The 53,206-nt window shown below is 65.8% G+C and carries 52 protein-coding genes, 2 pseudogenes and 1 riboswitch (1 of these 55 only partly in view); of the genes and pseudogenes, 31 read left to right on the top strand and 23 right to left on the bottom strand.

Translation table 11 applies throughout. The features are described 5' to 3' along the window. Window positions 1-1,248 carry the beginning of an excinuclease ABC subunit UvrA gene (gene uvrA / locus LK540_RS07460; RefSeq protein WP_229436505.1) on the bottom strand. Its footprint begins 1,602 nt before the window's first position, so only the first 1,248 of its 2,850 coding nucleotides appear in the window; its start codon is at window positions 1,246-1,248; its stop codon lies beyond the left edge, outside the window. A 452-nt stretch (window positions 1,249-1,700) separates the two neighbouring features. Between uvrA and ssb the strand changes: the two genes are divergently transcribed. Continuing rightward, window positions 1,701-2,198 carry a single-stranded DNA-binding protein gene (gene ssb / locus LK540_RS07465; RefSeq protein WP_229436506.1) on the top strand — a complete coding sequence of 166 codons (498 nt, stop codon included), beginning with the start codon at window positions 1,701-1,703 and terminating at the stop codon, window positions 2,196-2,198. Between the two features lie 76 nt (window positions 2,199-2,274). On the opposite strand, the gene LK540_RS07470 is transcribed toward ssb, so the two are convergent. Next, on the bottom strand, window positions 2,275-3,255 hold the full coding sequence (locus LK540_RS07470) for a hypothetical protein (protein ID WP_229436507.1): 981 nt from the start codon (window positions 3,253-3,255) through the stop codon (window positions 2,275-2,277). Window positions 3,256-3,525: 270 nt separating this feature from the next. Continuing rightward, a riboswitch (cobalamin riboswitch) is annotated at window positions 3,526-3,738 on the top strand. Window positions 3,739-3,857: 119 nt separating this feature from the next. On the opposite strand from LK540_RS07470, the gene LK540_RS07475 reads away from it, so the two are divergent. The 14 genes from LK540_RS07475 to LK540_RS07540 are packed head-to-tail and all read left to right on the top strand — an operon-like array spanning window position 3,858 to window position 14,849. Further along, window positions 3,858-4,532 (top strand): energy-coupling factor ABC transporter permease, encoded by a 675-nt coding sequence (locus LK540_RS07475; protein ID WP_229436508.1) that lies wholly within the window; start codon window positions 3,858-3,860, stop codon window positions 4,530-4,532. Beyond that, complete coding sequence (locus LK540_RS07480; RefSeq protein WP_229436509.1) at window positions 4,529-4,867, top strand: energy-coupling factor ABC transporter substrate-binding protein; 339 nt, start codon at window positions 4,529-4,531, stop codon at window positions 4,865-4,867. The genes LK540_RS07475 and LK540_RS07480 overlap by 4 nt, the downstream gene beginning before the upstream one ends. Continuing rightward, window positions 4,857-5,594: a cobalt ECF transporter T component CbiQ gene (cbiQ, locus tag LK540_RS07485; protein ID WP_229436510.1), complete on the top strand. Its 738-nt coding sequence runs from the start codon at window positions 4,857-4,859 to the stop codon at window positions 5,592-5,594. The genes LK540_RS07480 and cbiQ overlap by 11 nt, the downstream gene beginning before the upstream one ends. Further along, a complete protein-coding gene (locus LK540_RS07490) occupies window positions 5,591-6,463 on the top strand; it encodes an ABC transporter ATP-binding protein (RefSeq protein WP_229436511.1) in 873 nt (290 codons plus the stop codon). Before cbiQ ends, LK540_RS07490 begins: the two co-directional genes overlap by 4 nt. Further along, on the top strand, window positions 6,460-7,275 hold the full coding sequence (gene cobM, locus LK540_RS07495) for a precorrin-4 C(11)-methyltransferase (protein WP_229436512.1): 816 nt from the start codon (window positions 6,460-6,462) through the stop codon (window positions 7,273-7,275). Before LK540_RS07490 ends, cobM begins: the two co-directional genes overlap by 4 nt. Window positions 7,276-7,286: 11 nt before the next feature. Further along, entirely contained in the window at window positions 7,287-8,342 is a 1,056-nt protein-coding gene (locus LK540_RS07500) for a sirohydrochlorin chelatase (RefSeq protein WP_229436513.1), read from the top strand. Then, window positions 8,339-9,013 (top strand): precorrin-8X methylmutase, encoded by a 675-nt coding sequence (locus LK540_RS07505; RefSeq protein ID WP_229436514.1) that lies wholly within the window; start codon window positions 8,339-8,341, stop codon window positions 9,011-9,013. The genes LK540_RS07500 and LK540_RS07505 overlap by 4 nt, the downstream gene beginning before the upstream one ends. 11 nt (window positions 9,014-9,024) lie before the next feature. Then, window positions 9,025-10,227 (top strand): cobalt-precorrin-5B (C(1))-methyltransferase, encoded by a 1,203-nt coding sequence (locus LK540_RS07510; protein ID WP_229436515.1) that lies wholly within the window; start codon window positions 9,025-9,027, stop codon window positions 10,225-10,227. A 13-nt stretch (window positions 10,228-10,240) separates the two neighbouring features. After that, entirely contained in the window at window positions 10,241-11,542 is a 1,302-nt protein-coding gene (gene cbiE, locus LK540_RS07515; protein WP_374041334.1) for a precorrin-6y C5,15-methyltransferase (decarboxylating) subunit CbiE, read from the top strand. After that, the gene (cobI, locus tag LK540_RS07520; RefSeq protein ID WP_229436517.1) at window positions 11,539-12,330 is read left to right on the top strand and encodes a precorrin-2 C(20)-methyltransferase; all 792 of its coding nucleotides are present in this window, start codon (window positions 11,539-11,541) and stop codon (window positions 12,328-12,330) included. Before cbiE ends, cobI begins: the two co-directional genes overlap by 4 nt. After that, a complete protein-coding gene (locus LK540_RS07525) occupies window positions 12,327-13,079 on the top strand; it encodes a cobalamin biosynthesis central domain-containing protein (protein ID WP_229436518.1) in 753 nt (250 codons plus the stop codon). The genes cobI and LK540_RS07525 overlap by 4 nt, the downstream gene beginning before the upstream one ends. Then, window positions 13,076-13,480 (top strand): cobalamin biosynthesis protein, encoded by a 405-nt coding sequence (locus tag LK540_RS07530; protein ID WP_229436519.1) that lies wholly within the window; start codon window positions 13,076-13,078, stop codon window positions 13,478-13,480. The genes LK540_RS07525 and LK540_RS07530 overlap by 4 nt, the downstream gene beginning before the upstream one ends. Then, complete coding sequence (gene cobJ / locus LK540_RS07535) at window positions 13,477-14,481, top strand: precorrin-3B C(17)-methyltransferase (RefSeq protein ID WP_229436520.1); 1,005 nt, start codon at window positions 13,477-13,479, stop codon at window positions 14,479-14,481. Before LK540_RS07530 ends, cobJ begins: the two co-directional genes overlap by 4 nt. After that, a complete protein-coding gene (locus LK540_RS07540) occupies window positions 14,478-14,849 on the top strand; it encodes a ferredoxin (RefSeq protein ID WP_229436521.1) in 372 nt (123 codons plus the stop codon). Before cobJ ends, LK540_RS07540 begins: the two co-directional genes overlap by 4 nt. Window positions 14,850-14,906: 57 nt before the next feature. On the opposite strand, the gene LK540_RS07545 is transcribed toward LK540_RS07540, so the two are convergent. Then, on the bottom strand, window positions 14,907-15,761 hold the full coding sequence (locus LK540_RS07545) for a nucleotidyl transferase AbiEii/AbiGii toxin family protein (RefSeq protein ID WP_229436522.1): 855 nt from the start codon (window positions 15,759-15,761) through the stop codon (window positions 14,907-14,909). Further along, complete coding sequence (locus LK540_RS07550) at window positions 15,748-16,800, bottom strand: type IV toxin-antitoxin system AbiEi family antitoxin (RefSeq protein ID WP_229436523.1); 1,053 nt, start codon at window positions 16,798-16,800, stop codon at window positions 15,748-15,750. Before LK540_RS07550 ends, LK540_RS07545 begins: the two co-directional genes overlap by 14 nt. Before the next feature lie 262 nt (window positions 16,801-17,062). Here LK540_RS07550 and LK540_RS07555 point away from each other — a divergent pair, with 262 nt between their 5' ends. Together LK540_RS07555 and LK540_RS07560 are read left to right on the top strand one after the other, a co-directional pair. Beyond that, window positions 17,063-17,242, top strand: a complete 180-nt coding sequence (locus LK540_RS07555) for a hypothetical protein (protein ID WP_229436524.1) — start codon at window positions 17,063-17,065, stop codon at window positions 17,240-17,242. A gap of 226 nt (window positions 17,243-17,468) precedes the next feature. Beyond that, window positions 17,469-19,556: a tetratricopeptide repeat protein gene (locus tag LK540_RS07560; RefSeq protein ID WP_229436525.1), complete on the top strand. Its 2,088-nt coding sequence runs from the start codon at window positions 17,469-17,471 to the stop codon at window positions 19,554-19,556. 13 nt (window positions 19,557-19,569) lie between these two features. Here the strand turns inward: LK540_RS07560 and mnhG are convergent, their stop codons facing one another. The 9 genes from mnhG to LK540_RS07605 form a co-directional block, all read right to left on the bottom strand. Then, complete coding sequence (gene mnhG / locus LK540_RS07565; RefSeq protein ID WP_229436526.1) at window positions 19,570-19,974, bottom strand: monovalent cation/H(+) antiporter subunit G; 405 nt, start codon at window positions 19,972-19,974, stop codon at window positions 19,570-19,572. Continuing rightward, complete coding sequence (locus LK540_RS07570; RefSeq protein ID WP_229436587.1) at window positions 19,971-20,192, bottom strand: K+/H+ antiporter subunit F; 222 nt, start codon at window positions 20,190-20,192, stop codon at window positions 19,971-19,973. Before LK540_RS07570 ends, mnhG begins: the two co-directional genes overlap by 4 nt. A gap of 40 nt (window positions 20,193-20,232) precedes the next feature. Next, a complete protein-coding gene (locus LK540_RS07575; RefSeq protein ID WP_229436527.1) occupies window positions 20,233-20,751 on the bottom strand; it encodes a Na+/H+ antiporter subunit E in 519 nt (172 codons plus the stop codon). Next, on the bottom strand, window positions 20,748-22,379 hold the full coding sequence (locus LK540_RS07580; protein ID WP_229436528.1) for a monovalent cation/H+ antiporter subunit D: 1,632 nt from the start codon (window positions 22,377-22,379) through the stop codon (window positions 20,748-20,750). Before LK540_RS07580 ends, LK540_RS07575 begins: the two co-directional genes overlap by 4 nt. Next, window positions 22,376-22,720 carry a Na+/H+ antiporter subunit C gene (locus LK540_RS07585; protein WP_229436529.1) on the bottom strand — a complete coding sequence of 115 codons (345 nt, stop codon included), beginning with the start codon at window positions 22,718-22,720 and terminating at the stop codon, window positions 22,376-22,378. The genes LK540_RS07580 and LK540_RS07585 overlap by 4 nt, the downstream gene beginning before the upstream one ends. Continuing rightward, complete coding sequence (locus LK540_RS07590; protein WP_229436531.1) at window positions 22,720-25,623, bottom strand: monovalent cation/H+ antiporter subunit A; 2,904 nt, start codon at window positions 25,621-25,623, stop codon at window positions 22,720-22,722. Before LK540_RS07590 ends, LK540_RS07585 begins: the two co-directional genes overlap by 1 nt. Before the next feature lie 49 nt (window positions 25,624-25,672). Then, window positions 25,673-26,575, bottom strand: coding sequence for a universal stress protein (locus LK540_RS07595; RefSeq protein WP_229436532.1), 903 nt, complete (start codon window positions 26,573-26,575; stop codon window positions 25,673-25,675). Window positions 26,576-26,898: 323 nt separating this feature from the next. Then, the gene (locus LK540_RS07600) at window positions 26,899-27,258 is read right to left on the bottom strand and encodes a DUF1428 domain-containing protein (protein ID WP_229436534.1); all 360 of its coding nucleotides are present in this window, start codon (window positions 27,256-27,258) and stop codon (window positions 26,899-26,901) included. A gap of 112 nt (window positions 27,259-27,370) precedes the next feature. Beyond that, window positions 27,371-27,919: a glutathione peroxidase gene (locus LK540_RS07605; protein WP_229436535.1), complete on the bottom strand. Its 549-nt coding sequence runs from the start codon at window positions 27,917-27,919 to the stop codon at window positions 27,371-27,373. Window positions 27,920-28,066: 147 nt separating this feature from the next. Between LK540_RS07605 and LK540_RS07610 the strand changes: the two genes are divergently transcribed. Beyond that, on the top strand, window positions 28,067-29,863 hold the full coding sequence (locus LK540_RS07610) for a DEAD/DEAH box helicase (RefSeq protein WP_229436537.1): 1,797 nt from the start codon (window positions 28,067-28,069) through the stop codon (window positions 29,861-29,863). A 2-nt stretch (window positions 29,864-29,865) separates the two neighbouring features. After that, window positions 29,866-31,827, top strand: a complete 1,962-nt coding sequence (locus LK540_RS07615; protein ID WP_229436539.1) for a UvrD-helicase domain-containing protein — start codon at window positions 29,866-29,868, stop codon at window positions 31,825-31,827. 107 nt (window positions 31,828-31,934) lie between these two features. Here the strand turns inward: LK540_RS07615 and LK540_RS07620 are convergent, their stop codons facing one another. Next, window positions 31,935-32,978, bottom strand: a complete 1,044-nt coding sequence (locus LK540_RS07620; protein WP_229436540.1) for a hypothetical protein — start codon at window positions 32,976-32,978, stop codon at window positions 31,935-31,937. 192 nt (window positions 32,979-33,170) lie between these two features. Between LK540_RS07620 and LK540_RS07625 the strand changes: the two genes are divergently transcribed. Next, on the top strand, window positions 33,171-33,494 hold the full coding sequence (locus LK540_RS07625) for a DUF3861 domain-containing protein (RefSeq protein ID WP_229436541.1): 324 nt from the start codon (window positions 33,171-33,173) through the stop codon (window positions 33,492-33,494). Between the two features lie 454 nt (window positions 33,495-33,948). Beyond that, the gene (locus LK540_RS07630) at window positions 33,949-35,151 is read left to right on the top strand and encodes an MFS transporter (RefSeq protein ID WP_229436542.1); all 1,203 of its coding nucleotides are present in this window, start codon (window positions 33,949-33,951) and stop codon (window positions 35,149-35,151) included. 50 nt (window positions 35,152-35,201) lie between these two features. On the opposite strand, the gene LK540_RS07635 is transcribed toward LK540_RS07630, so the two are convergent. Both LK540_RS07635 and LK540_RS07640 read right to left on the bottom strand, forming a co-directional pair. Further along, a complete protein-coding gene (locus LK540_RS07635; protein WP_229436543.1) occupies window positions 35,202-36,029 on the bottom strand; it encodes an AraC family transcriptional regulator in 828 nt (275 codons plus the stop codon). Window positions 36,030-36,164: 135 nt separating this feature from the next. Beyond that, complete coding sequence (locus LK540_RS07640) at window positions 36,165-37,946, bottom strand: glycoside hydrolase family 2 protein (RefSeq protein WP_229436544.1); 1,782 nt, start codon at window positions 37,944-37,946, stop codon at window positions 36,165-36,167. A gap of 162 nt (window positions 37,947-38,108) precedes the next feature. Here LK540_RS07640 and LK540_RS07645 point away from each other — a divergent pair, with 162 nt between their 5' ends. Continuing rightward, window positions 38,109-38,708 carry a DUF4254 domain-containing protein gene (locus LK540_RS07645; RefSeq protein ID WP_229436545.1) on the top strand — a complete coding sequence of 200 codons (600 nt, stop codon included), beginning with the start codon at window positions 38,109-38,111 and terminating at the stop codon, window positions 38,706-38,708. Here the strand turns inward: LK540_RS07645 and LK540_RS07650 are convergent, their stop codons facing one another. From LK540_RS07650 to LK540_RS07665, 3 genes and pseudogenes are all read right to left on the bottom strand, one after another. Continuing rightward, complete coding sequence (locus LK540_RS07650; RefSeq protein WP_229436546.1) at window positions 38,709-39,899, bottom strand: transposase; 1,191 nt, start codon at window positions 39,897-39,899, stop codon at window positions 38,709-38,711. Then, window positions 39,890-40,021, bottom strand: a pseudogene (locus LK540_RS07655) (IS607 family transposase); the annotation flags it as partial. The pseudogene LK540_RS07655 and the gene LK540_RS07650, both read right to left, overlap by 10 nt. Before the next feature lie 234 nt (window positions 40,022-40,255). Next, window positions 40,256-41,308, bottom strand: a complete 1,053-nt coding sequence (locus LK540_RS07665; RefSeq protein ID WP_229436547.1) for a glycosyltransferase family 9 protein — start codon at window positions 41,306-41,308, stop codon at window positions 40,256-40,258. Here LK540_RS07665 and LK540_RS07670 point away from each other — a divergent pair. Then, window positions 41,303-41,509 carry a hypothetical protein gene (locus tag LK540_RS07670; protein WP_229436548.1) on the top strand — a complete coding sequence of 69 codons (207 nt, stop codon included), beginning with the start codon at window positions 41,303-41,305 and terminating at the stop codon, window positions 41,507-41,509. The two genes, LK540_RS07665 and LK540_RS07670, sit on opposite strands and share 6 nt — an antisense overlap. Window positions 41,510-41,544: 35 nt before the next feature. Here the strand turns inward: LK540_RS07670 and LK540_RS07675 are convergent, their stop codons facing one another. Beyond that, window positions 41,545-41,760 carry a hypothetical protein gene (locus LK540_RS07675; RefSeq protein WP_229436549.1) on the bottom strand — a complete coding sequence of 72 codons (216 nt, stop codon included), beginning with the start codon at window positions 41,758-41,760 and terminating at the stop codon, window positions 41,545-41,547. Next, entirely contained in the window at window positions 41,757-43,454 is a 1,698-nt protein-coding gene (locus LK540_RS07680; protein ID WP_229436550.1) for a carbamoyltransferase C-terminal domain-containing protein, read from the bottom strand. The genes LK540_RS07675 and LK540_RS07680 overlap by 4 nt, the downstream gene beginning before the upstream one ends. 163 nt (window positions 43,455-43,617) lie before the next feature. Between LK540_RS07680 and nudC the strand changes: the two genes are divergently transcribed. Then, window positions 43,618-44,436 (top strand): NAD(+) diphosphatase, encoded by an 819-nt coding sequence (gene nudC / locus LK540_RS07685; RefSeq protein WP_229436551.1) that lies wholly within the window; start codon window positions 43,618-43,620, stop codon window positions 44,434-44,436. A 4-nt stretch (window positions 44,437-44,440) separates the two neighbouring features. Here nudC and LK540_RS07690 read toward each other — a convergent pair whose 3' ends face one another. Beyond that, complete coding sequence (locus LK540_RS07690; protein WP_229436552.1) at window positions 44,441-45,328, bottom strand: hypothetical protein; 888 nt, start codon at window positions 45,326-45,328, stop codon at window positions 44,441-44,443. A 180-nt stretch (window positions 45,329-45,508) separates the two neighbouring features. Between LK540_RS07690 and folE the strand changes: the two genes are divergently transcribed. From folE to LK540_RS07705, 3 genes and pseudogenes are all read left to right on the top strand, one after another. After that, window positions 45,509-46,075: a GTP cyclohydrolase I FolE gene (gene folE / locus LK540_RS07695; RefSeq protein ID WP_229436553.1), complete on the top strand. Its 567-nt coding sequence runs from the start codon at window positions 45,509-45,511 to the stop codon at window positions 46,073-46,075. 75 nt (window positions 46,076-46,150) lie between these two features. Continuing rightward, window positions 46,151-46,426 (top strand): annotated as a pseudogene (locus tag LK540_RS07700) (transposase); the annotation flags it as partial. 230 nt (window positions 46,427-46,656) lie between these two features. Next, window positions 46,657-47,265, top strand: coding sequence for a phosphatase PAP2 family protein (locus LK540_RS07705; RefSeq protein ID WP_229436554.1), 609 nt, complete (start codon window positions 46,657-46,659; stop codon window positions 47,263-47,265). 111 nt (window positions 47,266-47,376) lie between these two features. Here LK540_RS07705 and LK540_RS07710 read toward each other — a convergent pair whose 3' ends face one another. Further along, complete coding sequence (locus LK540_RS07710) at window positions 47,377-47,781, bottom strand: hypothetical protein (protein WP_229436555.1); 405 nt, start codon at window positions 47,779-47,781, stop codon at window positions 47,377-47,379. A 155-nt stretch (window positions 47,782-47,936) separates the two neighbouring features. On the opposite strand from LK540_RS07710, the gene LK540_RS07715 reads away from it, so the two are divergent. Genes LK540_RS07715 through LK540_RS07730 form a run of 4 tightly spaced genes read left to right on the top strand, consistent with a single transcriptional unit; the run spans window position 47,937 to window position 53,012 of the window. Continuing rightward, window positions 47,937-49,172 carry an RtcB family protein gene (locus LK540_RS07715; RefSeq protein WP_229436556.1) on the top strand — a complete coding sequence of 412 codons (1,236 nt, stop codon included), beginning with the start codon at window positions 47,937-47,939 and terminating at the stop codon, window positions 49,170-49,172. Window positions 49,173-49,217: 45 nt separating this feature from the next. Further along, on the top strand, window positions 49,218-49,772 hold the full coding sequence (locus LK540_RS07720) for a (2Fe-2S)-binding protein (RefSeq protein WP_229436557.1): 555 nt from the start codon (window positions 49,218-49,220) through the stop codon (window positions 49,770-49,772). A 10-nt stretch (window positions 49,773-49,782) separates the two neighbouring features. Then, on the top strand, window positions 49,783-50,805 hold the full coding sequence (locus LK540_RS07725) for a xanthine dehydrogenase family protein subunit M (RefSeq protein ID WP_229436558.1): 1,023 nt from the start codon (window positions 49,783-49,785) through the stop codon (window positions 50,803-50,805). Beyond that, window positions 50,802-53,012, top strand: a complete 2,211-nt coding sequence (locus LK540_RS07730; RefSeq protein ID WP_229436559.1) for a xanthine dehydrogenase family protein molybdopterin-binding subunit — start codon at window positions 50,802-50,804, stop codon at window positions 53,010-53,012. The genes LK540_RS07725 and LK540_RS07730 overlap by 4 nt, the downstream gene beginning before the upstream one ends. Window positions 53,013-53,206 lie beyond the last annotated feature (194 nt).

Raw genomic sequence — 53,206 nt, forward strand, 5'->3', positions numbered from 1 at the left:
CGCGCCTTCGCAGACCGGGCATTTCTTTTCGTTGATGAACTTCGCCAGCTCTTCCTTGACCGCCATCGAATCGGTTTCACGGTAGCGACGCTGCAGGTTGTTCACCACGCCCTCGAAGGTGTGCTCGCGGATCACGGTACGGCCGCGCTCGTTCACATAGGTGAACGGGATCGAGGTCTTGCCCGAGCCGAACATCACGGCTTCCTGGGCGGTCTTCGGCAGCTTTTCGAACGGCGTGTCGAGGTCGAAGTCGTAATAGGCCGCCAGGTTCGACAGCATCTGGAAGTAGAACTGGTTGCGGCGGTCCCAGCCCTTCACGGCGCCGGAGGCCAGCGACAGGTTCGGGAAGGCAACGATGCGCTTCGGATCGAAGAACTCGATGTGGCCCAGGCCGTCGCACTCAGAGCAGGCGCCCATCGGGTTGTTGAACGAGAACAGGCGCGGCTCGAGTTCCTGCAGCGAGTAACCGCAGACGTTACAGGCGAACTTGTTCGAGAACACCGTTTCTTTCTCGGTGTCCATTTCGTAAGCAACCGCGCGGCCATCGGCGAGGCGCAATGCCGTCTCGAAGCTCTCGGCCACACGTTGCTTGATCTCGGCGTTCACCTTCACGCGGTCGATGACGACGTCGATCGAGTGCTTTTCGGTCTTTTTCAGCTTCGGCAGCTCGTCGATCTCGTAGATCTTGGCCGGATTCACGCCGCTCTGGATACGGAAGCGCACGAAACCCTGGGCCTGCATGGATGCGAACAGATCGCCGTGCTCACCCTTGCGGCCAGCCACGACCGGCGCCAAGATCATCAGCTTGGTGCCTTCCGGCATGGCCAGCACGGCATCGACCATCTGCGACACGGTCTGGGCAGCGAGCGGCTCGTGCGGGTGCTGCGGGCAGTAGGGCGTGCCGACGCGTGCGTACAGCAGACGCAGGTAGTCGTGGATTTCGGTCACGGTGCCCACCGTCGAACGCGGATTGTGCGACGTTGCCTTCTGCTCGATGGAAATTGCCGGCGACAGGCCTTCGATCAGGTCGACGTCCGGTTTTTCCATCAACTGCAGGAACTGGCGCGCGTAGGCCGACAGCGACTCGACGTAGCGGCGCTGGCCTTCGGCGTACAGGGTGTCGAAGGCGAGCGAGGACTTGCCCGAGCCCGACAGGCCGGTAATGACGATCAGCTTGTTACGCGGCAGGTCGAGATTGATGTTCTTCAGATTGTGCGTGCGGGCACCACGAATACGAATTTCTTCCATTAGTTTTTTGGCAGGCTTTCTATAAGTTTGTGCGGGCCGCGCACGATACTGTCGCGGTGGGCGGGCCAATCGGGGGGAATCTGCTAGTTTAGCGCTTTTTCGCTGCGGCTGTACGTTTATCCAGTGGTGGTGTACCAGCGATGGCAAGCTGGCATATCGCACTGGCAAGTGTTTCTTAACGCACGCGACCGGTTGGGATGCATATGTGCCGTTTCAAGGCCGCTTCAATGGCAAACCGTTCAGAATCCGAAAAAAAATTTTGATAACGCGTCCAAGCACACCGCGCCAACCATGGGCCTGAGCGCACACCTCGAACGGGTTTGTCGGACCCCAAAAAATCCTCTTTAACTCAGGCGGCAACAGCCCCATAATAGCGAGCTGCATCACCCCAGTTCCCTGGCGCCTAGTCAACAAGCAGAGCCAGGGCTCACACATCCTGAAGGAGTCACACCATGGCATCAGTCAACAAGGTCATCATCGTCGGCAACCTCGGCCGCGATCCGGAAATCCGCTACATGCCGAGCGGCGACGCCATCGCGAACATCGCGGTCGCCACCTCGTTCAAGTCGAAGGACCGCAACACCGGCGAGCAGAAAGAGCTGACCGAATGGCACCGTATTTCGTTCTTCGGCCGCCTAGCTGAAATCGTCGGCCAGTACCTGAAGAAGGGTTCGTCGGTCTACGTCGAAGGCCGCCTGCAAACCCGCAAGTACACGGACAAGGACGGCATCGAACGCTACGCTACCGACATCGTCGCCGAAAACATGCAAATGCTGGGCGGTCGCTCGGGCATGGGCGGCGGCAACGACATGGGCATGGACGACGGCGGCGGCTACGACGCGCCACAGCGCCCAGCTCCACGCCAGGCGCCTCCGGCACCGGCAGCCCGTCCGCAGCCACAGCGTCCGGCACCGAACTTCTCGGATATGGACGACGATATTCCGTTCTGATTCAGAATATTTTGTTCATGCAAAAAGCCCGCATTCTGTCGAGAATGCGGGCTTTTTTATTCCGTAAAACATCGTCTTATACGACCGTGTCAGGCTGAACTACATCCTGTTGCTTCGGCTGGAACAGCAGCTCGATAATTTGACCAGGGAACAACACAATATCGTCGACCTTGATTTGGTCCTCTCCAGAAGTAAGCTTCAATTCCCTGTACTTGAGGTCTGGATGAGGTCTGACAGTAACGAACAAGGTAATGTCTTCAGGAATATCATTCAGGCAAATTTCCAATCCCTTCGTGATTTCGTTCAGGACAAAACAGTGCGTTCCTGGGAAATAAACGACTTCCTCCCGCGACGAGCTGACACTTACCGCTCCGCGGTCTTTCGCGGGTACGTTAACTGAGCAAATGAATTCCCCTTTTGTGGTAAAACAGGGGTCTGTCGAAGTGAATTTTTTGCCGCCTACTTTAACGTTGCTGAAACACGGTAGATTCTGGTCCTTGATCTTGAAATGCCAGTCCAGGAAGTGTTCGATCTTTGTGGTAGTGGACCGGCTCCGCAGTCCCCGCAGGTTGTAGGATACCTGCATTTTCAGCACCATTTGCCCTTGCGCCACACGCGAGTCATGCTCGAGGCGGACCGCGACGCGGAAGTTTTCCCTCACCACGGGCTTTTCGATGATCTGGGACTTCAAGGCGTTCCAGATATCCTGGCGCGACCAATCTGCGATGACCGCCCCAAGAAAACTAGTCATGAGCAACAGCTCGAAACGAATGCGCGCATAGGTTTCGTACACGGCGGTGATGATCGCGGCAACGATAATGGCGATCCCAATATCCCGAAACACGTGGTGAAGTATTGGCGGTTCCACGTGAATGCCACTACTCATGATGAGCATGGCAGCGCCGACAAGCGCGAGAATGCCGATAATAATCCAGAGCATATGCGAAGCAATTTTCTTTAGTGCTTCGGATACCGCCGTGGTGGCTGTCAGTAACTCAGGCAATTCAGTCTCGTCGTTTGTGACACTTGTGGAAAATGATTTTGGAGAATCATTCATGTCGAGCTCCTCTTTGTGGCATCCCTACACCGACATGGAGAACAGGATGCTCTCTTCATAGTGGACGTCTGGCTCGTATTTGCCCGGTTATTGAGTCAGGATTTGATAAAGATCATATGAGTTTTGCATGCAGTGATGCCCCTGCTTGCCGACAAAGCTGCTTAACACCATGGCCGGAGCGTGCCGTTACAAGCGATGGTTTTTCTTGCATATCGTGCAAAAACACGACAGTGAAGCCCTTCGGCTGAGCTAGCACAATCCCTTCCTCCCGTGTACCATGCCGGCTTGGGTGCGCTTCTTTCCCTCCGAAAGAGCGTTAAACGGGAAGCCGGTGAATCTGCCAATGAATTGAGCAGCCATTCCGGCGCAGCCCCCGCTGCTGTAAGCCTGACGACTCCGTCACACGCCACTGCGCTTTGCGCGGGAAGGCACGGGGAAGGATGAAGGCGAGCCAGAATACCGGCCCGAATCGCCAGCATCATTCCCCGGGGTGACGGGAAGCCGATGTCGACCGGTTTCGCGTATCCATTCCCGAGCCTCGTCGTCCGTCCGCTCATCTCCCCGCATGGTGCATTTATCGACCATTCGACGGGAGGTTTCGAATGCACATCATGGAAGGCTTTTTGCCGCCGGCGCACGCGCTCGGCTGGGCAGCCGCTTCCTTGCCTTTCCTGGCCTTTGGCCTGCACAGCGTCAAGCGCAGCCTGCAGGCGCATCCCGAGCGGCGCATGCTGCTGGGCGTGGCCGCCGCCTTTGCCTTTCTCTTATCCGCCCTAAAACTGCCGTCGGTGACGGGCAGCTGCTCGCACCCCACCGGGGTCGGCTTCGGTGCCTTGCTGTTCGGCCCTGCGGCGATGGTGCCGGTCGGCTTCGTGGTGCTGCTGTTCCAGGCGCTGCTGCTGGCCCACGGCGGCCTGACCACGCTCGGCGCCAACGTGTTCTCGATGGCGATCGTCGGCCCCTTCGTCGCCTACGGCGTGTTCCGCCTGGCTGCCGGCCTGAATGCCTCGCGTTCGGTGGCCGTGTTCCTGGCCGCCTGCCTGGGCGACCTGGCCACCTACGTCGTCACCTCGATCCAGCTGGCCTGGGCCTTCCCCGATGCGGTGGGCGGCTTCAGCACCTCGTTCATTAAATTCGCCGGCATCTTCGGCCTGACCCAGGTGCCGATCGCCATCAGCGAAGGCTTGTTGACGGTGCTGGTGGTGAACGCCATGGCGCGCTTCAATGCGCACGAGCTGCGTGCGCTGCCGGTGATGCTGGCGGGGAAGAAGGCATGAAGGCGCGTACCTGGATGACCTGGGCGGCGATCGTGCTGCTCACCGTGCTGCCGCTGTGGTTTGCCAGCGCGCCGCCAGCCGAACCCGGCGCCGAGGCACCCGCCATGTTCGGCGGCGCCGACGAGCGCGCACAGCAGGCCATCGGCACGGTGGCGCCGGACTATGCGCCGTGGTTCGAGCCGGTGTTCGAACCGGCCAGCGGCGAGATTGCGTCGCTGCTGTTCGCGCTGCAGGCGGCGATTGGCGCCGGCGTGATCGGCTACTGGCTCGGCATGTCGGTGGCGCGCGAACGTGCGCGCCGCGAATCCACGCAATCGGAACCGCATGCTGATTGAAACGGCGGCCTACGCCAGCCGCTGGCGCCAGGTGGCGCCGTCGGCCAAGGCGCTGTTCGCGCTGGCCGGCGTCGGCGCAGCCTGGCTCGCGCACAGCCCGGCCGTGCTGGCTTTGCTGGCGGCGCTGCTGGCGCTGGCCGCGCTGTTCGGCGCACGCATCGCGCTGCGCAGTTTCCTGGGCCTGGTCGCGGCGCCGCTCGGTTTCCTGCTGCTGTCCTGCCTGGCGATGCTGGCCGGGCCTGACGCGCAGGGCAACTGGGGCTGGCACGGCGCACCGCTGGAGCTGGTGGCGCGCACGGCCTTGCGTTCGCTGGCGGTGCTGGCAGCGCTCCTCGGCTTTGTCCTCACCACGCCGCTGCCAGACTTGATTTCCCTGCTGCGCCGCCTGCGCACGCCCGAACTCCTGCTCGATTTGATGGTGCTGTGCTACCGCATGCTGTTCGTGCTGCGCCAGGCCTGGAATGATGGCGTCAGCGCCCAGCGCGCGCGTCTCGGCTACGGGGGCTGGCGCCATGCCTGGCGTTCGATGGGTCTGCTGGCCGGGCAGCTGGCGGTGCAGGTGTGGCAGCGCAGCGCGGCCCTGCAGATGGCGGCCGATGCGCGCGGTTACGCGGGCACACTGCGCTTCCTGCCGGCCGTCTTTCCGCAAGCGCGCCGCCAGAACCTGCATGCCGCCCTGGCCGGCGCACTGCTGCTGGCCTTGGCCGCGGGAGACCGCCTGTGGTGACACCTCTGCTCTCGCTGGATGCGGTCGATCACGCTTTTGAACACGGCAGCGCCGGCGGCAGCTTCGGCCTGCGCGGCTGCAGCCTGGAGCTGGAACGCGGCCTGCGTCATGCGCTGCTCGGCGCGAACGGCGCCGGCAAGACCACGCTGCTGCAGCACCTGAACGGCCTACTGCGCCCGAGCGCCGGCACGCTGCGCTGGAATGGCCAGCCTTTCGATTACAGCCGCGCCGGCATGGCCGAGCTGCGGCGCCGTGTCGGCCTGGTGTTCCAGAATCCCGACCGCCAGCTGTTCTCGGCCCAGGTCGAGGAAGACGTGTCGTTCGGTCCGCTGAACCTGGGCCTGGATGCCGCCACCGTGCGCGCGCGGGTGGCATCCGCATTGGATGCGGTCGGCTTGCAGGCGCAGGGCGGGCGCGCCGTGCACCACCTGAGCTTTGGCCAGAAGAAGCGCGTCTGCATCGCCGGCGTGCTGGCGATGGAACCCGAGGTGCTGCTGCTCGACGAACCGATGGCCGGGCTCGACGCGCCGATGCAGCGCGAGCTGGAAGCCCTGCTCGACCGCCTGGCCGCGCGTGGCGTGACCGTGCTGCTGTCCACCCACGACGTCGATTTCGCCTACCGCTGGGCCGACCGCATCCATTTGATGGCGGACGGCCGCGCTATTGCCTCCGGCCCTGCGCAGCAGGTGGCGCAGGATGAAGCCGCGCTGCGCAGCGCCGGCCAGCGCACGCCGAGCGCGCTGGCGCTGCATGCGCTGCTGGCCGAACGCGGCGTCCTCGCCCGCGACGCTTATCCGCGCAGCGTCGATGCGGTGCTCGCTGCACTGCGCGCGCTGCCCACCCTTCACTCAGGAGTAGCAACACCATGACGGCAGCATCGCAGGCATCCCGGGCCGAAAACAGCCTGGGCAAAATCTGGTTCGTCGGCGCCGGCCCGGGCGACCCGGAACTCATCACGGTCAAGGGCCAGAAGCTGCTGGCGCAGGCCGGCGCGGTGCTGTTCGCCGGTTCGCTGGTCGACCGCGCCGCCACCATGTGGGCGCCGGAGGGCTGCACGATCCGCGATTCGAAGGACATGACGCTGGAAGAGATGACCGCCTGGCTGATCGAGCAGGCGGCAAAGCACGCCACCGTGGTGCGCCTGCAGACCGGCGACCCCGGCCTGTACGGCGCGCTGATCGAGATGGCGCGTCCGCTGGTGGACGCCGGCATCGAATGGGCAGTCGTCCCTGGCGTGTCGTCGGCAATGGCCTCGATGGCCGCAGCCGGCGAGTCGATGACCCTGCCCGAGGTGACGCAGACCGTGATCCTCACGCGCGTCGAGGGCCGCACGCCGATGCCCGAGGGCGAAGACCTGGCCAGCCTAGCCGCGCACCGCACGACGATCTGCATCTTCCTGTCGATCACGCTGCTGCACAAGGTCGAGACGGCCCTGCGCGCGGCCGGCTGGCCGGAAGATGCGCCGATGCTGGTGGTGCACAAGGCCAGCTGGCCCGGCGAACAGAAGATCCTGCGCGGCACGCTGGCCGACATCAAGGCGCGCTGCCGCGAGGCGGGCGTGGCGAGCCAGGCCATGATCGTCGCCAGCCCCACGCTCGGCGCCCTGCACTGGGAAACCCTGGTGCGCTCCAAGCTGTACGACCCCACATTCACTCACCGATTCAGAAAGGCCAGCGCATGAACGCGGCGACCATGATGCATTCTTCCCTGACTCCGATGCCTGCCATCGGCGACACCATCCTCATCGTCGGCCACGGTTCGCGCGAGGACTCCGGCAACCAGGAAATCCGCGACTTCACCGAGCAGTGGCGCGCCCAGCGCCCGGACTGGCGTATCGAGCTGTGCTTCATCGAGTTCGCGCCGCCCGAAATGAACGCCGCCTTGCTGAATGCCGCGCGCACGTCGCGCCGCGTGCTGGTGGTGCCGCTGATCCTGAACGCGGCCGGCCACGTCAAAATGGAGATTCCGGAAGCGGTGGAAGGCGCGCGCGCCGCCTGCCCGCAGACCGAGATTTTGCTGGCGCCGCACCTGACCGCCTGCGATCCTATCCTGGCGATCTTGAAGCGCCGCCTGCGCAAGGCGATGAATGCGCTCGACATGCCCGATCCGACCACCACCGGCGTCGTCGTGCTGGGCCGCGGCTCCTCGGACCGCGGCGCCAACGGCGAGATGGCAAAGATGACGCGCTGGCTGCAGGAGGAGGGCGACCACGAGCTGGTTGATCTCGCGTTCACCGGCATCACCTGGCCGCGCCTGGAAAAGGTGGTGCAGCGTCAGGTATTGCTCGGCATGCGCCAGGTCGTGGTGCTGCCCTACTACCTGTACACAGGCACGCTGATGCAGCGCATTCACCGCCAGGTGGAACACCTGCGCAGCCAGTATCCGCAGGTGCGCTTCTTCTGCGGCACGCACTTCGGCTTCGAGAAGGAAGTCTTTGCGCTGATGGACGATCGCGTGGAGAACCTGCGCGCCGGCGTGGCCGACAGCCGCCTGCCTTGCGACGGCTGCAGCTACCGCGAGCTCGCGCACGAGATGGGGCATGGGCACTCGCATGCGCATACGCACGACCACGCTCCGGCGCATGGGCACGAACATGGGCACGAGCATCCACACCCGCATGAGCACGCACATGAGCATGGCCACGATCACGCCCATGCGCACGGCCACGATCACGAACATCACCACGGCCACGAACATCACCACGGCCACGATCACCATGACCATCCCGCCACGGAGCAGCCGGCATGAGCACGATTAACACCGTCACCGAACAGCTGACCCGTGCCGGCCAGGCCATCGAGCACGACAGCTTTGCCATCATCGACGCCGAAACCGGCATGCACGACTACACCGAAGGCCAGTGGCCGATCGTGCGCCGCATGATCCACGCGAACGCCGACTTCGATTTCAACGGCCTCACCGCCTTCCATCCCGATGCGGTGGAAGCGGGCGTGCGCGCCATGCTGGCCGGCGGCGCGCCGGTGGTGGCCGACGTCGAGATGATCTGCTCGGGCCTGTCGAAGCCGCGCCTGGCGCACTTCGGCATGCATACCCACCAGTTCATCAGCGATGCCGACGTGATCGAAACCGCCAGGCTGGAAGACACCACGCGCGCCGTGCAGGCCATGCGCAAGGCGCACAGAAAGGGGCTGCTGGACGGCGCCATCGTCGGCATCGGCAATGCGCCGACCGCGCTGATCGAGCTGGTGCGCCTGATCCGCGAGGAGGGCGTGCGGCCGGCGCTGGTGGTCGGCATGCCGGTCGGCTTCGTGTCGGCGGCCGAGTCAAAGGAGCTGATGGCCGAGCTGATTGAAGTGCCCTGGATCGTGATCCGTGGCCGCAAGGGCGGTTCGACGCTGGTGGTGGCGGCGCTGCATGCGCTGCTGGCGCTGGCCGAGGCGCGCCAGAAGGCCGCCTGACCGACATGGGCATGAAGGACAAGGCGGCCGAACGCGGCACCCGCACCGGCTTCACCACCGGCGCCTGCGCCGCTGCGGCTGCGCGCGCGGCGGTGCTGGGCATGACCGGGCGCGCGGTGCCGGACGAGATCGAAAGCCTGCTGCCCAACGGCAGCCGGGTGCGCTTTGCCGTGCAGGACGGACGCGCGGACCTGCAGTCTGCCCACGCCATGGTGATCAAGTTTGCCGGCGACGACCCGGACTGCACCGACGGCGCCCACATCACGGTCGATTTGCGCCTGCTGCCGGGCCAGGCCGGCGAGGTTACCTATGTGGCGGGCGACGGCGTCGGCACCGTGACCATGCGCGGCCTGGGTCTGGAAGTGGGCGGCCCGGCGATCAACCCGGTCCCGCGCCGGAACATCGCCGACAACCTGCGCGAAGCGGCGCCCACGCTGCTGCAGGAACACGGCATCGAGGTCACCATCAGCGTGCCTGACGGCCAGGTCATGGCGAAGAAGACCACCAACGCGCGCCTGGGCATCCTGGGCGGCATCAGCATCCTGGGCACCACCGGCATCGTCAAGCCCTACTCGACGGCGGCCTGGCGCGCCAGCGTGGTGCAGGGCGTGCAGGTGGCGGCGACCACCGGCCACGATGTAGTGGCGCTGACTACGGGCGGGCGCACCGAATCGTTTGCCATTGCCGCCCTGCGCGCCGAACGCCCGGAACTGCCCTCGGCCTGCTTCGTGCAGATGGGCGACTTCCTGCGTTATGCGCTGGACGAAGCGGTGGCACAAGGCATCAAGCTGGTGGTCCTCGCCGTCATGGTCGGCAAGCTGACCAAGATCGCCCAGGGCGAAACCATCACCCACGCCAACCGCAGCGAAGTCGATACCGACCTGGTGGCGGCGATCGCGCGCCAGATCGGCGCCGCGCCCGAGGACTGCGAGGCGATGGCCGCCGCCGAGACCGCGCGCTTCGGCGCCGAACTGATGGTCGAACGCGGGCTGGGCGACGCCTTCCACCATGCGCTGGCCCAGGCCGCCATCGACACCCTCACCGCGCCCGACCGCTACGGCCACGCTTTCCAGCTGCGCGTGCTGGTGTGCGACTTCAGCGGCGTGCAGGTGGCCGACGTGTGGTCGGTGCCTGCACTGGTGCAGGCACCGCCGCCTAGCGCGGGCCGCATCGGCATCGACCACCTGCCCGAGGCCGACACATTCCACCAATAAGCCCATGGACACCATGCTGAAAGATCCCAATCCCTGCCGCGTGATCGGCGTGTTAGATGACGGCGCCGCCAGCCTGAGCCCGACCGCGCTGGCCTATATCCGCAACGCCGATGTCGTGATCGGCGGCGCGCGCACGCTGGCGCTGTTCAAGCGCGAGTGCAAGCCGGGCGCCGTGCGCCACGACCTCACCAAGCGCCTGAAGGAGGTGCCGGAGTGGGTGCGCGCCGCGCGCAACGACCATCTTGCCTGCGTCGTGCTGGCCACCGGCGACCCGCTCTGCCACGGCATCGCGCCCTATCTCGCCCAGCACTTGTGCGTGCAGGCGCTCGACATCCTGCCGAACCTGTCGACGCTGCAGCTGGCCTGCGCGCGCGTCGGCCTGGCCTGGCAGGATGCGCGCATCGTCTCGGTGCATGCGCGCGATGCCGGCGAATGGACACGCGGAAGCGTACCCGGCCACGGCCTGTACGCGCTGGCGCAAGCGCTGCGCCGCGAGTCGCGCCTGCTGGTGCTGACCAGTCCCGACAATTCTCCCGACCGCATCGCGCGCCTGCTGCTGGCCGAAGGGCTGGGTGACGACTTCCACATGGCGGTGGCGGAAAACCTGCTGCAGCCGGAAGAGCGGGTGCTGGCCGACCTGAGTCCTGCCGAGGCGGCGCAGATGCGTTTCGCCGACCTGAACGTGGTGCTGCTGTGGCGCGTGACGGCAAGCGCGCAGCCGGTGCGCTTCGGCCTGATGGACAGCGCCTTTGCCCAGCGACAGCCCGAGAAGGGCTTGATCACCAAGCAGGAAGTGCGGGCTGTCAGCCTGGCGCGCCTGCAGCTGCGCCAGGACAGCCTGGTATGGGACATCGGCGCCGGTTCCGGCTCGGTGGGCCTGGAAGCGGCGCGCCTGTGCCCGGACGGACACGTGTGGGCCATCGAAAAAAACGATCTCGACTTCGCCATCGCCGGCCAGAACCACGCGGCCTTCGGCGTCAGCAACTACAGTCTTCATCACGGCAAGGCGCCGGAAGGCTTGGACGCCTGGCCCGACCCGGACGCCGTCTTCATCGGCGGCTCGGGCGGCGAGCTGGCCGGCCTGATCGCCACCATCCTGGAGCGCCTGCGCCCGAACGGATCGCTGGTGATGAACTTCGTCACGCTGGAAAACCTGGCCACCGCCACTGCGACCCTGCAGGCCATCGAGGGTGCAAGCTGGGACGTGCTGCAGCTGCAGGCTGCACGCAGCAAGCCGATCCTGCACATGCACCGCATGGCGGCCGAGAACCCGGTGTGGATCGTCTGCGCGCGCAAGAGCGGAGGCGAACAATGATGGGTACCCTGTGGGGCATTTCGCTCGGCCCCGGCGACCCCGGCCTGATCACGCGCGCCGCCTGGGACGCCCTGCAGCGCCGCGACACCGTCTGGGTCTATCCGGCGCGCAGCGGCAAGACGCCGAGCTATGCCTTCGACATCGTGGTACGTGCCGGCCTGCAGCCGCCCGCCGAGCACACCCAGCTGCTGTTCCCCATGACCCACGACGGCGAAAAGCTGGCGCGGGCCTGGCTGCGCGCCGCCGACACCGTGCTGCCCTGGCTGCGCGCCGGCCGCGACGTGCTGTTCCTGGTCGAGGGCGACGCCAGCACCTACGCCACCTTCGGCCACCTCGCGCGCACCGTACGCGCACTCGACGACACCATCCCCACCCGCATCGTCGCCGGCGTGAATGCCTTTACCGCCGCCTGCGCCATGGCCGACGTGCCCTTCGCCGAGCAGGACGACACGGTCGCCATCGTGCCGGCCGCGTATGGCGTGAGTGCGGTCGACCGCCTGCTGCCCGACTTCGACACCCTGGTGCTGATGAAGGTAAAGCCCATCCTCGACGAACTGATCGACTGGCTGGAACGGCGCGGCCTGCTGGACGGTTCCCACTTCATCGAACGCGTCGGCGCGCCCGACGAGCGGCGCTACAGCGGTACCGACATCCTGGCGCTGCGCGGCACCAAGGTCAGCTATTTGTCGCTGCTGATCGTCAAGCACAACCACCGCATCCGCGGCGAACGCATCAAGGGCTGCCTGAAGAAGAGCGGCCCATCACCCATCCTTACGGAGACTGCATGAGCAATCCTTCCATCGCCACGCCACGCGTTTGCCTGGTCGCCATCACCAAACACGGCGCCGCCCAGGCCGCGCGCCTGGCCGCCGACCTGCCCGACGCCGCCATCTGCACTTCAAGCAAGTTCGCGTCCGCTTTCGCCGGGGTGGGCAACCCGGTGCGCGCCTACGACGGCGCCCTGCGCGACGAAATCGGCCCACTGTTCGAAGGCTACGACCAGATCGTGTTCTTCGTTTCCCTCGGCGCCGTGGTGCGCCTGATCGCGCCGCACATGCGCAGCAAGGACGAAGACCCGGGCGTGATCGTGGTCGACGACGCCGGCCAGTACGTAATTCCCGTGCTGTCTGGCCACGTGGGCGGCGCCAACGAATGGAGCGAGCGCATCGCCGACCTGATCGGCGCGGCGCCGGTGCTGACCACGGCGTCGGACGTCGGCCGCACCATCCCGGTCGACATCCTTGGCCGCCACCTGGGCTGGCGCGTGGAAGCGCCGAAGATCAACATCACGCGCGTCTCGGCGCACGTGGTGAATGGCGAACCGATTGCCTTTGTGCAGGAGGCCGGCAGCACCGACTGGTGGACGCGTCCGACGCCGCTGCCCGACACCATCCATCGTTTCGCAAGCTTCGACGACGTGGACCTGGCGCGCTACGCCGCCGTGCTGTGGGTGACGCACGCGGACATCCCGGCCGAACGCTGGGACGCGCTGCACGAACGCCTGGTGGTCTACCGCCCGCCGCAGGACGCCGCATGACGGCCTACACCGTCGGCCTGGGCTGCGACCGCGGCGTGGCGCTCGACACCGTGCGCGAAGCGGTGCGCGCCGCGCTGGAACAGGCCGGCGCCTGTACCGGCCAGGTCGTGGCGGCGGCCTCGATCACGATCAAGCAGGACGAAGCCGCGCTGCTGGCGCTGGCGCAGGAACACGGCTGGCCGCTGGCCTTTTACCCGCCCGAGCAGCTGGCGCAGGTTGAAGTACCGAACCCCTCCGAGACCGTGCGCAAGTACACCGGCACGCCCTCGGTCAGCGAGGCCGCCGCGCTGCTCGCCGCCGGACCACACACGCCGATGACCGCGCTGGTCGTCGAAAAACACAAACACCGGGGCGCGGATGGCCGCAACGCCACCGTCTCGATCGCAAGGAAAGAAGCATGAGCACTGAAACCGAAGCACCCGTGGCGCAGACCGCCGGCAAGATCATGCTGGTGGGGATCGGCCCCGGCAGCGTGGACCACATGACCGCGCGTGCACGCGCCGCCATCGCCGAAGCCGACGTCGTGATCGGCTACGTCACCTACATCAAGCTGGTGGCCGACCTCATCGAAGGCAAGGAGATCATCCGCAAGTCGATGACCGAGGAACTCGACCGCGCCGTCAGCGCCCTGGAGGCGGCGCGCGCCGGCAAGAAGGTGGCCTTGATCTCGTCGGGCGACGCCGGCGTGTACGGCATGGCCGGCCCGACCTACGAGGTGCTGTTCCAGTCGGGCTGGACGCCGGACGATGCGGTGCAGGTGGAGATCATCCCCGGCGCCTCGGCCCTGAACAGCTGCGCCGCCCTGGTCGGCGCGCCGCTGACCCACGACTTCTGCGCGATCTCGCTGTCGGACCTGCTCACGCCCTGGCCGACCATCGCGCGCCGCCTGGATGCGGTGGCGATGGCCGACTTCGTGGTCGCCCTGTACAACCCGAAGAGCGGTCGCCGCACGCGCCAGATCGTCGAGGCCCAGCGCCTGTTCCTGCGCCACCGCCGCCCGGATACCCCGGTCGCCATTGTGAAGAGCGCCTACCGCCGCCGCGAGAACATCGTCTTCACCACGCTCGACAGCATGAGCGATGCCGACATCGGCATGCTCAGCACTGTCCTGATCGGCAACAGCAATACCTTCGTGCGCAACGGCCTGATGGTCACGCCGCGCGGTTACGCCAACAAGTACGACATGGACGGCGGCGCCACCCGCGAAGGCGAACGCGCGGGCCGCTCGCTGTCGACCGGCCTGCTCGGCTGGCTCGAGACCCTGGCCGCCGAACACGCCGCCGGCGACAGCATCGCCACCCTGGCCGCGCGCTACCGCCTGCCGGCCGACTACATCCAGGCCACCCTGGACGAACCCTGGGAAGCCGCCGCCGCTGCCCCTACCGAGGAAACCGAAGCATGAGCACCACTGATACCAATGACACACCGCAGCCCGTGAAGCCGAAGATCGGCAGCTACCACCGCCACCTGCTGGTCTGCACCGGCCCGCGCTGCAGCGAGGACGGTGCCTCGCAGGCGCTGTTCGACAGCCTGGGCGACAAGTTCAAGGCCAGTGGCCTGAACAACGGGCCATTGCGTGTAAAACGCAGCCGCGTCAGCTGCTTCGCCGCCTGCAAGGGCGGGCCGATCGTCGCCGTGCAGCCGGACGGCACCTGGTATTACAACGTCACGCCCGAGAACATGGACCGCATCATCGACGAGCACCTGTGCAATGGGCGCAAGGTAGAGGAACTGGTGTTTCATCAAGCGGGAGAGGTGCAGGCCGATTGAGGCCTTCTCGTCGCAAGAGAGCCTTGCAAGCAGCGCTTGCGAGGCATTTTTTGTAATCTACGAAGACGGTGAATTGATTCCGTAGTCGAATTGTTCGAGTAATAGCGCTGCAGCGGCAGTGCTTCCCAAGCGATTTGGAAGCATATGGATGATCAACCGGTCGCGTTTGGTGGTGTCGTTCAGGACGTCGATGATGGCTTGGCGTGAATGCTCGTTGAGAATCTGCCGGGAATCGTGTCCGAGCAGCCTGGCTCCGGCCAAGCCTGTATCGAATCCGCAAGCTTCAAGCATGGCAAATGCTTCGTCATACAGGCGGTCGTGGTTTCCCGCATCTGCGTAGCGGCTTAACAGGAAAAATAAGTCCTCAGCATCCTTGTTATCGGATAGGCCCCGTTCATTCCAGGCAAGCAGTTTGAGCGCTGCCAGCGCCGGTATGGAAATCACCGGTACGACCAGCCCATTGCCGACATTGACCTGTAGGGCGGAACGCAGGGCCTCCCCGTAGCCGGTCACGTTCAAGACAACGTCCATGTCGGGTGGCCAGGCAATCTCATGGGATCCATGTTCGACGCCGCCGAATGGAATCAGGTCGAGCGGATAGGCTTTTCCGAATTCCTGGGGTTTGTAATACAGCAGATGCTGGCGCCCATTGGCAGGTGCGAAATCGCCGGTAGCAAGAAGCTCGCTCTTCAGTGTGTCGAACGAAGGCCAGTCTTCCAGTGCGATTGCGAAGTCGACGTCATGGGTTGCACGTTGTACCTCGAGCCCGAATACATGGGTCATCAGGACGTCCCGGGCCATGGCCCCCACCAGGAAATAGCTGAACCCGAGCTTTGCTGCGATAGCATGCAAAGCGGCGAGGATCGCCAGGATGTCCGGATTGAGCGGACGATCCGCTCTAATGGCGTACATACTCGATCACCTCCGACGCAATCTGCTTTGCCACGGTGAGATTCCTCGAATTGTGCGTGCCAAGCAGGTCGGCATAAATCAAAGGCAGCGGCACGGTCGGAAACGCGTTCGTGAAGCAGTCCATGTTCCAGAATGCCTCCATGACTTCGATAGGCCCTGTTGGGTCGGCTTTCAGCCTGAAATCCCTGACCATGGCACGCAAGGTATCCGGCTCATCCATATCGATATAGACGGTGCATGTTCCAGGTTTCAGATGCCTGGTGTGGATTGCGGCGCCCGTTTCACCACCCCAGGCCGACTCACGAAATTCAGGTGTCCATCGCTCGCTGAATTCCTGCACGCTCGGGCCGCTGAACCGGTAAGTCTTGAGCTTGGGTTTCAGACGGCTCAGGTAGCCTGTGGCCCATTCGCCCAACAGCAAATCGGGCGCCGTGATGACCCGGTCGCCGTTGGGGGCAGTGGCGATGAACCCGCGTGCCTGCAAGGTGTCGAACACTTTGCCGATTGCTCCGGTGGAAACGCGGACGGCAGGCGCAATGTCGCGGTAGGGTGCATTCAGCATGGACGGAGCGGCCAGGAATGCGAACATGACCCGCAAGGCAGCGGGTGTGATGCTTGCGCCTTCCATGCTGTTCAGGTGCGGTTCGCGGGTGCGGCGTCCGCTGATGTAGACATACACGCCGGCCCCATTGTTGAGGTAGGCATTGCCGGCAGTATCGATGAATTGCAATCCAAGTTCGCGACAGCTTGCCGACAGCTCCTGGCTCAGCAGCGAAGTGACGAGAAGGCCGCCCGGAGCAGACAGGCCCCTTGCCTTCAGATCGAGCAGGACCGAACGCCGATCGATGCGCCGCTTCACTTCGCATTCGTACTTCAGCTTCTGTCCGCCAATATTCAGGAGAATAGCCGCATCCCATCCTGGATTTTTTGTCGCTAGAACTTTTCCATGCACATTGAGTGACTGGCCAAGTTCGGACAAGGCACGGTCGATGAGATCGCGTTCCATGAGCGCAGGCGAGATCGAAGCGAGATTGTTCATGATTTTTCGTTTTTAACGTAACGTGAACATCTAAAAATTATGAACGAATTCATCGCGTTGTTCAATAAAATTCGATGTTCACGTAACGTGAACAATAGGAAAAATTGAACAGCCTCGATTGTGAACTCTCGTTCATATGCAGTTTGTCAAACGTACAGGACTATCCATCCTACTAGTACCTGAGCAATTTTCGGCTGCTAAGATCGTTCAGCACCCGCAGGTGTGATTTCTTTTCAACGACAACAACGATGAAAGAAGAACGATGAAACTGACACTCAAGAAAATGGCATTCGTATTAAGCCTGGGCCTCGGACTCGGTGTTTCCATGTCCGTCAGCGCAGCGGCAAACAGCACCCTGTGCGACACCTATGCACGCAAGTGCGCACTGGGCATCGACATCGCCTGCCAGTGGTGGGAAGTCCACTGCAACACCGACATCTGAGCGGCAAGACGGCCTGCGCAGCGCCGGCCGCGCTGCCGGGCTCCAGCATCATCCTGCTTTTCTTTCGCCATCACGCTTGCCGCCCACTGCCGCCAACCAGCGAAGCGCCTTTCCCACGCCACGCTCCTTACCGATAGTTTCTTTCTTTCGCGCATTGTTGTAGTCTAATAATATGTTGCCTATCTAATAATGGCTTCAGGTTCCCAGACGACTTCGACTCCCTGCCATGCGCTACAAGACCATTCTGTTGATGCTGCTTCCCGTACTGTTGAGCAGCACGGCCATTGCGGATACGCCGTCCCTGCGCCAGGCAATCGGGGCGAAGACAGCGGCGCTCCCCTATCAGGACCTGTACGAGCGCGGCCGCGCCTACGAAACCGGGAACGGCGTGGCGCAGGATTTTTCGCAGTCGGCGCGTTTGTTCCGGGCGGCGGCGGAACACGGGCATGCCGATGCCCAGAACAGTCTCGGCCTGCTGTACCAGGATGGCAAGGGCGTGCTGGAAGACCTGAAGGAAGCTGCATATTGGTACCGCCAGGCGGCAGAGCAGGGCCATGCCTTTGCCCAGTTCAACCTGGGCCTGATGTATGCGTCCGGCAGGGGCGTGGACGAAGACCCGGCGCAAGCCTACGCCTGGTTCAGGAAATCGGCCGAACAAGGCGATCCGGATGCGCAGAACAAGGTCGGCAATGCGCTCTTCCACGGTGATGGCGTGGCCTCCGATGCCGCCGAAGCCGTGACATGGTACCGTCTTGCCGCCGCCCAGGGCGACCTGTATGCCAGCACCAACCTGGCTGCGATGTATCTTGACGGCGATGACCTGCCCTACGATCCGGTCCAGGCCGTGGCCTTGCTGCAGGACGCAGCAAAGCGCGGCCATGCACGCGCCCGCTACCTGCTGGCCATGTGCCACGAGAGCGGCCGTGGCCTGGCAAAGGACGAGCGGGCAGCCTTGCAGCTGTTCGAACAGGCAGTGGAGGGCGGAATGGAAAAGGCCTCGCTGCACCTGCTCAGGCTCGAGCTCGACGGGCTGGCGGGCGAGGCCAGGAAAACGCATGCACGCCGGCGTCTGGCACAGGCGGAGAAAGAAGGCGACGCCGACTTCCTCGGCCGCCTGGGAAGACTGTACCTGCACCTGGACAAGCCGGCCCAGGCCGAGGCGCTCGTGCAGCGCATGATGGCGCTGGCCCAGCGCAAGCCCGGCGCCGATCCGCAGGCGGAACAGGCGCTGCTGGCCTTGCTGGCCGACAGCCTGGTGGGGCAGCAGCGTTTCGATGCAGCCCATCCCTACCTTGAACGGGCATTGGCGCTGGCCGAGCAGGACCCGGCCGCCAGCCCGGCGCACTTGCTGCGGCGCCTGCAGAATGTGGCGCGCAATGACCTGAACCGGTCGCGCTATGCGCACGCCGAGCCGCTGTACCGGCGTGCGCTGTGCCTGGCCGAGAGTCTGCCCGGCGACAGCCATGCCGCGCTGGCCGACGTGCTCGATGAGCTGGGTTTCCTGTACATGCAAAGCGAACAGCTGGCGCAGGCGGAGCCGGTGCTGCAGCGCTACCTGGCCCTGGTCGAGAAGACGGCAAGCGAAAACGACCGGAGCCTGGTCGGCCCGCTGACCAAGCTTGCTTATGTCGATGCCCTGCGTGGCGACTTCGGCCAGGCCGAGGCCTTTCATCGGCGCGCGCTGGCCATCGACGAACTGCGCCAGGGGCCGGACAGCAATGCCGTCGCCAGCCGGCTCAACAGCCTGGCCTCGGTGTACCAGCTGCAAGGACGCTTCGGCGAAGCCGAAACCTTGTTCAAGCGCGCAATCGCGATCCGCACCGTGGCCGACGGCAAGGACAGCATCCATCTTGCGCCTTTCCTGAACAACCTTGGGGCCTTGTATAACGAGATGGGCCGCTACCAGGAGGCGCAAGCGCTGTGTGCGCGCGCACTCAAGCTGCGCGAGGCGCGGCTGGGACCGGACCACATCGACGTTGCCTACAGCGTGCACGAGCTGGGCAGCATCCTCGCCCACCAGGGAAAACCCGCGAAAGCCCGGCCCTATCTCGAACGGGCGCTGGCGCTGCGCGAACGTCACCTGGGGCCCGACAACTCGGAAACGGCGATCAGCGCCTTCGAGCTCGGCAGCCTGTACCTGGCGCAGTCGGATTACCGGGCGGCGGAACCGCTGCTGCAGCGCGCGCTGGCAGTCCGGACCAGGCTGATGCTGCCGACCCATCCGCAACTGCACCAGGCGCGCGAACGGCTCGCCACGCTCTACCGCAAGACCGGCCGCACCGGCGCCGCGGATGCGCTGGCGGCGGTGCAGTGAACGCCGTCCGGGCTCAGCGTTCCCCCGGCGCCGGGCTGCTCGGCACCTCGTTCTCGACGATGGTGTAGACCCCGCCCGCCGTCGCTCCGCTTTCGCCCTTCCGCGCCCGCAAATCGCGGTACACGGCCGCGCGGATGATCATCATCGACACCACCGGCGCCGTCATCAGGAGGAAGGCGGAAATGATCACCTCGTGCACCACCAGGCGCGACTGCCCCACGGTGAAGAACATCATCGACGCAATCAGCAAACAGCCCGCCCCCAGCGTGATCGTGATCGCCGGCCCGTGCATGCGCTGGTAGAAGGTGCGCAGGCGCAGCAGCCCGAGGGCGCCGATCAGCACGATGCTGGCGCCCAGGATCAACAGCAGCGACACGATCGCCGCCGCCCAACCCGGCAAATCCTCGACGCCGCTCATTCGATGATCTCCCCGCGCATCAGGAACTTGGCCATGGCGATGGTCGACACGAAGCCGATCAGCGCAATCAAGACCGCCACCTCGAAATACACTTGCGTGCCGAAGCGGATGCCCAGCACCAGCGCAAACAGCATGCCGGTCATCCACAGCGTGTCGAGCGCCAGCACGCGGTCGTGGGCCGAGGGGCCGCGCAGCAGGCGCACGGCGCAGAACACCATCGCCACCAGCACGCACACCAGGGCGTAGCCGACGGATAACTCAAGCAGGGTCGCCACGGGCTGCCTCCGTTTCAAAAATCTCGATCAAGGGTTGTTCATAGCGGGTCTTGATGGTGTCGATCCACCACTGCTCGTCGTGCAGATCGAACACATGCAGCGAAAGCTGGTAGCCGTCTTCCAGGATCTCGACCCAGACCGTCCCCGGTGTCATGTTGATCAGGCAGGACAGCATGGCCAGGCCGTAGGGGTCGGTCATCGTCAGCGGAATGCGGATGAACTGCGAATTCACCTGGTTGTAGTCGGCGAACAGGATGATGCGGCTGACGTTGAAGCAGGAACGCACGATCTCGACGCCGGCCATGCCGATCAGGCGAATGAAAGTGAGCGGCGCGCGCAGGCGCGGGTAGCCGAGTGGCTGCAGGTTGCGCACCAGTAGCGGCACGACGATGCCCAGCAAGGCGCCAAGCAGGATGCTGGCAGGGTCGAAGGCCTGGTTCAGCAGCAGCCACAGGATGCACAGGGCCAGCGACACCAGCGGGTAAGGAAGCCAGCGTGTCATGGCGCGTCTCCCCTGGCGGCCGGGCCGGGAACGGCCGGCTCCTGCAATACCCGCTCGATGTAGTTGGCGGGGCGGTGGATGTCGGCGCTGGCGCGCCCCAGGTAATCGAACAGGGGCCGTGCCTGCACCGTCATCGCCACCGACAGCAGCAGCAGGGCCGTGATCGGCGCCACTTCCGACAAATGCAGGCGCGGCGGCGTGACCACGGGCGTGGCCCAGAAGGTGCGCACGCCGAAGCGCAGCATCGAGATGATGGCGATCAGGCCCGAAACGAAGATCAGCGCCATCAGGACCCAGCCGGCATTGCGCACGGCCTCGCCCTCGGGATTGAGCAGCGCGTGGAACATGCCGAACTTGGCGACGAAACCGGACAAGGGCGGCAGGCCGGCGATCATCAGGGCGCAGGCGGCAAAGCTCACCGACAGGAAGGCCATTGCCGCCGGCACGCCCTTGCCGCGCGGTTCGTTCGGGCTGTCGTCGGCTTCCTCGTCGTCGACGGCCCAGGCTTCCATGGTCAGGGCCAGCATGGCCGCGCTCGGGGTGCGGATGCGGTCGATCAGTTCGATCAGCAGCAGGAAGGCGGCCACCGCCAGTGTCGAGCCGATCAGGTAGTACAGGCCGGCCGTCACCAGCGAGGGCTGGCCATAGCCGATCACCGCCAGCAGGGTGCCGGACGAAATCACGGCGCTGTAGCCGGCCATGCGCCCGGCCGTGTCGGTGGAGAGCATGCCGGCCGCGCCGAACACGATGGTGGCCATGCCGCCCCAGAGCAGGGCGTCGAAGCCGAAGCCGGCGCTGGAGCCTTCCGAGAACAGCAGCAGCCACAGGCGCAGGATCACGTAGGCGCCGACCTTGGTCATCAGCACCAGCATGGCGGCGACGGGAGGCGATGCGGCGGCATAGGTGGTGGGCAGCCAGAAGCCCAGCGGCCACATCGCGCCTTTTACCAGGAAGGCCAGCACCAGTACCGTCACGCCGAGTTTCAGGAGACCACTGCTCTCGGCCGGCATGGCGGCGATGCGCGCGGCCAGGTCGGCCATGTTCAGGGTGCCGGTGGTGGCGTAGATCAGCGAGGTCCCGAGCAGGAACAGCAGGGCGGCGGCCAGGTTGACGGCGATGTACTGCATGCTGGCGCGCAGGCGCTCGGCGTTGTAGCCGTGCAGGACCAGGCCGTACGAGGCGGCCAGCATCACCTCGAAGAACACGAACAGGTTGAACAGATCGTGCGTCAGGAAGGCGCCGTTAATCCCCATCAGCAGGATCTGGAACAGCGGGTGGAAGTGCACGCCGATGCGGCTCCAGCGCTGCATGGCGTAGTGCAGGGCGGCCAGGGCCAGCACGCTGGTGAGCAGCAGCATCAGCGCAGATAAACGGTCGGCCATCAGGGCGATGCCGAAGGGCGCCGACCAGTTGGCGGCCAGGTAGACGCCGATGCCGCCCTGCCAGACTTCGCGGTCGGTCTGTAGCATCAGCATCACGGCAATCGCCAGCTGGCCGAGCACCGAGGCATAGGCCAGGCCGAACTTCAAACGGTGCCTGCCTTGCGTGAACGGCGCCAGCAGGGCGGCGCAGATCAGCGGCAGCAGGATCGGCAGGATCACCAGGTGCTGGGAGAAGCTGAAGCTCATACCTCCGGTTCCTCCCCGTCCACGTGGTCGGTGCCGGTGAGGCCGCGCGCGCCGATCATCACCACCAGGTACAGGGCCGTGGTGGCGAAGCCGATCACGATCGCGGTCAGTACCAGCGCCTGCGGCAGCGGGTCGGCCAGCTGGCTGGGGTCGACGGCTGTGCCGGCCGGGGTGAACGGGGCTTTATCCAGCCAGACCCGGCCCATGATGAAGATGAAGAGGTTGACGGCGTAGGACATCAGCATCAGGCCGGTGAGTACCTGGAAGCTGCGCGGACGCAGCAGCAGCCAGATGCCGGAGCCGAAGACGATGCCGATGGCCAGGGCGATGACGAGTTCCATCAGGCGATCTCCTTGGTGGGCGGCATGGCGTGGCGGTTGGCGCCGGGCGGCATGCGGTGGCTGCGCAGCGACTGGTGCGCCAGCGCGACCAGGATCAGCATGGTGGTGCCGACCACCACCAGGAACACGCCCAGGTCGAACACGAACGCGCTCGGGATGTGGATTTCTCCCAGCAGCGGCAGTGTCACGTGCGCGGTGTGGCTGGTGAGGAAGGGGTAGCCGAAGAACCAGGCGCCGATGCCGGTGAGGCAGGCGGTGAGCAGGCCAAAGCCGATCCAGCGGTGCGGGCGCAGGCGCAGGTGGGATTCGACCCAGTCGGTGCCGGCTACCATGTACTGCACGATGAGGGCGGTGGCGAAGATCAGGCCGGCCACGAAACCGCCGCCGGGCAGGTTATGCCCGCGCATGAAGAAGTAGACCGCGATCATGCCCATGAAGGGCAGCAGGAAGCGCAGATAGACCGCCGGCACGGCCAGGTAGCCGCTGCGCGCCTGCACCGCCGGCACCTGGGCAACAGCCGGATCGACGTCGGACGCCTGCTGCACGGGAATCGCCACGCTTTCCGGCGCCGGGCGGAAGCGGCGCAGCAGGGCGTACACGGTGAGCGCCACCGCCGACAGGACGGTGATCTCGCCCATGGTGTCGAAGCCGCGGAAGTCGACCAGCAGCACGTTGACCACGTTGGCGCCGCCGCCTTCGTTCAAGGCGCGCAGCAGGTAGAAGTCGCTGATGGTCTTGGTTGGCTCGCTGGTCAGCAGGGCCCAGGTAGCGGCCGCCAGGCCCAGGCCGCCGGCCGCGGCAATCGAGCCGTCGCGCGCGCGGCGCAGCCAGGTACTGCGCGGCACGCGCGGGGCCAGGCCGGGCGGCGGCAGGCGCGGCGGCAGCCAGCGCAGGCCGAGCAGGATCAGCACCGTGGTCACGGTTTCCACCATCAGCTGGGTGAGCGCGAGGTCGGGCGCCGACAGCCACAGGAAGGTGAGACTGACCACGATGCCGACGCCGCCCGCCAGGATCAGCGCCACCAGCCGGTGGTATTTCGCTTGCCAGGCGGCGCCCAGCGCGCAGGCCGCGCCGATCAGCCACAGCAGGGCGAACAGGATGTCGACGTCGGCCAGGCCGGGCATGGCGAGGCTGGGGAGCGGGCGCACCAGCAGCAGCGGCACCGCCACCATCGCCAGCATCAGCACCAGCAGCTGCGGCTGCAGGCGCAGCGTGCCGGCGCGGCGCAGCAGCCAGGCCGCGGCGGCGTACAGGCCGAGCAGGGCGTTCTCGTAGGCTTGCGCGCCTTTTACGCGGTGCAGCACCGGCACCCGGTCGCGTTCGGCCAGGTTGAAGCGGCGCCGCAGCACGACATAGAAGGCCAGGCCGCCGAGCAGGGCGATGATGCTCATCACCAGCGGCAAATTGAAGCCGTGCCAGATGCCGAGGTCGTACTCGGGCATGTCCGGGCCGACGACGGAATGCGTGGCCACCGCCAGCACATCGCCCACCACGCGCTCGGGCATCACGCCGACGGCGATGCACAGCAACACCAGGCATTCGACCGGGAAGCGCATCCAGCGCGGCGGCTCGTGCGGGCTGCTGTGCGGCAGGTCCTGGGCCAGCGGCCCGAAGAAGACGCTGATGAAGCGCAGCGAATAGGCCACGCTGAACACGCCCATCAGCACGGCCGCCACCGACATCGACCAGTCCTCGGTGCCGCCGACGATCATGGTCTCGGCAAAGAACATCTCCTTCGACAGGAAGCCATTCAGCAGCGGCACGCCGGCCATGGCCGCGCTGGCGACGATGGCCAGGGCCGCCGTGTAGGGCATGGCTTGCCGCAAGCCGCGCAGCACACGCATGTCGCGCGTGCCTGTTTCATGGTCGACGATGCCGACCGCCATGAACAGCGAGGCCTTGAACACGGCGTGGTTCATCACGTGGAACACGGCCGCCACCACCGACAGGGGCGTGCCTATGCTGAGCAGCACGACGATCAGGCCCAGGTGGCTGATGGTGGAATAGGCCAACAAGCCCTTCATGTCGTTCTGGTAGATGGCGAAGAAGGAACCGATCAGCAGGGTGCAGACGCCGGCCGTGCCGAGGATCCAGGTCCAGGCTTCGGTGCCGGACAAGGCCGGCCAGAGGCGGATCAGCAGGAAGACCCCGGCCTTGACCATGGTGGCCGAGTGCAGGTAGCTCGACACCGGCGTGGGCGCGGCCATCGCGTGGGGCAGCCAGAAGTGGAAGGGGAACTGCGCGCTCTTGGTCAGCGCCCCGAGGACAACGAGTACCAGCGCCGGCAGGTACAGGTCGTGGGCGCGGATGCGGTCGCCGGCGGCCAGCACCAGGTCGAGGTCGTAGCTGCCGACGATGTGGCCGAGGATCAGCACGCCCGCCAGCAGGCACAGGCCGCCGACCGTGGTGACCGTAAACGCCATGCGCGCGCCGCGGCGGGCGTCGTTGCGGCTTTGCCAGTAGCCGATCAGCAGGAAGGAGGTTAGGCTGGTGAGTTCCCAGAACACCACCAGCTGGATCAGGTTGCCCGACAGGACCACCCCCAGCATCGCGCCCATGAAGGCCATCATGTAGGCGAAGAAGCGCGCCACCGGGTCGCGCGGCGACATGTAGTAGCGCGCGTAGAGCAGCACCAGCAGGCCGATGCCGAGCACCATGACCGTGAACACCCAGGCCAGGCCGTCCATGCGCAACACCAGGTCGAGGCCGAAGGCGGGTAGCCATTCGTAGTGGGCCTTCAGGGTGTCGTGGGCGGCGACGTCGTCGAAGCGGGAGATGGCCAGCGCCAGGGCCAGGCCTGTCGCCAGGGCGGCGGCGCCGAAGGGCCGGTTGCGCGATCCGTCCGGCATGCAGCCGGCAACGAAGGCGCCGAGGAAGGGGAGGAGGACCAGGAGTTCGAGCATGGACTATCCTGCCTGGCGTGGCGGACGCGTTCGACGAGGCGCGTGCATGTCAGCGGTCCCCATCGCGCGCTCCCGTGTTGACCAGCAGGGTGTCGCAGTCGAGGCCGCGCAGCACCTGCTCGCCCTTGCTGTCCATGAACAGGCGCAGCATGCCGGACTGGCTGTGCAGGCCGAGCACGGCGAGGTCGACCCCGTGTTCGAGGGCGTAGCGGGCGGTCAGCAGTTCCGGCGCGCCGGCGGCGCTGTCGATGGCGATGCGGGCGCGTACCTGGGGCGCCAGCGTGCAGCTGTCGATAAATTGTTCGCAGCGTAGCCGGATTGCGCTGGTGTTTGCACCAGGATTTGCGCTGCTGTTTGCACTGGCGTAAGCGCTCGCGGCGTCTGTGGTGCGTGAACCGTCGGCCAGGCTTTCCAGCCCCGCTTCGTGGACATGGAAGACGATCAATTGCGCGTCGGGGAAGAGGCGGGCGGCCGTTTCCAGCGCCAGGCGCGCGGCCGGGGAAAAATCGGTCGGCACCAGGATGCGCGCGTAGGGAGCGCGGGCGCGCTGGCGCACCACCAGCAGCGGCTGCGCCAGGTCGCGGGCCACCTGTTCCACGGTCGAGCCGAGCAAGATTTCGCCCAGGGTATTGATGCGCGCATCACCAACGATGACGAGTTCGCTGTCGGTCTGCGCGGCTGCGGCCAGGATGGCGTCGGCCACATCGCCATCGGCAAACTGCAGGCTGACGGGAAAGCCGGCGTTCTCGAATTCGCGGGCGATGTCGCACCGCGCGGCGAATTCCGCTTCGGTGCCTGCTTCGCTGCCGGCCAGCCATTGCACGACTTCCGCCGGCACCTGCGGACCTTCGCGCACCGTCAGCAGCGTCAGCTGCGCGTTCCATTGCGCCGCCAGCGCCTTGGCGCGCTCGAGCGGACGGTCGCAGCGCGCACTCAGATCGGTGGCGAGCAACAACTTCCGTGGCTGTGACGCATCGTACCCTTCGTTCACGCAAACCTCCGCACAGGACTGGACAAAGACCAGCCTCACTGTACTGTTTTTACATGGATTGCGGCAACGCGTTAGCCTCGTGAAACCATTGTTGACTTGGCAAGGGTCGTCCCACGCCGGCATGTGTGGTCTACCTCAACAATTGTTTGGTACTGAAAACAATTGTTGAGTTCCTCGTGGAAGCCATCGCCGACGTCGTGGGGCGGACGTGCGCGGGCGCGGGCTGCCGGGGTGGCGGCAGCCCGGTGCATGGCCCAGCGCCGGCGGATGCGGCGGCCGGCGAACTAGGAATCGACCCGCATTTCGAAGCCGCCGTAGATCATGCGCTTGCCGTCGAAGGGCATGTTTTCCGGCTTCATGTATTCGGCCATGCGCGGGTCGTTCATGACCTTGTCGTTGGCGGCGTCGCGCACCTCGCGCGAGGGGTAGACGATCCAGGAAAAGATGACGACTTCGCCGTCCTGCAGGTTCACGCTCTGCGGGAAGGAGGTCAATTGGCCGGGCTTGACGTCGTCCGCCACGCATTCGCGGAACTCGATGGCGCCATGGTCGCGCCAGATGGCGGATGCATTGCGCGCCATCTCCAGGTAGGCATCGAGCTTGTTCTTTGGAACGGGAATCACGAAACCATCGACATACGCCATGATGTTCTCCTCGCTGTAAAGGTGCTGTTCAGACCTCATCGACAAGCAAAAAATCCTGGGGCCCGCGCCGGGCCTGACGTATGTCTAAACCGGCACGTCGAAACCGATGCGATTAACCGAGCGCTGCCTCGATTGCGGACACCAGTGCCGGATCGTCCGGTTTCATGTCCGGCGCGAAGCGGCCAATGACTTTACCATCGCGGCCGACCAGGAACTTCTCGAAATTCCACATTACGTCGGTCGGGTTTTTCGGGCTCAGGCCGTGCTGGGCCAGCTTCTCGCCGAACTGGCTGCCCTCGGCCTGCCGGGCCTGCGGCTGCTCGGCGATCAGTTCGCGGTAGAGCGGGTGGCGGCCCTCGCGGTTGACCTCGATCTTCTCGAACATCGGGAAGCGCACGCCGTAGTTGCGCTGGCAAAAGTCGGCGATCTCGGTTTCGCTGCCTGGTTCCTGGGCGCCGAAGTCGTTGCACGGGAAGCCGAGCACGACCAGGCCGCGCTCTTCGTATTGTTCGAACAATTTTTCCAGTCCCGAGTACTGCGGGGTCAGGCCGCATTGCGAAGCAACGTTCACGATCAGCATGACCTTGCCGCGGTAAGCGTCGAGCGAAGCGGATTGGCCTTCGAGGCGGCGCAGGGGAATGTCGTACAGGTTGGCGCTCATGTGTCGGTATCCTGAAGTGGCAAAGACACCATCCTACATCGCTCCGGAAAACCACGCTGGCGCCACCTGCTCATGCGTGGCGGCCAGCCGTGCTTGACGCCAGCCCTGCGCCGTCTTATAAGCCATGCTTCACCGTACAAGCCATCCATGACCCAGCCAGCCGACAAAGCCGCCGCAGCAGCCGAACGTGCACGCCAGCAGTCGCACCGCTATGCGCGCCTGCTCGACGGCCTGCGCGCGTTCGTGCAGGCCGAGCGTGAGGCGGCCCAGGAACAGCTGTTCGAGGTCTGGCGCCAGCCGCTGGCGGACCGCCTGGCCAAGGGCATGAGCCAGCGCTTCCTGAAACTCGAGAACGGTCCCGACACCGGCACGCTCTGGGCCTATACCGACGGCACCGACTCGCGCTTCCGCGAGGGCGACCTGGTCTGCCTGCACGGCGGCTCGCCGCTGACGGCCATGATCGCGCGCGAAGCCGCCTTCGAGGCCGAGGACGAAGACCGCTGGCTGCTGCGCGTGCGCCAGGCCGGCGCGATCGTGCGCGAATTCGGCGACACGCCCTGCTACGTCGACCCCGACGACTTCGACCTGTCGAAATACTACGACCAGGTGCTGGAAGACATCGGCCAGACAATCCCGCCCTCGCGCGCCCACTACACCTTGATGCCGCTGCTGGACGGACGCATCAGCGATGCTTTCGACCCGCGCGACTTCGAGGAAGCCGAAGCCGCTGCCCTGGCTGTGGGCCTGAACGCCGCCCAGGCCGAGGCGGTCGGCAAGATCCTGGCGGCCGAGCAGGTGGCCTGTATCCAGGGGCCGCCCGGCACCGGCAAGACGCGAGTGCTGGCGCTGGCGGCGCGCCTGCTGGCCGAGCGCGGCGAGCGCGTGCTGGTCACCTCGCACACCCACATGGCCATCAACAACGCGCTGAACAAGATTGCGGCCCAGGGCGTGAAGGTGGCGAAGATCGGGCGTGGCACGCAAGCGCTCGGCCTGGAAGGCGTGAGCGGCGCCGACAGCTTCGCCGAATGGCATGGCCGGCCCGAAGGCGGCTACGTGGTCGGCGCCACACCGTTCGCCACCTGCACCTACCGCCTGGAGAACTGCGAGTTCGACACCGTGATCTTCGACGAGGCCAGCCAGGTGACGCTGCCGATGGCGCTGATGGCGATGCGGCGCGGCAGCCGTTTCGTGTTCATCGGCGACCAGAAGCAGCTGCCGCCGGTGCTGCTGGCGCGCTCGGTGCTCGAGGATATCCCCGGCTCGATCTTCGCCAAGCTCACCGCGCACAACGTCGACAGCGTGATGCTGACCGATACCTACCGCCTGAACGCGGAACTGACCGCCTGGCCGAGCAAGTCCTTCTACCAGGGCCGCCTGCGCGCGGCGGGGCCGAACCGCGAACGCAGGCTGGTGCTGGACGAACGCGCCGGCCCGGACGTCTTCGACGCGGTACTGCGCGACCCGGCCAGCGCCGTCTTCATCCCGACCACCGACCCGACGGCGCGCAGCCGCAACCCGCAGGACGCCGAACGGGTGGCCGGCCTGTGCGCCGCGGCGATCGAAGGCGGCCTGGCGCCGCACGACATCGGTATCGTCACGCCCTTCCGCGCCCAGGGCCGCACGGTACGCCGCGTGCTGGCCGAGCACCTGGGCTGGCACACGGCGCAACAGATCGTGGCCGACACCGTCGAGCGCATGCAGGGCCAGGAGCGCGAACTGGTGATCCTGTCGCTCGCTGCCGGCAACCTGCGCTTTCTTGCCGCGGTGGCCGGCTTTTTCTTCCAGCCCGAGCGCCTGAACGTGTCGGTCACGCGCGCCATGACCAAGCTGGTCATCATCGGCCCCGAGCTGCCGCCCGAATTCCAGGCCCTCGACGATGAAATGGCGCGCTGGCTGGACCTGTACCGCAGCCTGCTGGCGCAGGCACGGCGCATCGAGTTATAAGCATGGCCCTCTTCATTCCGGAATGGACGCGCGCCAGCGGCCGCCAGTTGCAGCTCAAGCGTGTACTCAATGCACTCGATGAAGCGAGCGTGGTGCGCAAGCCCCTGCGCGAGGAGGCTGGCGCGCCCGAGCTCTTCATCGAGCATCCCGAGCGCGGCTGGCTGGCGCTGGCCATGGTCGATACGCCTTTCGACGCCCTCGATGGCGCCCAGCTGTTCGCGAACGACACCCGCGCCGCCTTCGAGGCCCAGCTGGCAGCCTGGCGCGCCGCGTTGCCGCCGGCCTTGCCGCTGCTGGTGCTGCTGTGGGCCTGCAGCGACGACGAAGCGCATACCCTGGCGCGCCAGCTGGGCGAACAGCCGGCCCTGCACCTGCTGGCGCGCGAGGGTTTATTGGCGCGCGGCGCGGAAGCATTGGCGGCGCTGCAGCGGCCCGTCTCGCCGCAGGAAGACGAGGGCCTGCGCACGCGCTTCTTCCCCGAGTCCGCAATTGCGCTGGCCTCGGTGGCGCGGCGGCGCTTCCTGCGCAACAACCAGGCGCAGCTTTTCCTCGACGCCCAGCAGGAATGGGCTTCCAAGCTCGATCTCGATCTCGAGCAGGAGCTGGCCATGCCCGACGAGCAGGCCGCCGCCGCAGCGGACTTCGCCGTGCGCCTGGTGAACGGCGTGGCCGGCAGCGGCAAGACCCTGATTGCGCTCAGCCGCGCGCTGCTGCTGGCGCGCCTGCATCCGCGCGAGCGTGTGCTCATCCTGATCCACAACACGCCGATCGTGGCCGACATCCGCGAGCGCCTGCACCGCGCCAACGGCAGCCTGCCGCGCAACCTGGAGATCACCACGTATTCGGCCTGGGCCCACCGCCAGTGGCGCCGCCTGTACCGCGCGCCGCTGGCCATGCCGTCCGACCCGGCGCACCTGCCGCAACTGCTGCACCGCCTGCGCACAAGCTGGCCGGAACTGAAGCTGCCCGATGCCCAGCTGATCGAGGAGTTCGACTTCCTGAACGAGATGCTGGTCGCCAGCGAAGCCGAATACATGGACACCAGCCGCGCCGGCCGCGGCTTCGCGCTGCGGGCCAGGGAGCGCAGCGAGGTCTGGCAGCTGTTCACGGCCACCACGGCCGCGCTGAAAGAACAGGGCCTGCGCATGTGGAGCGCGGTGGCCACCGATATCTGCCGCGCGCCCGACCACGCGGCCCTGGAGCGCTACGAACACATCCTGGTCGACGAAGCCCAGTTCTTCGCGCCGTCCTGGTTCCACACCGTGAAGCTGGCGCTGCGCCGGCAAGGCCGCCTGTTCCTGTGCGCCGACCCGAACCAGGGCTTCATGAAGAGCCGCCTCAGCTGGCGCAACGCCGGCCTGGACGTGACCGGCCGTACCAAGAAGCTGCTGCGCTCCTACCGCACCACGCAGGCGATCCTGCACACGGCCGGCACGCTCTTGAATCGCACCGTGCAGGACGATCCCGAGCACTACCTGGCGCCCGACTATGCCGGCATGGAGCAGGGCGCCCCGCCGATCCTGCTGCGCGTGGCATCGCCCCAGGATGCGGTCGACCGCGCCGTCAACGAGATCGTGGCGCTGGCCGCGCGCCACAAGCTGCCGCTGTCGAGCTTCCTGGTGATCTACGGCGCCGGCACGCCGAAGAAGCTGCTCTACGAACGCCTGTGCCGCGCGCTGGGATCGCAGCGCATCTGGTGGCTGAACAAGGACAAGAAGCAGCCGCCCGCCGGCTACGGCCCCGACTACCTGCGCCTGGCGAACCTGGAGACGGCGACCGGGCTGGAGGGCGCGGTGGTGTTCCTGCTGGGGATGGAGGATTTGCTGTTCGACGGCGCGCCCGGACAGGAAGCCGATGCGCGCAAGCTGTACATGGCAATGACGCGGGCCAGCCACCGGCTGGTGATGCTGAGCTGTGGGGAGCTGCCGGCGGATGCGGCCGCACTGTTTCGGCTGGAGGCTTGATCTTGCCGGGACAGGCCGCGCCGCTGTGCGCGCAGGGATGAACGCGTGGGCGGCGCGTGTGGCGCGGCTGCGCAGCGGGAACGGGTGGAGCCGGCCACCCTACGACATCAACGGCCGGCTGCGGCGTTGTCGAGCTCCGTCAGCTGTTTGATGCGGCGCGCGGTGAGCAGGGCGCGCAGGCCGGAACCGGGCAGCGCCGGGTAGCGGATCGCGCCGAACAGCTCCATCGCATCGCGGTAGGCGAGCCAGGCGTGCTGGGTCTTTTCGACGCCGGTCTTGCGAATCGAGCCGAGGTAGGCGCCGCTCGCCGGGCGGTTCAGCATGAACTGGCGGTAGAGCGCATCCATCTTCTTTTCCAGGCTGGCGAATTCCGCTTCCGAGAAACGCGGCCCGCGGCCCGCCTCGAAATCCAGCACGTCAGCGGCAAAGGTATCGAGTTCGGCCGTCTGGGTTTCCAGCTGCAGCGAACGCGCCGCGCCACTATCCTTGTCGGTTTCATAATCCATGCGGTGCTGGGCGAAATACTGCGCCGCCTTGCTCGCCATCTCCAGGCCCAGCTGCTCCTTTTCGGTCCAGCCGCGCGACAGGGTGGCCAGCTGGGCGGCGCGCTGCTTGCCACGCTGGCGCTCGCGCACCGCGCCGCACTGGCCGCGTATCTCGGCGCTGGCCACGTCGTCGCACAAATCGACCGGCCCCGGCTCCCGGTTCGCGGCCACGCGCTGCAGGTGCTGGACCCGGCTCTTCATTTCATTGACCGGGCTCTGGATGCTGCAGGCATGGCGCGTGGCCAGGGCCAGCTGCGGCATGGCGCCGTGGCCGTTCGCATACAGCATCATCAGCACCCCGTGGGCGTTCGTGCGCGCCGCGCAGGCGTGCACGCGGCGCCAGTCGGCCTCGCGCGCATCGGGAGCGGCGAGGGTGTCGTAGTAGAGGGTGGAGGCGTCGCAGCGGCCGGATTCGATGGCGGCCGGCGGCGGCTGGCGCGGCTTTTCAGCGCGTACGCGCAGGCACTGGCGGTACCAGTCGCTGCCGCGGCGGACTTCGGGCGGTGCGCCGTACACGTTCGGGTAGGGCGCGGCGGCGGCGTTGGCGCTGCTCAGGAGCAGTGCCAGGAGCAGTGTCAGCAGCGGGGGCCAGGATGCGTGCGTCATCGCGTTCTCCTTGGTGTCGGGTTAAAGGTTTCCAGTCGAAGTTTCCAGTCGAAATTTCCAGTCGGAAGCTTCAACGCTACCGTGAGCCATGCACAGGAGTCGTGATGTGGCGCAAGACGGCCAACGCGGGCGCGGTGTGTGGCGTGGCTGCGGCATCATGTTCCTTTGAACATGGACCAGGAAGGAGCATTGATGAGTGCGCACAATTTCCGGATCACCCTCGAATACACAGGCGGCAAGAAGGAAGCCGATCCGCCGGCGCCGCTTTCCTTTGAGGTCGGCAACCACGACGATATCTTCGAGATCATCGCCCGGGTACGCGGTGCGGGGCGTTTCGAACACGACGAAGCGGCTGCGCTGGCGCTGGGCATGAAGCTGTTCAGCGAAGTCATGCTGGCGCACCGCGACGATCCGCTGTTTGCGCCGATCGCCGCCGCCTACCGCGAGTACATCGCGGCGTTTAAGACGCAGATGCGCGCAGCGGGTGAGGCCGGCAAGACCGACCAGGGCGGCTAACTCATCTGCTGCTCTGCAGCAAAAACCCGCCAGCCGGACGCTTGTCCGGCTTTTTTATAGCTGCGAAAAAGAACAATGTGTCGCCGCTTCTGCAAGGCTTCGTCACACTCTCTTACATTCGAGTGAGCAAAAGTAGCTTGCCGACATGTAAGACGAATCACACCCCGTATGCCTCTGTTAACAGTTAAAAAGTTGACTGTGAACATCACGCAACGCGCATAAATTTTTTCCGCATGGAAAATGCAAAAGCGCGCCGAGATGCGTATAGTGCCTCCCATCAGCTTCCTGACGCCAACTTTTTCGGTTGGCGTTTGTTTTTTCTGCCCCAGTTAGCAAGCTTTTACGAATGGCAGAGCAGCTGAAAAAAAATTCTTCCAGGCGGAAACTTTCCGATTGGATCGCACTCTTAAGAAACTCCTGTAGCCACAGGCTCTTACAACTAGATTCATACCAAATGCAAACTACTGTTCCAGCCGTTGACACCCTGAACACCGCAAGCGCCGCCGGCAGCGCCGTTGCCTCGCGCCGCAGCAAAGTCTTCGCCCAGATCCAGAACCTGTCGCTGCCGGTGATGTTCACCATTTTCGGCGTGATCATGGGTTCGTGGGCCGGCCGTATTCCGGCCATGGCCGCACGCCTGAACATTTCGCACTCGTCGCTGTCGATGGTGCTGCTGTGCGGCGGCGTCGGCGCCCTGCTGTCGTTCCCGGTCTCGTCCTTCCTGATGCGCCGCTGCGGCGCGCGCAAGACCATGCTGTACTCGGGCCTGGCCCTGCTGGCCGTGCTGGTGGCGATCGGTATCGCCCCGACCGTCGCCAGCGTGATGGGCGCCGTCCTGATGCTGGGCATCACCGCCAGCACCTATGACGTCGCCATGAACGCCGCCGCCAGCAAGCGCGAAAAAGCCACCGGCAAGTCGGAAATGTCGATGCTGCACGGTCTGGCCTGCGCCGGCGGCCTGGCTGGCGCCACCCTGGGCAGCGTGATGGCCGGCATGAAGGTCGCGCCTGCGATTCACTTCATGATGGTTGCCGGCCCGATGGCCGCCATCCTGTGGGCCGCCTCGCAAGTGCTGAACATCTCGGACGAAGCCGAGCAAGTGGAAAAGAAGAAGTTCGCCCTGCCGCGCGGTCCGATGGCACTGCTGGGTCTGCTGGGCTTCCTGGGTTCGATGTCGGAAGGCTCGATCGCCGACTGGAGCGGCGTGTTCCTGAAAGAACACTTCCACGCCACCGACGGCCTGGCGCCGCTGGCCCTGTCGTGCTTCTCGGTCATGATGCTGCTGTCGCGCCTGGTTGGCGACAAACTGAAGACCCGCTTCGGCGCCCAGCGCCTGGTGACCGTCGGCGCAGTCGTCTCGGCCATGGGACTGTTCTTCGCGGTGCTGGCGCCGAGCGCCCACGCCGCACTGGGCGGCTTCGCGGTCGCCGGCCTCGGCCTGTCGCTGCTGTTCCCGTTCGTGTTCAGCGCCGCCGGCGCCCAGGGCCCGATCGCCCTGGCAGGCGTGGCCAGCATGGCCTACAGCGGCACCCTGATGGGCCCGCCGGTGATCGGCGCCATCGCCAGCCACGTCGGCATGCAAATGGCCATCGGTTATGTCGGCGTGCTGTCGATCGTGATCGCCCTGGTTGCAAGCCGCACCAAGCTCCTGAAGTAAGCAGTCAATCTTCCTGAAGCAGTACCCTACGGCGCCGGCTGAGAGCAATCTCAGGCCGGCGCCGCTTCTTTCAGCCACTGCCGTGGCGAACATCCCACCATCGTCGTGAACGCGCGTGTGAAGGCCGGTGCGCTGGTATAGCCCGCCTGGGCGCTGACCACCTTGACCGGCAAGCCCTTGCGCAGCAGGTTCTGCGCCATGCCGATGCGCCAGCGCGTCAGGTATTCGCCGGGCGGCATGCCCACCACGTTGCGGAAGTGCTCGGTAAAGCGGGCGCGCGACATGCAGGCCAGGCGCGCCAGCGAGGTCAGCTGCCAGGGTTCGTGGGCGCGTTCGTGGATCGCCGCCAGGGCCAGGGACAACTGGCGGTCGGCCAGGCCCGCCAGCAAGCCGACCGACATCTCTCCCTTGTCGAACTCATTGCGCAAGACCTGCACCATCAGCACGTCGCACAGGCGGTCGAGGATCACCTCGCGCCCCTGGCTGGGGCTGGCCGCCTCCGTGAACAGCAGCTCCAGGGTCTGGCGCAGGGCGCCCATCTCGTTCAGCGGCTGGTACAGGCGGTCGGGCAGGGCGCGCGCCAGCGGGTTGGCGCCGCCATCCTCGAAGCTGATGTGGGCGCACAGCAGGATGGCGCTGGCGCCGTCGGGGATTTCCAGCGTGTGCGCGCTGCCGCGCGGGTAGAACACCATCGCCGGCTCGTCCACGCGCAGCGGCTCGGCGCCATCCTGGCGGAAGACGACCGGCCCGGAGCGGATCAGATGCAGCTGTCCCGCGGCCGGGTCTTCCGGAAAAGAGTTGGCGTCGCAAAAGACGCCATTGAAAAACACACGTGCACGGAACGAGTAACGGCCTACCAGCGACGAGATCTTGTCCATAAAAATGAGAATTTGACGAATTCACCATCCATTCTGGACGATTTGCTAAGTCTTGGAAAGCGAATTGCCAGGTTTCCGTGCCTGCAGGACAAAAAATCTGACAATGCGTTGTTTCTTTTCCGCAAATCCGTTAATTCACCAGGCGTCCGGCCACAGGCTGCGGTGCAGGGCGTCCACCTGCTCGGGCGGCAGGCGCGGTTCGCGCTGCGCCGTCAGCAAGCCGTTCTGCTCGTGCTCGACGTCAGTCAGCTGGGTGTAGCACAGCCCGGCCAGGAAGGAGAGCGAGCCCAGGCCCTGCATCAGGGTCTGGTAGCGCTGGGCCAGCTCGTCGACGTCGCCGACGTTGCCGTAGTGGTCGTACAGGCGGTCGCGCCGCCGTTCGGACCCATCGGGCTTGAGCAGGTAGCCGCCGACTTCGGAAAACACGATCGGCTGGCCGCGGTACTGGGCGCCGGCCAGGAACAGTTCGCGCGCCTTGTGCCAGCCGGTTTCCGGCGGCAGGCCGGTGAGCAGGGTGCCGGCATAGCGCTCCAGCAGTTTTTCCACCGGATGCGAATAATCGTGGATGGTGCAGATGTCGGTGACGTCGGTGTGCTGCCAGCCGTCGTTGTCGATCACCGGGCGGGACGGATCGACCATGCGCGTGCGCGCCACCATGCGTTCGAGGAAATCGTGCTGGTGCGGGTGGCGCGTGAGTTCCGGGAAGCCGAAGCTTTCCACCACCGGCACCCAGCCGACGATGGACGGGTGATTCGCGTCGCGCACCACGGCGCGCAGCCATTCCAGCTCGAGCCGCTCTTCCGACTCCTCGGACCAGGAGCGCGCGTTCGGCATTTCTTCCCACACCATCAGGCCCAGCACGTCGCACCAGTAGAGCCAGCGTTCGTGCTCGATCTTCTGGTGCTTGCGCACGCCGTTGAAACCGAAGCGGCGCGCCCATTCCACATCCGCGCGCAAGGCCTCGTCGGACGGCGCGGCCAGCAGGGTGTCGGGCCAGTAGCCCTGGTCGAGGGCCATCAGCAGGAAGGTGCGCTTGCCGTTCAGGTGGAAGAAGCCGTCCTTCAGTTCGATCGAGCGCAGGCCGGCATAGGCTTCGACCGTGTCGACAGGCTGGCCGCGATGGAGCAGGCGCACGCGCAGCTTGTACAGGTGCGGCGAGGCGGGCGACCAGGGGCGCGGGTCCGGCACCCGGGTGCGCAGGTCCAGGCTGGCGCCGCGGCTGGCAACGCGCGCCGTGGCGCAAATTTCTTCCGAGTCCAGGCTCTCCAATACGTCGAGCTCGGCTTCCCAGTCGCTGGCCGGGCCGTGCAGGTGGACGGTCAGGGCCAGCGTGCCGTCCGGGTGCGCTTCGTGGATGCGCAGGTGGTCGATGCGCAGCGCCGGCACCGGTTCGAGCCAGACGTTCTGCCAAATGCCGCTGGTGCAGTAGTAATAGATGCGCACCGGCGTGCCCGAGGACGACTGCTTGCCGCGCGGTTGATACGGGTCTTGGCGGTCTTCCACGCGCAGGGTGACGCGGTTGACGCCCGGCTTCAGGTAGGGCGCGATGTCGAAGGAAAACGGCACGTGGCCGCCGCGGTTGCGTCCGGCAACGCGGCCGTTGACCCAGACGTCGGCGCGGTAGTCGCAAGCGCCGAAATGCAGCAGCAGGGCGCCGTAGTCCCAGCCTTCGGGCACCTCGAAGCTGCGGCTGTACCACATGATCTCGTGGATGTCGCGGGTGCCGATGCCGGAGGCCTGGGATTGATAGGGAAAGGGCACCAGGATCTGCCGGGGAAGCGTGCGGCCGTCGAACCAGCGCTCGTGCAGGCCGGCGTCCTGGTCGTCGAAAGCGAATTCCCAATAGCCGTCGAGGCTGGCCCATTGCTGGCGCACCATTTGGGGGCGCGGGTGGTGCGCGCGGGGGTCTACAAACATTTGCATGATGGTCGTGAAAGCAGGGTGGGGGGAGGGGCGGAACTCGGTATTCACTGCGTATTTGCGCTCTCGTAAAGTACACTCCAATGGCGCAGAACTTTCAAGCCCCCACTTGCCTCCAATGATGAGCCGAGCAAACCTGCTCGCGACAAGGAGGCGGCGATGCTGCACGAACCCGATGTACGCTCGATCACCCAGTATCATGACGCGGTATTGCGGCTGTCCGCCACCGACGCGCCGGTGCCGATCACGGGCCGCGGCGCCTGGCCGGCCATCGCCGCGAACCACGAATTTAATGTGCTGTTGTGGCGAGAAGAAGACAAGGCACGCCGGCGCGACGTAGCCGCCAGCGAAATCGCCGCCAACAAGCGCCACATCGACGCCTACAACCAGCAGCGCAACGACGCCGTCGAATCGATCGACGAAGCCATCCTGGCCGGGCTGGCGCAGGCGGCCGTCGTACCCGGCCCCGGCGCCTGGCTGTCGAGCGAAACCGCGGGCGCCATGATCGACCGCCTGTCCATCCTGGCCCTGAAGATCCATCACATGCGCGAACAGACCCGCCGCATCGACGCCGGCAGCGCCCACGTCCAGGCCTGCGCCGCCCGCCTGCAGCGCCTGCAGCAGCAGCGCGCCGACCTGGCCGGCTGCCTGGAACGCCTGCTGCGCGAGGCCGAGGCCGGGCGCGCCCGGTTCAAGGTGTACCGGCAGTACAAGATGTACAACGACCGTTCACCCAGACTTACCAAAAGCTACACATAGTTAGCTCTTGCGCTGGCTTCCTGCTTCACTGGAGCCGGTTCCACCCTGCGCCTCAGGCACAGGGCCAGCGCCTTCTCCTCCACAGGCCGATGCGGTGGAACTCACCGCCATGTTTTTCAAATTGATTGCTGCATTCATGTCGCGGTCGTGCAGCGCCTCACACGCCGGACAGGACCACTGGCGTGTTCCCAGATCGAGCACGTCGAGCTGATGTCCGCAGCCTGAACATGTCTTGCTGCTGGCATACCAGCGGTTCACGATGACGAGTTGACTGCCACGCTGTTGTGCCTTATACGCGAGCTGACGCCGTAGTTCGGCAAACCCCATGTCGGCAATAGCACGTGACATACAGCGGTTGGCGAGCATGCCCTTGACGTGCAAGTCCTCGATGCCGATGGTGTGGAAGCGACGGGTGATAGCTGTGCTGAGCTGATGCAAGCTGTCGGCACGCACGTTGGCGATCCTGGCATGCAAGCGCGCCAACTTGGTTTTCGCCTTGCTGCGATTGCGTGAGCCCTTCACCTTGCGCGACAGATTGCGTGACAAGCGCCGCAGACGATCCAATAAAGTTCGCAGTGCTTTCGGTCCGGCTACGGTTTCTCCGGTCGATAAAGTCGCCAAGTGCGTCACACCAAGGTCAATACCTACCGCGCCTCCGTTTTCGGCGTGCGGTAGCGGTACTTCCGGGATGTCGACAGTGATGCTGGCATACCAGTGATCGGCGGTACGCGAGATCGAAGCCGAGAGAATTTTCCCTGTAAAGCGCAAGGCTTCGCGCATTCTTACCCAGCCGAGTTTCGGAAGTCGAATGCGCTTGTTCTCGACGCGGAACTGGTCGCTGGTCAAGGCGAACCGGTCATCGCGGCCCTTGCGTCGGAACTGCGGGTAGCGTGCCCGTTTTTCGAAGAAATTCTGGAAAGCGCGGCCGAGCTGGATGATTGCCATCTGCGGTGCGCTCTTCGTTACCTTCAGCATCCACGGAAACTTCTGACGTTTAATCGCGTTGAGTTGGCGCCGCAATGCCGCTTCATTTGGCTTCGGCAAGGCTGGATCGGCTTTATACGCCGCGTACTGGCGCTGCCATTCGGCTAGGGCCCAGTTGTAGGCAAACCGGGCAGTTCCGGCCGCACGTGCCAGATACGTAGCCTGGAGATTGTTGGGATCGAGACGGATACGGTGGGCTAGGAACATTGTGTCTCCTTTATCGCATGCTCCATGCCGTCGATTAGTTTCTGATTACGGTGACCGCGGCTTCCGTACAGCCGGGCGGAAAACACGGTGATGATCTCGAGTACATCGGCCACCAACTCCTCGGTCCTGGGCGGCACCAGCTGGCTGCGGGCCTCCCAGCGCCGCAAGGTGCTGGTCGAGACACCGAGTGCTTTTGCAGCCAAACTGATGGAGACGACTTATTCATAATGCGTACGACTGCGCATACTTGAACATGTTCCCTCATTCTTTTACAAGCCCTGCCTGTACGGGCAAGCGCGCAACTCCGGGCGGGCTGCGCCGTAAAGGGCGAGCGATGATCGGCCTGTAGCATTCGCCTACCAGTACGGCCACATTCCCGCCCTGCGCTGCCGGCCGGGGTCGGTCCCGGCCAGCAGGGCGCGTGCATGCTGGAGCACGGCGGCCGAGCGCTGGGCGTCCGGGTCCCAGATGCAGCGGTGGTTGTCGCGGTCGAGCGGGGCCCAGCGCGCGATGTCGGCCTTGCTGAAGATGACCACGCTTTTCAGGCGCAGGCCGGCGGCCATGTGCGACACGCCGGTGTCGTTGCAGACCAGCAGCCGGGCCTGCTTCATCAGCACCGCCATCGCCCCGATCGAGATTGGCGCGGCCGCATTCACGGCGCGCGCCTGCATGTGGCTTGCCACTTCCGCGGCCAGGTCGGCTTCGTCGGCCGAACCGGTCAGCACCACGTCGACCCCGAATTCGGCGGCCAGGCGGTCCGCCACGTCGGCGAAGCGGCGCGCCGGCCAGCACTTGTCGCGCTTGCGCGCGCCGGGATGCACGCAGATATAGCCGCCGGGTTGCAGGCCCGTGGCGATGCCGCTCGCTTCGAGTTCCTGCCGGTCTTCCGAAGCCAGCGGGAATTCCAGGTAGTCGCCGACCGCGCTGGCCCCCAGCCGCTGGACCAGGTGCAGCAGCCGTTCGGATTCCGCCCCGACTTCGGGGTAGGGAAACAGCACAGTGCGCTCGGTGGCAACCGGTTTGCCCTGGCAGTGGCCGGCCACGGCATGGGCGCCGAAGCCGGCGACGATCTCGTTACTGATGCCGCCATTGCCGTGCAGCTGCAACGCCAGCGTGAAGCGGCGCGCGCACATGCTGGCGTAGAAGGGCGTCAGTTCCTCGTGCCGCACCGGCTGCTCGGGCAGCAGCGGATGGCCGGGAAAGGGCAGGAAGTCGTCGATGTAGTGGCGAAAGCGCGCGGCGAACTGGCTGGCCCAGGGCAGGCCGACCAGGGTGATGCGCGCATGCGGCAGCGCCGTGCGCAGCGCGCGCAGGGCCGGCACCGCGCACAGCATGTCGCCCAGGTGCAGGGCGCGGAACACGGCCACGGAATCGATGTCGAGCCGGTGGAAAAGCGGACGGCGTTGCACGGTCTTCTCCTCGATGAATGCCGGGCCATGGCCGGTACTGGGGCGCTGCCTGCGTCACGCGCGCTTTGCGCTGGCCGCATTGGCCGCATTGGCCGCATTGGCTGCATTGGCTGCAACGGCTGCAACGGCTGCAACCGCTGCAACCGCTGCAACGGCTACAACGGCTACAACGGCTACAACGGCTACAACGGCTACAACTGAGCGCACTGGCCGCGCCGGCGCCCTTGGACCCATGGTCATTGCCATGACAGCCGGCCGAGCACGTTGCGGGTGATACGCTCGACGCGGCGGTCGCGCCCGTCCGCCAGCACCTGCGCCCAGTCGGTGGTGCCGGCCGAGAACACCGCGCCGCCCCGTTCGAACACGCCCATGGTGGTGGCTTGCACGCCTTCGCCGGCGGCATGGCGTTCGCCCGGCGGCACGCTGGCGCGCCCCTGATAGGCGCGGATCATTCCGGCAGCTCCGGTTCGACGCGCTTGCGCACCAGCCAGGGCGGCATCGCCAGCGCGTGCAGCGGCATGCGCCGGAACGCGGCCAGGGCCTGCGCCGGGGTCTCGACGATCGGTTCGTCCCTGCCCTTGAACGAGGTGTTCAGCAGCACCGGCACCCCGGTGCGTTCGGCAAAGCCGGTCAGCAGGGTGCGCAGCAGCGGATCGTCGTTCGGCCCGACCGTCTGCAGGCGCGCGGTGCCGTCGACGTGGGTGATGGCGGGCACGCTCCGGATGCGCCCGGGTCGCACCGGCGCCGCGAACTGCATGAAGGGCGAGGCGCCGGGCAGGTCGAACCAGTCGTTCGCGTGTTCCTCGAGCACCACCGTCGCCAGCGGGCGGAACCATTCGCGCGCCTTGACGCGCGCGTTGATCCAGTCGCGCACATAGCCGCGGCGCGGGTCGCCCAGGATGCTGCGGTGGGCCAGCGCACGCGGGCCGAATTCGCTGCGGCCCTGGTACAGCGCCACCACCTTGCGCGCACACAGCAGGTCGAGCATGCGTTCGCACAGGGCGTCGCGGCCGTTGAGCTTTTCGGCAACCAGGCCGCTGCCGTCGCCGGTGGCCTGGGCCACCGCCGCGTCGATATCGGGTGCTTGCGGCGCGGGGCCGAGGTAGTCGTGGGTCCAGCGCCAGTCGCAGGCTTGCCCCGCCAGTTCGACCAGGCCGTAGATGGCGCAGCCGAGCGCGGTGCCGGCGTCGCCCGGCGCCGGCGGAATGAAGACGCGCCGGAACGGCGTTTCGTGCAGCAGGCGCTCGTTGGCCGAGCAGTTCAGGCCGCATCCTCCGGCAAAGCACAGGTCGTCCAGCCCGGTGACGGCGTGCAGCCAGCGCGCCACCTCCAGCAAGGCCTCCTCGAAGGCGCGCTGGCCGGCCGCCGCCAGGTTGGCGCAGTCGGAAAAGCCTGCCTCGGGCATGCCGTAGCGGAAGCGGCCACGCTCGGCCAGGATGGCGCGCCAGGGCGCCGGGATCGCCACCCGGTTGCCGTCGACCGCGAGCGGCGGCAGCGCCAGCGCGCGCGGGTCGCCGTGCGGTGCCAGGCCCATCACCTTGCCTTCGTTGCCTTCGCCGGGGAACAGCGCTTGCGTGAGCAGGGAATAGAACATGCCGAGGCCGGCGGGGCGCGTGTCGTCGCGGTCCCACAGCTGCTTGCCGATGCAGTGGACCTGCTCGCGGTTGGCCACGTAGAACGAGGACACTTCGCGCCAGTCGCCGGGCACCCCGGCGGCGGCGGCCCAGTGTTCGGTGAAGTCGAGCACCGGGCTGCCCTGGCCGTCGACGACCATCACCGCCGCCTGGCGGAACGGCGACGGGTGGAACACGCTGTACAAATGGGCCAGGTGGTGCGAGATGCGCGCGCGGCGGCAGCCGGGGGCGAGCACCAGGCTGCCGGCCAGTTCGGCTTCGTAGCTGGCCAGGGCCGCGATTTCGGCATCCGACGAATGGCATTCGACGACCGCGTCGAGCGGCCGGGCGAGGCCGGGCAGGGCGGGGCCGTAATGCTCGCGCAGGTCGCCGGGCTTGCCCCGGTGGTGCTTGCGGCGCGTGAGCCGCTCCTTCTGGATGGCCCACTCCAGCCGGGAACCCTGCATCAGGCAGATGCTGGCATCCTGGGTACGATTGATGCCGAGTATGGCAGGTCCGGGCGCATCGTTCATCGTGTTCTCCGTTCTTGTTATCGGGCGATGGGTCGATCCAGCCCTACTTTGAGCACGATGAGCTGCGATTAGTTCGGCACGGTTTTCAAACAGGCGCGGGCGGGCGCGCACGGCTCGCGGTATCATGAAAAAAATCTTCTCATCCGAGCCCCGACCACTGTCCATGCTGCATACGCCTTCCACTTTCACGGCGCTGATGGCGCCGCAAGCCCATCCCGCTCCGCTCACCTTCCTGTTCCATGGCGGCCGCCTGCTGGTGCGCGAGCACGACCTGGCGCTGCCCGACGCCGCGGCGCTGGCCACGCTCGACCTCGACCCGGCGCACATGCAGCCGGTCGGCCTGTTGGGTGATCGCTATTGCCAGGCTGGATGGAGCGAAAGCGAAGCGGCGCCGCCGGGCCATGCCTGGCGCGGCCTGCGTTCGCTGTTCGGCGACATGGATGAGGAATGGCTCGGCGTGGCCGGCCGCGCGGCCCAGATCGCCGAATGGGCGCGTACCCACCGCTACTGCGGCGCCTGCGCGCATCCCATGGAACGCCTGATGCACGAGCGCAGTTTCAAGTGCACCCACTGCGGCCACCTGGCCTACCCACGCATTTCGCCGGCGATGATGGTCCTGATCAAGAAGGACGACAAGGTGCTGCTGGCGTTGCACCACGCCTCGGCGGCGAAGCGCTTCACGCCGCTGGCGGGTTTCCTGGAGGCAGGCGAGTCGATCGAGGAAGCGATCCACCGCGAAGTGATGGAAGAGGTGGGCTTGCGCGTGACGAACCTGCAGTATTTCGCCAGCCAGTCATGGCCCTTCCCGCATTCGCTGATGATCGCCTTTACCGCCGACTACGCCGGCGGCGAGATCCGCGTGGATGCCAGCGAAATCGCCGAGGCGCGCTGGTTCGGACCAAGCGACGAATGGCCGGAGCGCGTGCCGCACATCTCGGTATCGAGCGTGCTGGTGGATGCGCACCGGCCACCTGGAAAATAACAGATCAGCTTTCGGTCGCCGCCGGTAAAGCCGGCGCGCCGCGTGCCGGAAGCAGTGCAACGGCCGGGGCCACGGCTACCGCGGAAGCCGGCATGGTGCGCGGCGCTTCTTCCGGCCGCGCGCCGGTCCCGCGCAACTGCACCGCCCGCTGCAATAGATCGAACCAGAACGGCGCGCCGAACAGGGTGGTCGCCGCCGTGATCAGCCAACCGGCCGCCTGCAGGGCAAAGGCGGTATCCCACACAGGCGGAAAACTCGTCCAGCCGATCGGCAGCGCCCACAGCTTGCTCAGGGTGGCGGCGTCGAGGGCGCCCGGCACGGCATCGATGTGGGCCGCCAGCTGGGGCTGCTGCCAGAGGGTGCGGAACAGGGAGATGCTGTCGATGTTGAACATGATCGCCAGCAGCAGCGACAGCAACAGCGAGATCAGCAGCTGGCGCCGTTTATAGGCGCCGGACACGCGCTCCATGGCGTTGTCGAACCAGCCGGCCACCAGCGCCTGGAAGCGTTCCAGGTCGCCGCCGGCACGCGCGTACAGGGCGTGCAGGGCGCGCCGCACCTGCGGATCGGCGATGCCGTCGATGTCGGCGCCCAGGCGCGCGAAGTCGCCGGGGACGCGCTGGATGCTGTCGATCAGCGCAATCGCGAACTGCGCCGGTTCGATGTAGGATGGGCGGGCCGCGAGATGGCGCTCGTCGACCGGCGTGCCGTTGCTGTGCGGGTTGACCAGGGGGTGGGCATAGACCATCTGCGCCAGGGCGTCGAAACGCGGGTCGTTGAGCATGCTCTTGATGCCGGCCAGCAGGGTGTTGGCGCGCAGCCGGAATGCAGCCGCCAGCGCTTCCTGCAAGGTGGCGACGATCAGCGCCACAGTGCCGTAACAGAACGTCAACCCAATTGCCAATTCCAGTACTGAACTCCCGAACATAGCGCCTCCCTTTCGCAAGAAAACCTATCCACGCTAGCGCATCGGCGCAACACAGGAGTCCGTTTTGCTCAAGAAATCGGCAGGCGCCGGAAGGCTCGGCGCATTTTCTATATACTGGCGGCAATCGATTTTTTAGGGTATGTCATGTCCGACAAAGAAGCATTTACCGAACAGGATTGGCGCCGTTTGCTGACCAGCCTCGGTGAAGATCCAAACCGTCCCGGCCTGCACGAAACGCCTGCGCGCGTCACCAAAGCCTGGAAACACTGGACCTCCGGCTACGGCCAGGACCCGGTCGAAGTCCTGAAAGCCTTCGAGGATGGCGCGGAGCAGTACAACGAACTGATCGTGGTGCGCGGCATCCCGGTCTACAGCCATTGCGAACACCACCTGGCGCCGTTCTTCGGCAAGGCCACCGTCGGCTACCTGCCGAACGGGAAGATCGTCGGCCTGTCGAAGCTGACCCGCCTGGTCGACATCTTCTCGAAGCGCCTGCAGGTGCAGGAACGCATGACGATGCAGATCGCCAACGCGCTGATGGAAGTGCTGGAACCGAAAGCCGTGGGTGTGGTCGTCAAGTGCCGCCACATGTGCATGGAAAGCCGCGGCATCCGCACCCAGGGCGAGGAAACCATTACCTCCTGCATGCTGGGCGAACTGCAGCCGAACCTGGCGCTGCGCACCGAGTTCCTGTCGCTCGCACGCGACTAAATCACGGGCCAACCCGGCCCGCCGGGAACCTGTTCATTAACTTCGCCCTCAAAGGATGTTTAGGGGGCGAACGTCATGGCCCGGCCCGAATTTCCCAGCGATATAGGCCGCGAGCAGTTCGAGCTCGTGCGCGACACACTTGAAGCGGCGCGCCGCAAGACGCGTCCGCGCAAGCACGATTTGTACGACGTGTACTGCGCCGTCCTCTGGTTCCTGCACACGGGCGCCGCCTGGCGTAGTCTGCCGCGCGAGTTCCCGCCCTGGCGCACCGTGCACGAATACTTCACGCAATGGACCATGCTGCGCAACGGCGAGCGCTCGCTGCTCGAGCAGACGCTCGACACGCTCGGGCGCGACGTCGAGCTGGCCCAGCTGCAGCGGCTGATGCGGCCGAGCTGAGCGTGCTCAGCCGTGCGGCGTGTTTGCGCCGGAATTGTATAAACTGATAACAACAGCGATCGCCCAGCCTGTGCCGTGCAGCCGGTTCCTGCCTTGTCACATTCTGTTGCGATTTCAAGCCGTGCGCGCCGAACGGCTGAGCTACGCTGGAGCTATTGTCTTTCTTTCACGCCGGCGCCCGGATGTTCGACCAACTCAACCTGTACCTGTTTTCACTGATCAATTCCGCACCCGGCCTGGAAGGCTGGCGCCTGCACGGTGCCGTGTTTGCCGCCGAATGGGTGATCATGATCCTGCCGCTCGGCCTGGTGCTGATGTGGATGAACGGCGATACCGCCGGGCGCGAAGCCGCCGTGCGCGCCTTCCTGGCCGCCGTGATCGCGCTGACGCTCAACAAGATGATCGGCCTGGCGTGGTTCCATCCGCGTCCTTTCATGGCCGAGGTCGGGCAGACCTTCATGTTCCACGCGCCGGACTCGTCCTTCCCGAGCGACCATGGCACCAGCATGTTCTCGGTGGCGCTGGCACTGGCGTTCGGACCGCTGCGCGAAGCACGCCGCTTCGGCATCGCCTTGCTGGCGCTGGGTGTGGTGGTAGCCTGGGCGCGGGTATTCCTGGGTGTGCATTGGCCGCTGGACATGGCCGGGGCACTGGTTACCTCGGGCGTGGCGGCCTTGCTGGTGAATACCAGGACCGGCCAGGCGCTGGCGGCGCTGGTGGTGCCGCAGATGCAGGTGGTGTATCGGCGCGTGTTGCGCGCGCCCATCAAGCGCGGCTGGCTGCGCCCCTAGAGCGCATGGCAGCGCCCCATAGCGGCGTTGCATCGTCTCGCCGTACTGACAGTACTGTCTTCGACGATGCGCCTTGCTCTGGGGTGCTGCCAAGCACTCTATGAAAACAGGTCACTCGGTCGGCGCTTCCGCCTCTTCGAACACCAGCTGCTTGTTTTCGTCGAAGTGGAACAGGCCGAGCGGCTGCCCGGTCACCTGCTCGGGTTCTTCCATCTGGCTGCAGCCCCCGGTCTCGAAGCGCCAGGCCGTGTCGCCGGCGCGGATCGTGTAGACGTTGTCCCCGGAGCCGAACAGTTCGAGTTCCACATCCGACACCGGCAGCGTGGCCAGCTCGAAGCGGCGCTGGCAATCGGGCATGCGCGCCGCGATCAGGTCCAGCGTGACTTCCTTCTTCCAGAACTGCTCCTGCACCGCGCGCACGGTCAGCGCGTGCGTATTGCCCTCGATGTAATACGTGGCCGAGTCGTCGACGCAGCCGGCCAGCAGCAGGGGAGTCAGTAGGAGAAGTTTTCGCATGCAAGGTTCCATGGTCCGGCGCGAAATGGCGCCTCAGCCAGTATAGAACGGCCTCTCCGCACGCCGCAACTGCGCAGTCGAATCCTCCCGGACTCCCCGCTCCGGCGATTTGGGCCATGATGAAGCCGTTGTCGATTTCACCAGTCAGCGCATCCATGAAACAGCTTGCATACGAAACGCTGGAAGCCCGCGGCGCCAAGCCGGTCAAGATGTGGACCCGCGGCGTACCGGTCGAGGAAGCCGCCAGGGAGCAATTAAGCAAGCTTGCCCAGCTGCCCTTCATCTACCACCACGTGGCTGTCATGCCCGACGTGCATCTCGGCAAGGGCTCGACCATCGGCAGCGTGATCCCCACGCTCGGGGCGGTGATTCCGGCCGCCGTCGGCGTCGACATCGGCTGCGGCATGATGGCCGCCAAGACTACCCTGCGCGCGACCGACCTGCCCGACAGCCTGGGCAAGCTGCGCAGCGCCATCGAGCAGGCCATTCCGCACGGCATGTCGCACAAGACGCGCAACGCCAAGGGCCGCGATGTCGGCTCCTGGGACCGTCCGCCGCCGCCCGTCGATGCCGGCTGGGCCAAGCTGAAGGACGAGTTCGACGCCCTGTGCCGCAAGTGGCCCAAGCTGCGCGGTACGAATAACTACAAGCACCTCGGCACCCTGGGCAGCGGCAACCATTTCGTCGAGATCTGCCTGGACGAAGACAACTTCGTGTGGTTGATGCTGCACTCCGGCTCGCGCGGCGTGGGCAATGCCATCGGCACCCATTTCATCGAGCTGGCCAAGCAGGACATGCGGCGCCACATGGTGAACCTGCCCGACCAGGACCTGGCCTACCTGGAAGAAGGCACCCAGCACTACCGGGACTACATCGAGGCGGTCGGCTGGGCCCAGAAGTTCGCCCGCACCAACCGCGAAGTGATGATGCAGAACCTGATCCACGCGGTACGCAGCGTCATCACCAAGCCTTTCGAGACCCACGTGGAGGCAGTCAATTGCCATCACAACTACGTGCAGCAGGAACGCCACTTCGGCCGCGATGTGCTGATCACCCGCAAAGGTGCGGTCTCGGCAAAAGCCGGAGAACTGGGCATCATTCCCGGGTCGATGGGCGCAAAAAGCTTCATCGTGCGCGGCAAGGGCAACCCGGAAAGTTTTAATAGTTGCAGCCATGGCGCAGGACGCACCATGAGCCGCACCGAAGCCAAGCGCCGCTTCACCAGCGCCGACGTCGAACGCGCCACGCGGGGCGTGGAGTCGCGCAAGGACGACGGCGTGATCGATGAAATCCCGATGGCCTACAAGGACATCGACGCCGTCATGCAGGCCCAGGACGAACTCGTGGAAGTGGTGCATACCCTGAAGCAGATCGTGTGCGTGAAGGGCTGAGACCAGGAACTGAACCATCCCAATAACCTTAGCGAAGAGTAGACGATGCCAGACGACGAACTGACCCCGCTGGCGCCCGTGGCGGCGCCGTATGTTCCACCGCAGCCGCTGACGCTGCGCATCAACGGAAGCGAGCATCAACTGCACCTCGAGCCGCGCGTGAGCCTGCTCGACGCGCTGCGCGAAACCCTGCACCTGACCGGCACCAAGAAGGGCTGCGACCGCGGGCAGTGCGGCGCCTGCACGGTATTGGTCGACGGCCAGCGCATCAACTCCTGCCTGACCCTGGCCGTGATGCACGACGGCCGCGAGATCACCACCGTCGAGGGCCTGGCCCAGGATGGCCAGCCGCATCCGGTGCAGCAGGCCTTCATGGACCACGACGGTTTCCAGTGCGGCTACTGTACGCCGGGCCAGGTCTGTTCGACCGTGGCCCTGCTGCGCGAAATCGCCGAAGGCCAGGCCAGCGCCGTCACCCGCGGCGAACGTCCGCAGGGGCTGGACGAGGACGAAATCCGCGAACGCATGAGCGGCAACCTGTGCCGCTGCGGCGCCTACCAGAACATCGTGGCTGCGATCCGCACCGCGGCAGCGGTATAAAGGAGAGGCCATGCATTCGATTTCCTACGAGCGGGCGCGCGACGTCGCCCACGCGGTCGAGCTGGCGCGTGCGCCTGGGTCCAAGTTCATCGGCGGCGGCACCAATCTGCTCGACCTGTACAAGAGCGGCGTCGAACGCCCGACGCGGCTGGTAGACGTCAGCCGCCTGGCGCTGAATGCCATCGAAGAATTGCCCGATGGCGGAGTGCGCATCGGCGCCATGGCCAGCAACACCGCGGCCGCGAACCACCCGCTGGTGCGCGGGCGCTACCGCGTGCTGTCGGAAGCGATCCTGAACGGCGCCTCGGCCCAGCTGCGCAACATGGCCACCGTCGGCGGCAATTTGCTGCAGCGCACGCGCTGCTATTACTTCACCGACCCCACCTTTAAAAGCTGCAACAAGCGCGACCCGGGCTCGGGCTGCGCCGCCATCGACGGCTTCAACCGCATCCACGCCATCCTCGGCGCCAGCCCGGACTGCATCGCCACCAACCCGTCCGACATGGCGGTGGCCCTGGCGGCGCTCGACGCCACGGTGCGCCTCTCCGGCCCGAACGGCGAACGCAGCGTGCCGATCACCGACTTCCACCGCCTGCCGGGCGACACGCCGCAGTTCGACACCGTCATCGAGGACGGCGAACTGATCACGGCGGTGGACTTGCCGGCGTCACCGTTCGGCGCGCACTCGCACTACCTGAAGGTGCGCGACCGCGCCAGCTATGCCTTTGCCCTGGTGTCGGTGGCGGCGGCGCTCGACCTGCAGGACGGCGTGGTGCGCGACCTGCGCCTGGTGCTGGGCGGCGTGGCGCACAAACCCTGGCGCGCGCAGGAGGCCGAGGATGCGCTGCGCGGCCAGTCCTTGAGCGAGGATAACCTGCGCCGCGCGGGCGAGCTGGCCGTTGCCGGCGCCCAGGCACAGTCCCATAACGGATTCAAGATCGCACTGGCGCAGCGCGCGGTGGTGCGGGCATTGCAAGTAGCCGCAGGCACCACCGGACCGGCTGCAACGGAACAGGTAGGAGAATCGGCATGAGCATCATCGGCGCACCCATCAATCGAGTCGACGCCTGGGCCAAGGTCAGCGGTAGCGCCCGCTACTCGGCCGAGCATCCCGTAGACAATCTTGCGCATGCCGTCATGGTTACCAGCACGGTGCCGAACGGGCGCATCACCCGCATCGACGCCGGCGAGGCCGAGGGCGTGCCGGGCGTCCTCTACATCATGACGCACGAAAACGCCCTGCGCCTGCCGCAGGAAACGAAGGAGGGCAAGGTCTCGCCGCCGATCGGCCGCGTGCTGTCGCTGCTGCAGGACGACCAGGTTCACTACAACAACCAGCCGATTGCCGTGGTCGTGGCCGAGACCTTCGAGGCCGCGCGCGAAGCGGCTGCGCGGCTGCGCATCGAGTACGAACGCACGCCCGCCCAGCTCGACTTCGAGGCGGCGAAGCAGCACACCCACCCGCCGGAAAAGGTGCTGACCCAGAAACCCGATACCCAGCGCGGCGACTTGCAGGCCGGACTGCTGTCGGGCAGCGCGCGCATCGACGTCAGCTACCGCACGCCGGTCGAGAACCACAACCCCATCGAGCCGCACGCGACAATCGCGGCCTGGGACGGCGACCATCTCACCCTGTACGACTCGACCCAGTACATGAAGGGCGTGCAGCGCACCGTGGCCGGCACGCTCGGTATTCCCGAAGAAAAGGTCACGGCGCTGTGCCCGTACGTGGGCGGCGGCTTCGGCTGCAAGGGTTCGGTGTGGTCGCACGTGGTGCTGGCGGCGATGGCTGCGAAAGGCGCGGGGCGCCCGGTCAAGCTGGTGCTCGACCGCAACCAGATGTTCGGCCCGGTGGGCGCGCGCCCGGTCACCGACCAGCGCATGCGCCTGGCCGCGATGCTTGATGGCCGGCTCACCGCCACCGCCCACGACACCGTTGCCTACACCTCGATGATCGAGGACTGGATCGAACCCTGCGGCCTGATGACGCGCATGATGTACGAGGTGCCGAACGAGGAAACCACGCACCGCCTGGCGCGCATGAACCTGGGCACGCCGACCTTCATGCGCGCGCCGGGCGAAGCCTCGGGTTCGTTCGCGCTGGAGTCCTCGATGGATGAGCTCGCCTGTGAGCTCGGCATCGACCCGCTGCAACTGCGCCTGCAGAACTATACCGAGCGCGACCCCGGCAAGGACTTGCCGTTCTCGAGCAAGTCCCTGCGCCAATGTTACGAAGTCGGCGCCGAACGCTTCGGCTGGAGCCGGCGCAACCCGCAACCGCGCTCGATGCGCGCAGGCAACAAACTGGTCGGCTGGGGCATGGCAACCTGCACCTACCCGACCAACCGCTCGAAAGGCGCAGCCTCAGCCACGATCGATGCGGACGGTATGGTGGTGGTGCGCTCCAGCACCCAGGACCTCGGCACCGGCACCTATACCGTGATGACCCAGGTGGCGGCCGAGGCGCTCGGCTTGCCGGTGGAGCGTGTGCGCTTCGAGCTGGGGGACTCGCGCCTGCCGGAGGCGCCGGTCTCGGGCGGCTCGACCACGGTCGCCAGCGTGGCGCCGGCGGTGAAGGCGGCCGCGCATGCCCTGAAGCTCAAGCTGGTCGGCATCGCCGTGGCCGACGAGCGCTCGCCGCTGCATGGCGCGCTGGCCGATGAAGTCGAGATCGATGGCGGCCGATTGTTCCTGCGCGGCGATGCGTCAAAAGGCGAGTCGATGACCGACATCGTCGTGCGCCATGGCGGCGCGGCCATCGAGGCCCGGGCCGAAGCCGATCCCGGCGACGCCAGCAAGAAGTATTCGATGCATGCTTTTGGCGCGGTGTTCGTCGAGGTGCACGTCGACGAAGCGCTGGGCACGGTGCGCGTGCCGCGTGTGGTCGGCGCCTATGGCGTGGGCAAGCTGATGAACGCCAAGACCGGGCACAGCCAGCTGATGGGCGGCATCGTCTTCGGGCTCGGCATGGCCCTGTTCGAGGAAACGGTGTTCGATCTGCGCGACGGGCGGGCCGTGAACGGCAACCTGGCCGAATACCACGTGCCGGTGAATGCCGACATCGGCAGCATCGAGGTGGAAGTGGTGGAGGAAGACGATCCCCATGTCAATCCGCTGGGCGCGAAAGGGATCGGCGAGATCGGGATTACGGGCGTGGCGGCAGCGGTGGCAAATGCCGTGTATCACGCGACCGGGAAGCGGATACGCGAGTTGCCGATTACGCTGGATAAATTGCTGTAAGGTGGTTCGCTAAACCCGAACTTGTGAATGGTGACGTCGGGTGTGCCGTCGGCACACTCAACCGTACGGTGTGTAACAGCAAAGTAGAAATGTCCGCTTTTAGCAAAGTTAAAATGTCCGCTGTCCGGATGTCACACTCGCTTTTGAGCGGATGCTTTCTTTGCTGCTGTCGTGCCTTGGAAGATGATGGCGCC

It is taken from the genome of Massilia sp. IC2-278 (assembly GCF_020708045.1).
Classification (GTDB): Bacteria; Pseudomonadota; Gammaproteobacteria; order Burkholderiales; family Burkholderiaceae_D; genus Telluria.

Excerpts from the sequence above, each read along its gene's own strand:
- LK540_RS07500 (WP_229436513.1), top strand. The coding sequence starts at position 7,287 with ATGATGCATTCTTCCCTGACTCCGATGCCTGCCATCGGCGACACCATC.
- LK540_RS07605 (WP_229436535.1), bottom strand. The coding sequence starts at position 27,919 with ATGAGCGCCAACCTGTACGACATTCCCCTGCGCCGCCTCGAAGGCCAA.
- LK540_RS07625 (WP_229436541.1), top strand. The coding sequence starts at position 33,171 with ATGAGTGCGCACAATTTCCGGATCACCCTCGAATACACAGGCGGCAAG.
- LK540_RS07540 (WP_229436521.1), top strand. The coding sequence starts at position 14,478 with ATGAGCACCACTGATACCAATGACACACCGCAGCCCGTGAAGCCGAAG.
- LK540_RS07710 (WP_229436555.1), bottom strand. The coding sequence starts at position 47,781 with ATGCGAAAACTTCTCCTACTGACTCCCCTGCTGCTGGCCGGCTGCGTC.
- LK540_RS07720 (WP_229436557.1), top strand. The coding sequence starts at position 49,218 with ATGCCAGACGACGAACTGACCCCGCTGGCGCCCGTGGCGGCGCCGTAT.
- LK540_RS07650 (WP_229436546.1), bottom strand. The coding sequence starts at position 39,899 with ATGTTCCTAGCCCACCGTATCCGTCTCGATCCCAACAATCTCCAGGCT.
- ssb (WP_229436506.1), top strand. The coding sequence starts at position 1,701 with ATGGCATCAGTCAACAAGGTCATCATCGTCGGCAACCTCGGCCGCGAT.
- LK540_RS07505 (WP_229436514.1), top strand. The coding sequence starts at position 8,339 with ATGAGCACGATTAACACCGTCACCGAACAGCTGACCCGTGCCGGCCAG.
- LK540_RS07550 (WP_229436523.1), bottom strand. The coding sequence starts at position 16,800 with ATGAACAATCTCGCTTCGATCTCGCCTGCGCTCATGGAACGCGATCTC.
- LK540_RS07635 (WP_229436543.1), bottom strand. The coding sequence starts at position 36,029 with ATGGACAAGATCTCGTCGCTGGTAGGCCGTTACTCGTTCCGTGCACGT.
- mnhG (WP_229436526.1), bottom strand. The coding sequence starts at position 19,974 with ATGAGCGGCGTCGAGGATTTGCCGGGTTGGGCGGCGGCGATCGTGTCG.
- cobI (WP_229436517.1), top strand. The coding sequence starts at position 11,539 with ATGATGGGTACCCTGTGGGGCATTTCGCTCGGCCCCGGCGACCCCGGC.
- LK540_RS07555 (WP_229436524.1), top strand. The coding sequence starts at position 17,063 with ATGAAACTGACACTCAAGAAAATGGCATTCGTATTAAGCCTGGGCCTC.
- LK540_RS07630 (WP_229436542.1), top strand. The coding sequence starts at position 33,949 with ATGCAAACTACTGTTCCAGCCGTTGACACCCTGAACACCGCAAGCGCC.
- LK540_RS07575 (WP_229436527.1), bottom strand. The coding sequence starts at position 20,751 with ATGACACGCTGGCTTCCTTACCCGCTGGTGTCGCTGGCCCTGTGCATC.
- LK540_RS07620 (WP_229436540.1), bottom strand. The coding sequence starts at position 32,978 with ATGACGCACGCATCCTGGCCCCCGCTGCTGACACTGCTCCTGGCACTG.
- LK540_RS07585 (WP_229436529.1), bottom strand. The coding sequence starts at position 22,720 with ATGGAACTCGTCATCGCCCTGGCCATCGGCATCGTCTTCGGCTCCGGC.
- LK540_RS07510 (WP_229436515.1), top strand. The coding sequence starts at position 9,025 with ATGAAGGACAAGGCGGCCGAACGCGGCACCCGCACCGGCTTCACCACC.
- LK540_RS07560 (WP_229436525.1), top strand. The coding sequence starts at position 17,469 with ATGCGCTACAAGACCATTCTGTTGATGCTGCTTCCCGTACTGTTGAGC.
- cbiE (WP_374041334.1), top strand. The coding sequence starts at position 10,241 with ATGCTGAAAGATCCCAATCCCTGCCGCGTGATCGGCGTGTTAGATGAC.
- LK540_RS07725 (WP_229436558.1), top strand. The coding sequence starts at position 49,783 with ATGCATTCGATTTCCTACGAGCGGGCGCGCGACGTCGCCCACGCGGTC.
- LK540_RS07480 (WP_229436509.1), top strand. The coding sequence starts at position 4,529 with ATGAAGGCGCGTACCTGGATGACCTGGGCGGCGATCGTGCTGCTCACC.
- cobM (WP_229436512.1), top strand. The coding sequence starts at position 6,460 with ATGACGGCAGCATCGCAGGCATCCCGGGCCGAAAACAGCCTGGGCAAA.
- LK540_RS07530 (WP_229436519.1), top strand. The coding sequence starts at position 13,076 with ATGACGGCCTACACCGTCGGCCTGGGCTGCGACCGCGGCGTGGCGCTC.
- LK540_RS07545 (WP_229436522.1), bottom strand. The coding sequence starts at position 15,761 with ATGTACGCCATTAGAGCGGATCGTCCGCTCAATCCGGACATCCTGGCG.
- LK540_RS07475 (WP_229436508.1), top strand. The coding sequence starts at position 3,858 with ATGCACATCATGGAAGGCTTTTTGCCGCCGGCGCACGCGCTCGGCTGG.
- cbiQ (WP_229436510.1), top strand. The coding sequence starts at position 4,857 with ATGCTGATTGAAACGGCGGCCTACGCCAGCCGCTGGCGCCAGGTGGCG.
- LK540_RS07570 (WP_229436587.1), bottom strand. The coding sequence starts at position 20,192 with ATGGTGTTCTGCGCCGTGCGCCTGCTGCGCGGCCCCTCGGCCCACGAC.
- LK540_RS07525 (WP_229436518.1), top strand. The coding sequence starts at position 12,327 with ATGAGCAATCCTTCCATCGCCACGCCACGCGTTTGCCTGGTCGCCATC.
- LK540_RS07715 (WP_229436556.1), top strand. The coding sequence starts at position 47,937 with ATGAAACAGCTTGCATACGAAACGCTGGAAGCCCGCGGCGCCAAGCCG.
- LK540_RS07600 (WP_229436534.1), bottom strand. The coding sequence starts at position 27,258 with ATGGCGTATGTCGATGGTTTCGTGATTCCCGTTCCAAAGAACAAGCTC.
- cobJ (WP_229436520.1), top strand. The coding sequence starts at position 13,477 with ATGAGCACTGAAACCGAAGCACCCGTGGCGCAGACCGCCGGCAAGATC.
- LK540_RS07580 (WP_229436528.1), bottom strand. The coding sequence starts at position 22,379 with ATGAGCTTCAGCTTCTCCCAGCACCTGGTGATCCTGCCGATCCTGCTG.
- LK540_RS07590 (WP_229436531.1), bottom strand. The coding sequence starts at position 25,623 with ATGCTCGAACTCCTGGTCCTCCTCCCCTTCCTCGGCGCCTTCGTTGCC.
- LK540_RS07730 (WP_229436559.1), top strand. The coding sequence starts at position 50,802 with ATGAGCATCATCGGCGCACCCATCAATCGAGTCGACGCCTGGGCCAAG.
- LK540_RS07610 (WP_229436537.1), top strand. The coding sequence starts at position 28,067 with ATGACCCAGCCAGCCGACAAAGCCGCCGCAGCAGCCGAACGTGCACGC.
- LK540_RS07615 (WP_229436539.1), top strand. The coding sequence starts at position 29,866 with ATGGCCCTCTTCATTCCGGAATGGACGCGCGCCAGCGGCCGCCAGTTG.
- LK540_RS07645 (WP_229436545.1), top strand. The coding sequence starts at position 38,109 with ATGCTGCACGAACCCGATGTACGCTCGATCACCCAGTATCATGACGCG.
- LK540_RS07680 (WP_229436550.1), bottom strand. The coding sequence starts at position 43,454 with ATGAACGATGCGCCCGGACCTGCCATACTCGGCATCAATCGTACCCAG.
- nudC (WP_229436551.1), top strand. The coding sequence starts at position 43,618 with ATGCTGCATACGCCTTCCACTTTCACGGCGCTGATGGCGCCGCAAGCC.
- folE (WP_229436553.1), top strand. The coding sequence starts at position 45,509 with ATGTCCGACAAAGAAGCATTTACCGAACAGGATTGGCGCCGTTTGCTG.
- LK540_RS07640 (WP_229436544.1), bottom strand. The coding sequence starts at position 37,946 with ATGTTTGTAGACCCCCGCGCGCACCACCCGCGCCCCCAAATGGTGCGC.
- LK540_RS07705 (WP_229436554.1), top strand. The coding sequence starts at position 46,657 with ATGTTCGACCAACTCAACCTGTACCTGTTTTCACTGATCAATTCCGCA.
- LK540_RS07470 (WP_229436507.1), bottom strand. The coding sequence starts at position 3,255 with ATGAATGATTCTCCAAAATCATTTTCCACAAGTGTCACAAACGACGAG.
- LK540_RS07675 (WP_229436549.1), bottom strand. The coding sequence starts at position 41,760 with ATGATCCGCGCCTATCAGGGGCGCGCCAGCGTGCCGCCGGGCGAACGC.